This window comes from Amycolatopsis sp. NPDC033938 (genome assembly GCF_055575975.1).
Window position 1 is genome coordinate 1 of sequence record NZ_JBVIRO010000026.1, and the last position, 57671, is coordinate 57671.

At 68.8% G+C, this 57671-nt stretch carries 43 protein-coding genes and 1 pseudogene (1 of these 44 running past the window's edge); 21 read left to right on the forward strand and 23 right to left on the reverse strand.

Annotated features, from left to right (window positions below; translation table 11 throughout):
* Positions 1 to 144 precede the first annotated feature (144 nt).
* Positions 145 to 1161, reverse strand: coding sequence for an endo-1,4-beta-xylanase (locus ACZ5ZX_RS38015; RefSeq protein WP_465506832.1), 1017 nt, complete (start codon positions 1159 to 1161; stop codon positions 145 to 147).
* 38 nt (positions 1162 to 1199) lie between these two features.
* On the opposite strand from ACZ5ZX_RS38015, the gene ACZ5ZX_RS38020 reads away from it, so the two are divergent.
* The gene (locus ACZ5ZX_RS38020; protein WP_465506833.1) at positions 1200 to 2249 is read left to right on the forward strand and encodes a LacI family DNA-binding transcriptional regulator; all 1050 of its coding nucleotides are present in this window, start codon (positions 1200 to 1202) and stop codon (positions 2247 to 2249) included.
* Here ACZ5ZX_RS38020 and ACZ5ZX_RS38025 read toward each other — a convergent pair.
* Genes ACZ5ZX_RS38025 through ACZ5ZX_RS38040 form a run of 4 tightly spaced genes read right to left on the reverse strand, consistent with a single transcriptional unit; the run spans position 2210 to position 8317 of the window.
* On the reverse strand, positions 2210 to 5227 hold the full coding sequence (locus tag ACZ5ZX_RS38025; RefSeq protein WP_465506834.1) for a glycosyl hydrolase 115 family protein: 3018 nt from the start codon (positions 5225 to 5227) through the stop codon (positions 2210 to 2212). The two genes, ACZ5ZX_RS38020 and ACZ5ZX_RS38025, sit on opposite strands and share 40 nt — an antisense overlap.
* A gap of 17 nt (positions 5228 to 5244) precedes the next feature.
* Complete coding sequence (locus ACZ5ZX_RS38030) at positions 5245 to 6063, reverse strand: carbohydrate ABC transporter permease (protein WP_465506835.1); 819 nt, start codon at positions 6061 to 6063, stop codon at positions 5245 to 5247.
* Positions 6063 to 7028 (reverse strand): carbohydrate ABC transporter permease, encoded by a 966-nt coding sequence (locus ACZ5ZX_RS38035; protein ID WP_465506836.1) that lies wholly within the window; start codon positions 7026 to 7028, stop codon positions 6063 to 6065. Before ACZ5ZX_RS38035 ends, ACZ5ZX_RS38030 begins: the two co-directional genes overlap by 1 nt.
* Positions 7025 to 8317, reverse strand: coding sequence for an ABC transporter substrate-binding protein (locus tag ACZ5ZX_RS38040; RefSeq protein ID WP_465506837.1), 1293 nt, complete (start codon positions 8315 to 8317; stop codon positions 7025 to 7027). The genes ACZ5ZX_RS38035 and ACZ5ZX_RS38040 overlap by 4 nt, the downstream gene beginning before the upstream one ends.
* 133 nt (positions 8318 to 8450) lie before the next feature.
* Between ACZ5ZX_RS38040 and ACZ5ZX_RS38045 the strand changes: the two genes are divergently transcribed.
* From ACZ5ZX_RS38045 to ACZ5ZX_RS38055, 3 genes are read left to right on the forward strand one after another with little or no spacing between them, the layout of a single operon-like run.
* Entirely contained in the window at positions 8451 to 9485 is a 1035-nt protein-coding gene (locus ACZ5ZX_RS38045) for a LacI family DNA-binding transcriptional regulator (protein WP_465506838.1), read from the forward strand.
* A complete protein-coding gene (locus ACZ5ZX_RS38050; protein ID WP_465506839.1) occupies positions 9482 to 11776 on the forward strand; it encodes a beta-xylosidase/alpha-l-arabinosidase in 2295 nt (764 codons plus the stop codon). Before ACZ5ZX_RS38045 ends, ACZ5ZX_RS38050 begins: the two co-directional genes overlap by 4 nt.
* Positions 11773 to 13017, forward strand: a complete 1245-nt coding sequence (locus ACZ5ZX_RS38055; protein ID WP_465506840.1) for an SGNH/GDSL hydrolase family protein — start codon at positions 11773 to 11775, stop codon at positions 13015 to 13017. The genes ACZ5ZX_RS38050 and ACZ5ZX_RS38055 overlap by 4 nt, the downstream gene beginning before the upstream one ends.
* Here the strand turns inward: ACZ5ZX_RS38055 and rraA are convergent.
* A complete protein-coding gene (gene rraA / locus ACZ5ZX_RS38060; protein ID WP_465506841.1) occupies positions 13007 to 13492 on the reverse strand; it encodes a ribonuclease E activity regulator RraA in 486 nt (161 codons plus the stop codon). The genes ACZ5ZX_RS38055 and rraA overlap by 11 nt on opposite strands.
* Positions 13489 to 14094 (reverse strand): TetR/AcrR family transcriptional regulator, encoded by a 606-nt coding sequence (locus ACZ5ZX_RS38065; RefSeq protein WP_465506842.1) that lies wholly within the window; start codon positions 14092 to 14094, stop codon positions 13489 to 13491. Before ACZ5ZX_RS38065 ends, rraA begins: the two co-directional genes overlap by 4 nt.
* A 61-nt stretch (positions 14095 to 14155) precedes the next feature.
* On the opposite strand from ACZ5ZX_RS38065, the gene ACZ5ZX_RS38070 reads away from it, so the two are divergent.
* Positions 14156 to 14404 carry a hypothetical protein gene (locus ACZ5ZX_RS38070; protein ID WP_465506843.1) on the forward strand — a complete coding sequence of 83 codons (249 nt, stop codon included), beginning with the start codon at positions 14156 to 14158 and terminating at the stop codon, positions 14402 to 14404.
* A 1-nt stretch (position 14405) separates the two neighbouring features.
* Here ACZ5ZX_RS38070 and ACZ5ZX_RS38075 read toward each other — a convergent pair whose 3' ends face one another.
* The 3 genes from ACZ5ZX_RS38075 to ACZ5ZX_RS38085 are packed head-to-tail and all read right to left on the reverse strand — an operon-like array spanning position 14406 to position 16516.
* On the reverse strand, positions 14406 to 14963 hold the full coding sequence (locus tag ACZ5ZX_RS38075) for a hypothetical protein (RefSeq protein WP_465506844.1): 558 nt from the start codon (positions 14961 to 14963) through the stop codon (positions 14406 to 14408).
* 33 nt (positions 14964 to 14996) lie between these two features.
* Positions 14997 to 15617, reverse strand: a complete 621-nt coding sequence (locus ACZ5ZX_RS38080) for an NAD(P)-dependent oxidoreductase (RefSeq protein ID WP_465506845.1) — start codon at positions 15615 to 15617, stop codon at positions 14997 to 14999.
* Positions 15614 to 16516: an EamA family transporter gene (locus ACZ5ZX_RS38085; RefSeq protein ID WP_465506846.1), complete on the reverse strand. Its 903-nt coding sequence runs from the start codon at positions 16514 to 16516 to the stop codon at positions 15614 to 15616. The genes ACZ5ZX_RS38080 and ACZ5ZX_RS38085 overlap by 4 nt, the downstream gene beginning before the upstream one ends.
* A gap of 79 nt (positions 16517 to 16595) precedes the next feature.
* Here ACZ5ZX_RS38085 and ACZ5ZX_RS38090 point away from each other — a divergent pair, with 79 nt between their 5' ends.
* Complete coding sequence (locus ACZ5ZX_RS38090) at positions 16596 to 17480, forward strand: LysR family transcriptional regulator (protein WP_465506847.1); 885 nt, start codon at positions 16596 to 16598, stop codon at positions 17478 to 17480.
* Positions 17481 to 17739: 259 nt separating this feature from the next.
* On the opposite strand, the gene ACZ5ZX_RS38095 is transcribed toward ACZ5ZX_RS38090, so the two are convergent.
* Positions 17740 to 18594 carry an NAD(P)-dependent oxidoreductase gene (locus ACZ5ZX_RS38095; protein ID WP_465506848.1) on the reverse strand — a complete coding sequence of 285 codons (855 nt, stop codon included), beginning with the start codon at positions 18592 to 18594 and terminating at the stop codon, positions 17740 to 17742.
* Between the two features lie 10 nt (positions 18595 to 18604).
* Entirely contained in the window at positions 18605 to 19480 is an 876-nt protein-coding gene (locus tag ACZ5ZX_RS38100) for an NAD(P)-dependent oxidoreductase (RefSeq protein WP_465506849.1), read from the reverse strand.
* A gap of 93 nt (positions 19481 to 19573) precedes the next feature.
* On the opposite strand from ACZ5ZX_RS38100, the gene ACZ5ZX_RS38105 reads away from it, so the two are divergent.
* The 4 genes from ACZ5ZX_RS38105 (at position 19574) to ACZ5ZX_RS38120 (ending at position 26829) form a co-directional block, all read left to right on the forward strand.
* Positions 19574 to 22762, forward strand: coding sequence for an AfsR/SARP family transcriptional regulator (locus ACZ5ZX_RS38105; RefSeq protein WP_465506850.1), 3189 nt, complete (start codon positions 19574 to 19576; stop codon positions 22760 to 22762).
* A gap of 146 nt (positions 22763 to 22908) precedes the next feature.
* The gene (locus ACZ5ZX_RS38110; RefSeq protein ID WP_465506908.1) at positions 22909 to 25482 is read left to right on the forward strand and encodes an ABC transporter permease; all 2574 of its coding nucleotides are present in this window, start codon (positions 22909 to 22911) and stop codon (positions 25480 to 25482) included.
* The gene (locus tag ACZ5ZX_RS38115; protein ID WP_465506851.1) at positions 25475 to 26167 is read left to right on the forward strand and encodes an ABC transporter ATP-binding protein; all 693 of its coding nucleotides are present in this window, start codon (positions 25475 to 25477) and stop codon (positions 26165 to 26167) included. Before ACZ5ZX_RS38110 ends, ACZ5ZX_RS38115 begins: the two co-directional genes overlap by 8 nt.
* Positions 26164 to 26829, forward strand: a complete 666-nt coding sequence (locus ACZ5ZX_RS38120; RefSeq protein WP_465506852.1) for an ABC transporter ATP-binding protein — start codon at positions 26164 to 26166, stop codon at positions 26827 to 26829. Before ACZ5ZX_RS38115 ends, ACZ5ZX_RS38120 begins: the two co-directional genes overlap by 4 nt.
* Positions 26830 to 26856: 27 nt before the next feature.
* Here the strand turns inward: ACZ5ZX_RS38120 and ACZ5ZX_RS38125 are convergent, their stop codons facing one another.
* Positions 26857 to 28500: a tannase/feruloyl esterase family alpha/beta hydrolase gene (locus ACZ5ZX_RS38125; protein WP_465506853.1), complete on the reverse strand. Its 1644-nt coding sequence runs from the start codon at positions 28498 to 28500 to the stop codon at positions 26857 to 26859.
* A 227-nt stretch (positions 28501 to 28727) separates the two neighbouring features.
* Here ACZ5ZX_RS38125 and ACZ5ZX_RS38130 point away from each other — a divergent pair, with 227 nt between their 5' ends.
* Positions 28728 to 33020 (forward strand): GH92 family glycosyl hydrolase, encoded by a 4293-nt coding sequence (locus ACZ5ZX_RS38130; protein WP_465506854.1) that lies wholly within the window; start codon positions 28728 to 28730, stop codon positions 33018 to 33020.
* A gap of 64 nt (positions 33021 to 33084) precedes the next feature.
* Here the strand turns inward: ACZ5ZX_RS38130 and ACZ5ZX_RS38135 are convergent, their stop codons facing one another.
* Together ACZ5ZX_RS38135 and ACZ5ZX_RS38140 are read right to left on the reverse strand one after the other, a co-directional pair.
* Positions 33085 to 34491: an MFS transporter gene (locus ACZ5ZX_RS38135; RefSeq protein ID WP_465506855.1), complete on the reverse strand. Its 1407-nt coding sequence runs from the start codon at positions 34489 to 34491 to the stop codon at positions 33085 to 33087.
* A gap of 289 nt (positions 34492 to 34780) precedes the next feature.
* The gene (locus tag ACZ5ZX_RS38140) at positions 34781 to 37516 is read right to left on the reverse strand and encodes a M36 family metallopeptidase (RefSeq protein WP_465506856.1); all 2736 of its coding nucleotides are present in this window, start codon (positions 37514 to 37516) and stop codon (positions 34781 to 34783) included.
* A 249-nt stretch (positions 37517 to 37765) separates the two neighbouring features.
* Here ACZ5ZX_RS38140 and ACZ5ZX_RS38145 point away from each other — a divergent pair.
* The 4 genes and pseudogenes from ACZ5ZX_RS38145 to ACZ5ZX_RS38160 all read left to right on the forward strand — a co-directional run bounded on the left by ACZ5ZX_RS38145 (position 37766) and on the right by ACZ5ZX_RS38160 (position 44498).
* Positions 37766 to 38465 (forward strand): annotated as a pseudogene (locus tag ACZ5ZX_RS38145) (sigma-70 family RNA polymerase sigma factor).
* A gap of 31 nt (positions 38466 to 38496) precedes the next feature.
* Positions 38497 to 39255: an SDR family oxidoreductase gene (locus ACZ5ZX_RS38150; protein WP_465506857.1), complete on the forward strand. Its 759-nt coding sequence runs from the start codon at positions 38497 to 38499 to the stop codon at positions 39253 to 39255.
* A gap of 60 nt (positions 39256 to 39315) precedes the next feature.
* Positions 39316 to 42414 (forward strand): GH92 family glycosyl hydrolase, encoded by a 3099-nt coding sequence (locus ACZ5ZX_RS38155; protein ID WP_465506858.1) that lies wholly within the window; start codon positions 39316 to 39318, stop codon positions 42412 to 42414.
* Positions 42411 to 44498 carry an FUSC family protein gene (locus ACZ5ZX_RS38160; protein WP_465506859.1) on the forward strand — a complete coding sequence of 696 codons (2088 nt, stop codon included), beginning with the start codon at positions 42411 to 42413 and terminating at the stop codon, positions 44496 to 44498. Before ACZ5ZX_RS38155 ends, ACZ5ZX_RS38160 begins: the two co-directional genes overlap by 4 nt.
* Before the next feature lie 45 nt (positions 44499 to 44543).
* Here ACZ5ZX_RS38160 and ACZ5ZX_RS38165 read toward each other — a convergent pair whose 3' ends face one another.
* The 4 genes from ACZ5ZX_RS38165 to ACZ5ZX_RS38180 form a co-directional block, all read right to left on the reverse strand.
* Positions 44544 to 45188, reverse strand: coding sequence for a DUF4360 domain-containing protein (locus ACZ5ZX_RS38165; RefSeq protein ID WP_465506860.1), 645 nt, complete (start codon positions 45186 to 45188; stop codon positions 44544 to 44546).
* Positions 45189 to 45342: 154 nt separating this feature from the next.
* The gene (locus ACZ5ZX_RS38170; protein WP_465506861.1) at positions 45343 to 45984 is read right to left on the reverse strand and encodes a DUF4360 domain-containing protein; all 642 of its coding nucleotides are present in this window, start codon (positions 45982 to 45984) and stop codon (positions 45343 to 45345) included.
* A 256-nt stretch (positions 45985 to 46240) separates the two neighbouring features.
* Positions 46241 to 47104: an LLM class F420-dependent oxidoreductase gene (locus ACZ5ZX_RS38175; RefSeq protein WP_465506862.1), complete on the reverse strand. Its 864-nt coding sequence runs from the start codon at positions 47102 to 47104 to the stop codon at positions 46241 to 46243.
* A gap of 12 nt (positions 47105 to 47116) precedes the next feature.
* Positions 47117 to 47521 carry a nuclear transport factor 2 family protein gene (locus tag ACZ5ZX_RS38180; RefSeq protein WP_465506863.1) on the reverse strand — a complete coding sequence of 135 codons (405 nt, stop codon included), beginning with the start codon at positions 47519 to 47521 and terminating at the stop codon, positions 47117 to 47119.
* Between the two features lie 91 nt (positions 47522 to 47612).
* On the opposite strand from ACZ5ZX_RS38180, the gene ACZ5ZX_RS38185 reads away from it, so the two are divergent.
* Positions 47613 to 48101 (forward strand): MarR family winged helix-turn-helix transcriptional regulator, encoded by a 489-nt coding sequence (locus ACZ5ZX_RS38185; RefSeq protein ID WP_465506864.1) that lies wholly within the window; start codon positions 47613 to 47615, stop codon positions 48099 to 48101.
* A gap of 44 nt (positions 48102 to 48145) precedes the next feature.
* On the forward strand, positions 48146 to 49135 hold the full coding sequence (locus ACZ5ZX_RS38190; RefSeq protein WP_465506865.1) for a malate dehydrogenase: 990 nt from the start codon (positions 48146 to 48148) through the stop codon (positions 49133 to 49135).
* A 112-nt stretch (positions 49136 to 49247) separates the two neighbouring features.
* On the opposite strand, the gene ACZ5ZX_RS38195 is transcribed toward ACZ5ZX_RS38190, so the two are convergent.
* The gene (locus tag ACZ5ZX_RS38195) at positions 49248 to 49607 is read right to left on the reverse strand and encodes a MerR family transcriptional regulator (RefSeq protein WP_465506866.1); all 360 of its coding nucleotides are present in this window, start codon (positions 49605 to 49607) and stop codon (positions 49248 to 49250) included.
* A gap of 53 nt (positions 49608 to 49660) precedes the next feature.
* Here ACZ5ZX_RS38195 and ACZ5ZX_RS38200 point away from each other — a divergent pair, with 53 nt between their 5' ends.
* The 3 genes from ACZ5ZX_RS38200 to ACZ5ZX_RS38210 all read left to right on the forward strand — a co-directional run bounded on the left by ACZ5ZX_RS38200 (position 49661) and on the right by ACZ5ZX_RS38210 (position 53080).
* Positions 49661 to 50497 carry an NAD(P)-dependent oxidoreductase gene (locus ACZ5ZX_RS38200; RefSeq protein WP_465506867.1) on the forward strand — a complete coding sequence of 279 codons (837 nt, stop codon included), beginning with the start codon at positions 49661 to 49663 and terminating at the stop codon, positions 50495 to 50497.
* Positions 50498 to 50631: 134 nt separating this feature from the next.
* Positions 50632 to 52566, forward strand: a complete 1935-nt coding sequence (locus ACZ5ZX_RS38205; protein ID WP_465506868.1) for a DUF6493 family protein — start codon at positions 50632 to 50634, stop codon at positions 52564 to 52566.
* Between the two features lie 124 nt (positions 52567 to 52690).
* Positions 52691 to 53080, forward strand: a complete 390-nt coding sequence (locus ACZ5ZX_RS38210) for a hypothetical protein (protein WP_465506869.1) — start codon at positions 52691 to 52693, stop codon at positions 53078 to 53080.
* On the opposite strand, the gene ACZ5ZX_RS38215 is transcribed toward ACZ5ZX_RS38210, so the two are convergent.
* Positions 53063 to 54196 (reverse strand): SWIM zinc finger family protein, encoded by a 1134-nt coding sequence (locus ACZ5ZX_RS38215; RefSeq protein WP_465506870.1) that lies wholly within the window; start codon positions 54194 to 54196, stop codon positions 53063 to 53065. The genes ACZ5ZX_RS38210 and ACZ5ZX_RS38215 overlap by 18 nt on opposite strands.
* A gap of 114 nt (positions 54197 to 54310) precedes the next feature.
* Positions 54311 to 55180 (reverse strand): TetR/AcrR family transcriptional regulator, encoded by an 870-nt coding sequence (locus tag ACZ5ZX_RS38220; protein WP_465506871.1) that lies wholly within the window; start codon positions 55178 to 55180, stop codon positions 54311 to 54313.
* An 89-nt stretch (positions 55181 to 55269) separates the two neighbouring features.
* Here ACZ5ZX_RS38220 and ACZ5ZX_RS38225 point away from each other — a divergent pair, with 89 nt between their 5' ends.
* Complete coding sequence (locus ACZ5ZX_RS38225) at positions 55270 to 57069, forward strand: right-handed parallel beta-helix repeat-containing protein (protein ID WP_465506872.1); 1800 nt, start codon at positions 55270 to 55272, stop codon at positions 57067 to 57069.
* A gap of 525 nt (positions 57070 to 57594) precedes the next feature.
* Here the strand turns inward: ACZ5ZX_RS38225 and ACZ5ZX_RS38230 are convergent.
* On the reverse strand, positions 57595 to 57671 hold the final stretch of the coding sequence (locus ACZ5ZX_RS38230; protein ID WP_465506873.1) for a hypothetical protein. 217 nt of this gene lie beyond the right edge of the window; the window shows 77 of its 294 coding nt (coding positions 218-294); the start codon falls outside the window, past its right edge; its stop codon occupies positions 57595 to 57597.

The window sequence follows — 57671 nt, forward strand, 5'->3', positions numbered from 1 at the left end:
TCGCGACGACCTCCACGAAGCCTTCCTCACCATCGGCTGCGCCATTATCTGCTGGCGCCGACTCAAAGCCCACTCATTCTGTTAGGACCCCTAAGACACCTTTGGCCTTAGCCCCGAGTCGCCACTCACGAGGCTTGAGGCAGGTCAGGGATTGATGCGGGTGTAAGCCGGTTTCGGCCGCAGGTTCGTGTCGAACAGGCAGGCCGCGCCCTCGCCGGGGAACGTGTCCGGCACCCACGAATGGCGATCGGTGAAGCCCCAGGTCGTGAACTCCACGCATCGCCGCACGGCGTGGCAGCCGTCCCACAGTTGCTTGAAGTAGTTCGCCTGCGTGTCCAGCTTGGCGGGATCGGCCGGCAACGGGATGCGGACGTCGGCCTCGGTGACCGCGACCTCGACGCCCAGCGCGGCGAAGCGGGCGAGGTTCGCCTGGTAGCCGGCGGGGAAGCCGTACTGAATGGCCAGATGGCCTTGGAAGCCGACGCCGTCGATCGGTACACCCTGCCGTTTCAGCGTCCGGACCAAGTTGTACAGGGCGTCGCTCTTCGCGTTGAGCCCTTCGGTGTTGTAGTCGTTGATGTACAGCTTCGCCGACGGGTCCGCCGCCCGGGCCCAACGGAACGCGTCGGCGACGTAGCCGTCACCGAGTTTCTGCTGGAACACCGACGCGCGGCGGGTGCCGTCGTCGTTGAACATCTCGTTCACCACGTCCCACGCCCGGATTTTGCCCTTGTACCGGCCCATTTCGGTGGCGATGTGCCGCCGCGTCACCGAGCGCAGTTCACCGGCGGGGAGATCGTCCACCCAGTCCGGCAGCTGGCTGTGCCAGACGAGGGTGTGCCCGCGGACGGTCTTTCCGGTCCGCTGGGCGTAGCCGACGATCGCGTCGGCGCCGGACCAGTCGTACCGGCCGCGCTCCGCCTCGACGACACCCCATTTCATCTCGTTCTCCGGGGTGACGTTGTCGAATTCACGGGTGAGCACGGACCGGTAATCGGCTTCATTGGCGAGGTGATTCGCCGCGACCGCGCTGCCGACGTAGCGATTTGTGCTGCTCTTCAACGGGACGGCGGCCGAAGCCGGGATCGAGTTCACCACCGAAATACCCGCGACGGCGACCAAAAGCGCGACGGCCCGTCTTGCGGAGATCTTTTTCTTCATGGGTCTCCTTTTCGTTGATACGACGTAGAATCCTTGGCATGTCAACGGAACCTCGGATCACCATCAGCCGGATAGCCGCCGAAGCAGGCGTGTCCGTGCCGACCGTTTCCAAGGTCGTCAACGGCCACCCCGACGTCGCCGACAAAACTCGGGCCAGGGTGGAGGAATTGATCCGTAAATTCGGCTATCGGCGACGCGCCGACCAAAGATCGCAGCGGTCGCGCCTGCTGGAACTGATGTTCCACGAAATCGAAAGCACCTGGGCGCTGGAAATCATTCGCGGTGTGGAGAGCGTCGCCCGCGAGAACGGGATGTCGGTCGTCCTCGCGGAATCGTCGGGCCGCCACACCCCCGCGCACGACTGGCTGGAAAGCGTGCTCACCCGCCGCCCGGTCGGCATCGTTTCGGTCTGCTCCGACCTCACCGCCGGACAGCTGGCGAAACTGCGGGCCCGCGACATCCCGCTGGTGGTGATCGACCCGGCCGGGCAGCCCGGACCGGAGACGCCCTCGGTCGGCGCCACCAACCGGCAGGGCGGGCTGACCGCCACCCGGCATCTGCTCGACCTCGGCCACCGGCGGATCGCGGTGATCGGCGGCCCCGACGGAGTACTGTGCAGCCGCGCCAGGATGGACGGTTACCGTGCCGCGCTGGAGGCCGCCGGTCAGGCCTTCGACCCGGCCCTGGTGCGCCGCGGCGATTTCCATCCGCGCTCCGGCTATCGGCAGCTGACCTCACTGCTCGCCCTCCCCGACCGGCCGACCGCCGTGTTCGCCGGCAGCGACCTGCAGGCGCTCGGCGTCTACGAGGCCGCCCGTGACGCCGGCCTGCGCATCCCGCAGGACCTGAGTGTGATCGGCTTCGACGATCTGCCGCTCGCGGGCTGGCTGACCCCGGAACTCACCACGATCCGCCAGCCGCTGCGGCAGATGGCGGCCGCCGGGGCGCGGCTCGCCATTTCGCTGGCACAGGGCCGGGTCCCGGACAGCCACCGCATCGAACTCGCCACCAGCCTCGTGGTCCGCGACAGCACCGCGCCGCCCGCCGGTCATCTGCCGAGCCGGACGCTCTCCGGCGGCCCGAGGTAGCTGTGCCTCAGCCCGCCGGTGTCGACCACCAACTTCTGCACCACGACCGTCGGGTCCACCATCCAGAACTTCAGCACACGCGGCCCCGGCGAGCCGATCACGTGCCGGGTCGAGGTCAGGTTCACGTTGTCCGAAGTGGTCCATTCCCACTGCCGGTTCATGGTCATGTCGTCGGCACCGGTCGCCTTGGTGATGTTCACGACCTGCGGCTCCGCGTCGTCGAACGACACCGCGTACCGCAGTCCGTCCCCGGAGAGCACGTTGCTTCGCGGCGACAAGAAGGCCCACACGGTGACGGTTCCCGGGGTGAACAGCGTCATCCGGTATTCCAGACGCGGACCCGCGCCGGGTGCTTGGCTCGGTGCCGTCACGGGGAACGGGGTCATCCCGCCGCCGGTCCGGCCGATGTCCGGGATATGCCGCCACGACACCCCGGCCGTCCCGACGTTCGCCGTATGGTGCTCGGCCTCCATCGACACGTATCCCCCGGCCTCGATGAATCCGCGCCGCCACGAGCCGGGCAGTTCCGGATTACGGACGATCGCCTCGACGCGTACTTGCCGTCCGGCGCCGGACACGGTGAGCGGGACCGTGGTGGTCCCTCGGGGCGCACGAGTCCAGTCGACGCTCACGGCGATCCGGAGTTCCTTGTCCACGCGTCCGTCGCGCGGTTCGACGCGCACCCAGGGGACGTCGGCGGTCACCGTGCAGCGGAACGGTGTCCGCCCACGGTTGAACACGTCGATGTACTGGCCCGGCGCGCTCTGGAACGGACTGAACTCGGGCAGCCGCGGGGTACCGGGCGCGGCCGGCCACCACTGTTCGGAGCCGTCGACGGCGACGCCGAGTTCGGCGGCTTCCGGCAGGTCGATCCGCCGCACGGCGGGGAAGATCTCGTCCGGCAGGGCGACGTTGTTCTTTTCGGGCTGCTGCCAGGGCGCGTTCGGGCCGTAGCGGGCGACGTCGCCGTAACCGATATGCGGCTGGGTCTGGAAGCCGCGCCATTTCCCGCCCGCGATACCGGTGTTGAACTTCTCCGCCAGCGCCAGGTCGTCGGCGAACCGGGCTTCGGTGACCGCGGCGAGGTCGTTGGCCGATGCCCTCCCCTGCGCCGCGTACAGCAGATTGGTGAACTCGGCGCGCCGCAGCGCGTAGAGGTTGGCGGACGCTTTCACCGCGTAGAGCACGAGTTCGTAGTAGGCGTCTCGGTAGGCGGCGGGCAGCCGGGCGGAGATCTTCTCGGCTTTCGCGCTGAGCTTCTGCCATTCCTCGGTGACACGATCGAGTTCGCGGTAGTTCACGAGGCTGAACGGCGTCGCCTGGTCGTCGTACACGATCGGCGTTCCCGGCGTGATCCGGCGGTTGAGCAATTCGGGTTTGCGGCGGGACTGCAGCCGCCCGTAGGTGTGCAGGACCTCGGCGATCGCAGCCGCCGTACCCGGCCCGAAGTTCGTCTCGGCGAACCCGCGCTCCCAAGTGGACAGTCGCTCCAGCGGCAAGGCCCGCGGATCCCAGGCGTAGTCGAGGAAGAACTGCAGCGGTAGTTCGTTGCCTTTCATGTCCCCGGCGTTGACCACCCACAACCGGTCGGTCCCGTAGGCGACGGCCTGGTTCAGCTGCTCCCAGACGTTCGGCAAGAGGTTCGTGTCGACCCATTTGTAGTTGCGGCCGCCGCCCACGTAGTCGAAGTGGTAGTAGAGCCCGTATCCGCCCGGATGCCGTGGCAGTGTCTGGTCGGGGTGCTTGCGGATGTTGCCCCAGTTGTCGTCGGTGAACACGACTATGACGTCGTCCGGCGGCCGCAAACCCTTCTCCCAATACCGCTGGACCTCCTTGTAGAGCGTCCAGACCTGCGGCACCGTCGTCAGGTCACGGCCGGTTTCGCGGGCGAGGATCTCTCGTTCGGCGGCCAGGATCTCCCGCATCAGCTCGATCCCGTCGCCGTCGGGCAGGCTGACGTCGCCGTTGCCGCGCATCCCGAGCGTGACGACGCCTTCGAAATCCTCGCGGACCATGCGCCGGATACCGTCGGCCCAGTAGGCCTTGACCGCTTCGGCGTTGCGGCGGAAGCTCCACTCCCCCGTGCCGCCGTACGGGTCATGACCCGCGGACGCGTGCCGGTTCCATTCCTCGATCCCGCGCATCATCGGCGCCTCGTGCGACGTGCCCATGACCACGCCGTACTCCTTGGCCGTGGCGTGGTTGAGCGGATCGTCCTCGGCGAAGGCGCGCCCCCATACCGCCGGCCACAGGTAGTTCCCCTTGAGCCGCAGCAGGGTCTCGAACACCTTCGCGTAGAAGGCGCTGTTGAAGCCGTTCGGGAAGCCGGCCGCGTGACCCGGTCCGAAATGGGACGGCGCCCAGGTGCCCAGCGCGGGGTTCTCGTCGTTGATGAAGAACCCGCGGTACTTCACGTGCGGCGTCCCGAGGCTGAACCGCGCCCCGGGCACGGACAACTCGTCGGAATGCAGCACCGGCACGTCGTCCCACCAGTACCAGGGCGAGACACCGATCCGCCGGGACACCTCGTAGACGCCGTAGATCACGCCGCGCTGGTCACTGCCGGTGAGGACGAGCCTTCCGTCGACGACCTGGCTGAGCGACGTCTCCCACTTCCCCGCGATCCCGGCGACGTCCAGCTTCCGCGCGGCGACGAGGTCGTCGACCAGCGGACTGTGCCCGAGCGTGCCGATCAGCACGACCGGCCCGGAATCCGGCGGCCGGTCGAACACCAGCTCCGGCCGGACACCGGTGACTCGTTCGATGTCGTCCCGGAGATCACCGGCCACGCGGCGGACTCCCGGTTTGTCGCGGGAACTCACCACCAGTGTCGCGGCCTTGCCCCGCGCGACCAGCGGGAATCCGCCCTTCTCGGGTGCCGCCTCGGCGACTCCCGGAGTGAACGCGGTACCTGCGCCCAGCACGGCGAGCAGCCGCAGGAAATCCCTGCGGTGCACGGCTTGCTCGTCGGACGTCATCTTCGACCTCCTGGAAGTCAGCCCTTCACGGATCCGGTCAGTCCGCCGACGATGCGGCGTTCGGCGAGCACGAAGAACGCGAGCGCGGGGATCATCGACAACGCGGTGAACGCGAGTACGCGCGCGGTGTCTTGCGAGTACTGGGATTGGAACGTCGCCACCCCGAGCGGCAGCGTGAAGTTCGCGGAGTCGTTGAACACCAGCAACGGCAGCAGGTAGAAGTTCCAGCTGGTCACGAACGCGAGGACGGCGACGGTGGTGAGCGCGGGCGCGGACAGCGGCAGCAGGATCCGCCAGAAGAAGCCGAGCCTGCTCGCTCCGTCGAGGACTGCGGCGTCCTCGATCTCCCCGGGGATCGCCCGCATGAACGGTCGCAGGATCACGATGGTGACCGGCAGCGAGAACGCCGCTTCGGGGATCGCCACGCCCCAGAAACTCTCCAGCATCCCCAGCTGACGCAGCCACAGGTACAGCGGCAGGGTCGCCACCCCGAGCGGGAACAACAGGCCGAGGGTGAAGAGCGTGTAGAAACCCTCGCGGCCCTTGAACTCGTACCGCGACAGCGCATACCCCGCCATCGACCCCAGCACGACGGTCAACGTCGTCGCGATGACCGCGATCAGTGCGCTGTTGCCCAGAAACGTCCAGAACGCGGACGAGCCGAGGATCGCCGCGTAGTTGTCCCACACCCAGGGCCCCGGCAAGCCGGCGGGCGAGGCGTTGATCTGCGCGGTGGTGCGGAATCCGCCCAGCACCACGAACAGCAGCGGCACCACGGTGATCCCGAGGACGGCGATAGCGGCGATGTATCCGATCGGCGTCCCGGCGCGGCGCATCAGCCCACCATCCTGGTCAGCGCGCCGTCGGTGTCGCGGCGCAGGGCGAAACGCTGATACAGCAACGCGAAGACGAAACAGACCACGAACAGGATCACCGCGACGGCACTGCCGAACCCGAACTCGTACCGTTTGAACCCGTGGTCGACCAGATAGGTCGCCATGGTCGCCGACGCGTTCGCCGGACCACCGAGGGTCATGATCCACACCAGGTCGAACAGCTGCAGTGAACCGATCACCGACAGGAACACCCAGATCCGGATGGTCGGCCCGAGCAGTGGCAGCACCACGTGCCGGGTGGTCTGCCAGGCCGACGCGCCGTCGAGCGCGGCGGCTTCCCGCAGTTCGGCGGGCACGCCCTGGAGCCCGGCCAGCAGCAGGATGATGCCGAAGCCGATGTACTTCCAGGTGATCACCGCGAACAGGGTGTAGAGGACGATCCCGGGGTCGGCGAGCCAGTGCTGGACCAGCCCGCCGAGGCCGATTCCGCGCAACATCTGGTCCACGAAGCCGTCCGGCTGCAGCATCAGCAGCCAGATGACCGCGGTGATCGCCTCCGACAGCACGTAGGGCGCGAACACGAGGGCGCGGAGGACGGCGCGGCCGCGCAGTTTGCGGTTGAGCAGCAGCGCCAGGCCGATGGACAAGGGCAGCTGGACCACAAGGGACAGTCCCGCGATGATCAGGTTGTGCCCGATCGCGCCCTGGAACACCGACCCGGACAGCGCGTCGGTGTAGTTGTCGAGACCGACGAAGTCGTCGAGCGGACCGAAACCATTCCACTCGTAGAGGCTGTAGAACCCCGCGATCCCGATCGGTACCAGCACGAACCCGACGAACAGCACCAGCGCGGGCCCGAGCAGGAACGCCAATTCCAGCTTCTTGCGCGTCCCTGGCCGCCGCGTCCGGACCGCGGGTGCGGGCGGCCGCGCCGCCGCCCGCACCCGCGTGTCCGTCGCCGTCACTTGTCGCCCGCCGCGGCCTTGTTGACCGCGTCGACGATGCCTTCCGGGGTGCCCTGTCCGGCGAAGAAGTCCGCGACGGCGTCGTTGAGCGCGGCACCCACCGCGGTCGGGAACGCCTTGTCGAAGTACATCTGCAGATACGGCGCCTTCTGCCCGTAGTCGAAGACGGTCTTCAGCGACTCGGTCTTGAGGGACTTGGCCGCCGACGCGGTCATCGGCAGCCCGGCACCCTTCGCCGCGAGCTGGTTCTGCACCGGCTCACTGCCGAGGTACTGCAGGAAGTCCGCGCAGGCCTTGGCCGCGCGGGTGGTGCAGGAGAAACCGTCGCCGCCGCCGAGCACCGCGGCCGGGTCACCGGCTCCGCCCGGTACCGACGGGAACGGGAACCAGCCCACCTTCGAGTCGAGGTCCTTGTCCTCGGTGAGCGAGGACATCGTGCCGGGCTCCCAGTCGCCCTGCAGTTCCATCGCCGCCTTGCCGTTGGCCACCAGCCCGGCCGAACTGCCGGCGCCCTGCTGGGCGGGGGTGCCGGTGAACCCGGGCTGGAACGGCTGGGTGGCCAGGAACGCCTGTAGGTCGCGCCCGGCCTTGGTCCAGCACGGATCCTCGAGTTTCACCGCCTTGACCGACTGTTTCAGCGTGTCGGCCGAGCAGGCCCGCAGCGCGAAGTAGTTCCAGTAGAAGGCGTCCGGCCAGCGGTCCTTGCCCCCGACCGCGATCGGCGTGATGCCAGCCTGCTTGAGCTTGGCGACGGCGGCGTTGAGTTCGTCCATTGTGGACGGCGGCGACGTGACCCCCGCTTGCGCGAACAGGTCCTTGCGGTACCAGAAGCCGACGAAGTGCTGCTCCCACGGGATTCCGTACTGCTTGCCGTCGACCTGCCAGCTCTCGGCGAGTTTGCCAACCGAACCGAGCCAGCCCTTCGCCGCGTCGGTCAGATCCGCGACCTTGCCCGAGGTGGCCTGCGAAGCCAGTTCGCCGCCGCCCCAGGACTGGTAGACGTCCGGTGGCTCGTTCGACTGCAGTGCGAGCGGGACCTTGGTGGTGAACTCCTCGTTCTGCAGCGGCTGCCCCTTGATCGTCACCTCGGGATGCGCCTTCTGGTAGTCGGCGACGACCTGGGCCCAGATCGATTTGATCGGGTCGGTGGTGCCGTTGTGCCACCAGGTGAGGGTGACCGGCCCGCTGGGCTCTGCCGCGGTCTCGGTGCCCCCAGAGCAGCCGGCGAGCGCGAGCGGGACGGCCGCCGCGAGCGCGGCGGCGGCGGGGATTCGGCGGTTCGAAAACATGGTGAGTCCACTCCTGACGACTTCGGCCGAGTAGGACGGGGCGTGACTGCGCCCGGACTGGCGATGAGTTTGCGCGCCTCGAATTCCTATGTCAATCGTTGTCGATAACGTTTTACATGGCTAGTCTGAGCGCATGCAGCCCAGTTCGAGGGTCACGATCCGTGACGTCGCGGCTCGTGCCGGCGTCTCCGTGGCCACGGTGTCCAAAGTGATCAACGACCGCTACGGCGTCGCCGCCGCGACCCTGGCCAAGGTCCGTGCGGTGATCGACGAACTCGGCTACGAGGCGAGCCTGGTCGCCCAGAGCCTGCGCAACCACAAGACGAACGTGATCGGGATTCTGGTCGCCGACCTCGAACCGTTCTCCACCGAATTGCTCAAGGGCGCGGCGGACGCCATCCGGGGCACCGGCTACGAACTGGTCGTGTACTCGGCGGGCGGCCGCACCGGTGATCTTTCGGGCTGGGAAAAGCGTTACCTGTCAAGGCTTTCCGGTACGCTGGTCGACGGCGCGGTACTGGTCACGCCGGTGGCCTCACTGGAGGCCGTCCCCGGTACCCCGGTGGTCGCCGTCGATCCGCACACTGGGCCCTCCACGGTGCCGACCATCGATTCCGACAACCTGCGCGGCGCGCAGCTGGCGACACAGCATCTGCTGGATCTCGGCCACCGACGGATCGGTTTCCTCGCCGGACGGCCGGATCTCGAATCCGCCGAACTGCGCAAGACCGGGTACCTGCGGGCGCTCACCGCGGCGGGCGTGCCGATCGACGAGGACCTGATCCGGCTCGGCGCCTACGATCCGGAGGTCTCCGCCCGGTCCGCTCACGAACTGCTGACCGGCGAAGACCGGCCGACGGCGGTGTTCGCCGCCAACGACATCTCGGCGATCGCGACCGTCGGGGCCGCCGCGGAACTCGGCTTGTCGGTACCGGACGACCTGTCGGTGGTCGGCTTCGACAACGTCCCCGAGTCCGCGCTGTGCAGCCCGCCACTGACCACAGTGGACCAGCCCATCCGCGAGATGGGCCACCGCGCCATCACCCTGCTGATCTCGCTGATCAGCGGGGAACCCGAGGAACAAACCCACATCACCCTCTCCACCGGTCTCGTGGTGCGCCGCTCGACGCGCGCCCTCGACACTCAGACGAAGGGCGGACGGCCTTGACCACGCAGCCCAGCGCGTCACCCCGGCCATGGCACGACACCACCGCGGATCCCGCGGACCGGGTCCGTGCACTGCTGGACCGGATGACCTTGCGGGAAAAACTCGCTCAGCTCTACGGCGTCTGGGTCGGCATCGACTCCGGCGGCGAGATGGCCCCGCACCAGCACGACTTCGCCGAGGCGGCACTGGACTGGGACGGCCTCGTGCAGCACGGTATCGGGCAGCTGACCAGGGTGTACGGCACCCGGCCGGTCGATCCGGTGATCGGCGCGCGCAGCCTGGCCCGCACCCAGCGGGAGATCGTCGCGAGCAGCCGGTTCGGTATCCCGGCGCTGGTACACGAGGAGACGCTCACCGGTATCGCCGCCTGGCAGGCCACGGTCTACCCGTCGCCGCTGTGCTGGGGAGCGAGTTTCGACCCGGATCTGGTGTATCGGATGGGGGCACGGATCGGCGAAACGATGCGCCGCCTGGGGGTCCATCAAGGGCTCGCACCGGTCCTCGACGTCGCACGTGACCTGCGCTGGGGACGTGTCGAGGAGACCATCGGCGAGGATCCGCATCTGGTCGGCACGATCGGCGCCGCCTATGTGGCCGGGCTCGAATCCGCCGGCGTGATCGCGACGTTGAAGCATTTCGTCGGCTACTCGGCTTCACGTGCCGGTCGCAACCTCGCGCCGGTGTCGGTCGGGCCGAGGGAGCTGGCCGACGTGCTGCTGCCGCCGTTCGAGATGGCGCTGCGCGCGGGCGCCCGGTCGGTGATGAACGCCTACATCGACAACGACGGCGTCCCTTCCGCCGCGGACACCGCCTTGCTCACCGATCTGCTGCGCGACACCTACGGGTTCGCGGGAACCGTGGTCGCGGACTACTTCTCCGTGTCGTTCCTGTACAAGCTGCACGGTGTCGCGGCCGATCGCGGCGATGCCGCCGGACAGGCGCTGGACGCCGGGATCGACGTGGAACTGCCCACTGTGGACTGCTACGGCGAGCCGCTGCTCGCCGCGGTGGAACAGGGCGCGGTCGACGCCGCCGTCGTCGATCGCGCCCTGGAGCGGGTCCTGCGGCAGAAGTGCGAACTCGGCCTGCTGGACGAGGACTGGTCACCGGAGGTACCGGACGAGATCGACCTCGACGATCCGGAATCCCGCGCGCTGGCGAGGGAAATCGCCGAACGCTCGATCGTGCTGCTGCGCAACGACGGCATCCTTCCCGTGGCACCCGGCCGCCGGATCGCGGTGGTCGGCCCGCGGGCGCACGAACCCGGCGCGATGCTCGGCTGCTACTCCTTCCCGATGCACGTCGGCGTGCACCATCCGGAGGTGCCGTTCGGGGTAACGGTCCCGACCGTGCTCGACGCGCTCGGCGAGGACCACGAAGTCACCTACGCCCTCGGCTGCCCGGTGCTCGGCGGCGAGGACGAGGACATCGCCGCCGCCGTCGCAGCGGCCAAAGAGGCAGAAATCTGCGTCGCGGTGCTGGGCGATCGCGCGGGCCTGTTCGGCGGCGGCACCTCGGGTGAGGGATGCGACGCCTCGGACCTCAAGCTTCCGGGACGGCAGGAAGAACTGCTCGAAGCCCTGCTCGCGACCGGGACACCGGTGGTCTTGGTGCTCCTTTGTGGACGGCCGTACGAGCTTTCGCGGCAGGCAGACCGCCTCGCCGCGATCGTGTGCGGTTTCTACCCCGGAGAAGAGGGCGCGGTCGCGCTGGCGGGTGTCCTCAGTGGACGGGTCAACCCGTCCGGCAGGCTTCCGGTCGGGTTTCCCGGCGAGGAGGCGTCCCAGCCGTCGACCTACCTCACGGCGCCGCTCGGGCTGCGCAGTGAGGTCAGCACGGTCGACCCGACCCCGTTGTTCCCGTTCGGGCACGGGCTTTCCTACGGTGACGTCAGCTGGGACGACGTCACGGTGTCGGATCCGTCGTGGCCGACGGACGGCAGCTGCCGGGTCCGGGTGACCCTGAGCAACGAATCCGGCCGGGCCACGACCGAAGTCGTCCAGATCTACCTGCACGACCCGGTGGCGGAGGTGGCCCGTCCGGTCCAGCAGCTGATCGCGGCGAAGCGGGTCGATCTGGCCCCTGGCGCGACCGAGGTCGTCGAGATCGGGTTGCACGCCGATCTGACGTCCTACACCGGTCGGGCGGGTAAGCGGATCGTCGAACCCGGCGACGTCGAACTGCGGGTCGGGACGTCGAGCGCGCGGATCGTCGAGGCCATCCCCTGCACGTTGACCGGTCCACGCCGCGAGGTCGGCTTCGATCGGGTACTCGCCCCGGATTTCGCATGAAACGCAACTGGCTCGTCAGCCTGCTCGCGGTACTGGCGGTCGTGACCGCCAGTGCTCCCGCGTCCGGTCAGCAGTCCGTGGAGGCCGCGCGGCACTGGGTGCACACCTGGACCGCGATGCCGCAGCTCACCGAACCCGGCAACATGCCGCCGGCGGAGTTCATCCGGAACGGCGTCGTACTGCCGGACACGACCCTTCGGCAGACCGTGCGTTTCTCGGTGGGCGGCGACCGGATCCGGTTACGCTTCTCCAACGCCTTCGGGGGTGCGCCGCTGCCGATCACCTCGGTGTCGGTCGCGGTTCCGCTCGGCGGGAAGGCGGGTGCCGCCGCGATCGAGCCGGGCAGCGCGCGGCCGGTGACCTTCCGTGGCAAATCCGGCGCCGTCGTCCCGGCAGGCGCGCTGGTCGTCTCCGATCCGCTGGACTTCTCCGTACGTGCTCAGGAGAACGTGACGGTGACGGCCTACTTCGCGCGAGGACAGGCCTCGACGGCGATCACGTCGCATCCCGGTTCCCGCACGACGTCCCATCTGCTCGCGGGCGATCACGTGTCGGACGCCGCGCTGCCCGGCGCGACGCCGGTCGATCATTGGTACTTCCTCAGCGGCGCCGAAGTATTCGGTCCGAAGAGGACGGAGGCGGCGGCCATCGTCGGCGACTCGCTGACCGACGGCCGGGGTTCGACCACCAACGGGAACGACCGCTGGCCGGACCGGCTGGGGCTGCCCGGCGTCGCGGTGCTGAACCAGGCCGCCGGGGGCAACCGCGTACTCGCGGACGGGCTCGGCCCGAACCTGCTGTCCCGCCTCGACCGGGATGTCCTGGCACAGAGCGGGGTTTCGTGGCTGGTGGTGTTCGAGGGCGTCAACGACATCGGCACCGCCGCCGCGACCCCGGAGGCGCAACGACAGGTCGCCGCCGATCTGATCGACGCCTACGACCAGATCGTGGTCCGGGCGCAAGCGCACGGGATCCCCGTCTACGGCGCGACTTTGACGCCGTTCGGCGGCAACACCGGTTACGACACCCCGGATCGCGAAGCCACGCGGCAGACGGTCAACACCTGGATCCGCACGAGCGGCCGGTTCGACGCCGTACTGGATTTCGACCGGGTCGCCCGAGATCCACAGGTTCCGTCCCTGCTGCTGCCCGCCTACGACGTCGGCGACCACCTGCACCTGAGCCCGGCCGGATACCGGGCGCTGGCCGAGAGTGTCCCGGCGAACCTGTTCAGGCGGTGACCGCGGGGAGGACCACGACGCCGTCGTCGTCGGAATAGAGCGTGTCGCCGGGAGCGAAGGTCACTCCCCCGAAGCCGACCGGCACGTCGACAGCACCGGCGCCCGCCTTGGAACTCTTGCGCGGGTTCGTGCCGAGGGCCTTCACCCCGAGCGGGAGTTCGGCCAGTTCGGCGCTGTCGCGGACCGCGCCGTTGACGACCACGCCCGCCCAGCCGTTGTCGACGGCGGATTTCGCGATCATGTCGCCGGTGAGCGCACTGTGCAGGGAGCCGCCGCCGTCGACAACCAGGACGCAGCCCTCGCCGGGGGTGGCCAGCAGCTTCTTGACCAGGCCGTTGTCCTCGTGGCAGGAGATGGTCCGGATCGGGCCGGAGAACTTCCGGTGGCCGCCGAACTGGCGGAACTGGGTGTCGCAGACGCGCAGCCGGTCGCCGTGCTCGTCGACGAGGTCGGCGGTGGTGAAGGAATCGATCACGGCGACCGAGTGTAGGTGGGGAACACCGAGTCCAGCACGTGGGTGAGGATCGCGGCGGGATCGGCGGCCGGGGCCACCGTCTGACGCAGTGCGAGGCCGATGCCCAAAGCGCCCAGCATGACGACCGCCTGCTGCAGCGGCATCGCGGGTTCGAGGCGCAGACGCTTCGAATGTTCTTCCAGCAGGGCGACGACCTCGTCGTCGTGACGTCGCTGGATGGCGGCGATCATGATGGCGTTCTCGGGTTGCTGCGCTGTCGCGGCGAGCACTTCCGCGGCCGCCGCGCTCCATTTGGCCGCGTCCTTGTCCGCCACGTCGACGGGCGACAGCGCCGCGATCACGTCTTCGCGGGTGGCGGCCCTGGCGAGGGTTTCCCGCAGTCCTTGGAGATGGGTCTCGGCATTGGCTTCGATGATCGCCAGCCACAGCCCTTCTTTACCGCCGAAGTGTTTGTAGACGGCGCCGCGGGTGTACCCGGCGTCGGCCGCGATCTCCTCGACCGTCGCCGCCAGGAAACCACGGCTCAGGAACACCTGTCGTCCGGCGTCCAACAGCTGTTCGTGGGTGCGTCGCTGCTGCTCGGCGCGGGTCAGCCTGGTCATCGTCCACCAATTCAGTAACACTACGTTTCCAGAAACACGATGTTACTGTAGCGTGGGAGGCATGGAGCTCTTGGCCCCCTTGGCCGCGTTTCTCAGCCTGCCGCTCTTCCTGGCCGGATTCGCGTGGTACGCCGCACGTGCCCGCCGGGCGGGGGTGAGTCAGTCCTTGCTGGCGCCGCTCGAGGAGATCTGGGACCCGATCGCGCACAAGACCAACATCGAGATCCAGATCGAGGCCGAACGGAGTCCCGAGACGCCTTCACCCGGCGACCCGCCCGAACTGCGGTGGCGAGACGGTCGCGGCGCCTGAGTCACGCGGCGATCAGCTGTGCCCGTGCGTTGACGATCAGATCAGCGACTCGCTGGGCGTCGGCGACCTGGTACATCTCCAGTGCCGGCGGCGCCCACGCGCCACGGAGTTCGTTCTCACGAACTCGCGCCCGGCTCCAGCGGCTTCCGAACACGATCGTGCCGACGCCCGTCTCGTCGGCACACACTCGAGGTTCCAACAGGAGCCGGTTGAGCCAGACCCACCGGTACTCCGAGCCGTTCGGCCAGTTCGCGGCGAAGACGATCCGCTGATTCGTGACCAGGTACGTCGTGACCCTTGCCCGGGAACGCCGGTCGAGCAGTCGCTGGTACAGCACAAAGAAGAAGGCGAGCAGCAGCCCGGCGAACATCGGCACCGACGTGCCGATGTCGAGGAAGATCACCTCCAGGGCGACGACCGCAGGGAAAACCAGGAACGACGACACCATCCCCGTGTGCTCCGGAAACCACTTCTGCCGCCGCTGGGGCGAACCGCTCCACAGCAGGACTTCGCCTTCGTTCAACGGATACTTCTGCATCGAATCTCCCCAAGTCGTCATGGAGAGCACGCTCGATCCCGCGATCAGGTTGCCTCAGTAGCCGACGGTGAAATGCTTTTCGCGCCGCGGCCGCTCCAGCTCGTCCACGACGGCGATCGCGAGGTCTTCGGCGGAGATCCGGGACGAGCCGTCGACCGCGGTCAGGATCGTGGTCGTCCCCCGGCGATACGAACCGGTCCGGGTTCCGGGTTCGAGTATCGCGGGCGGACTCAGATACACCCAGTCCCCCACGTGCGCCTCGCATGCCTGCAGCTGCGCTGTGCTGGCCGAGGCGATGGTCCGCCATTCCAGCGGTACGAAGGCAGGGTCGTCGATGACGAGTCCGCCGGCGGGCGAGCGCAGCGGTCCGGCGCCGCCGACGACCAGTACACGGGTGCCCGCCGCGGCGTCGAGCAGGGCGGTGATGGTGGCGGCGACCGTGTCTTCCGCGCCGGGAGCCGGTCTTGTCGCGCTCACGATGGCGTCGGCACCGGCGAAGACGCCGCTCATGCGGTCGACGTCGGCGGCGTCGCCGCGCACCACCTCGACGCCCGGGTGGGCAAATTCGGGCTGGGTATCGCGGAACACGGCCGTGACGTGGTGACCGCGAGCGACGGCCTCGGCGACGACGCGGGAACCCACCATCCCCGACGCTCCGACGACGGCGATCTTCATCGGACGGCACCTTCCCGCTTGGTCTTCGGGGTGATCTGGCCTGCGACGATCGACGCCAGTGCGAGGGCGAAGCCGACGAGCTGGACAGGGCCGAGCGACTGGCCCAGCAGCGCGGCGCCGAGTATCGCGGCGACCATCGGCGAGAGCAGGCCGAGGACGGCGACCGAGGTGACCGGCAGGGACGTGATGCCCCGGAACCACAGGACGTAGGCGAGCAGGCCGCCGATCAGGCCGAGCCAGAGGTAACCGAGCCCCGCGTTCAGGTCGATGGCGGGCGGAGCGCCTTCGATCAGGAAGGTCACCGGCACCAGGAACAGTCCGCCCGCGGTGAGCTGCCACGCGGCGAACGCCGTCGGACCGACGTCCGCCGGGCGTCCCCACCGTTTGGTGAGCGTGACGCCGAGCGCCATGGTCGCGGCGCCCCCGAGTCCAGCGAGGACACCGACGATGTCGAAGCCCGCCGCGGGGCCGATCACGACCAGTCCGACGCCCACGATCCCGACGATTCCCCAGGCGAACCGCCACGCGGACGGGCTCTGCCTCAGGACGGCGACGGCGAGGGCGGCGACGAGGAGCGGCTGAGCCGCGCCGAGGGTCGCGGCGACACCGCCGGGTAGCCGCTCGGCGGCGAGGAACAGCAAGGGGAAGAACATCCCGATGTTGAGGACCCCGAGTGCGGCGGCCTTCGGCCACCAGGTGCCGCGCGGCAGGGTGCGGGTGATGGCCAGCGCGATCAAGCCGGCGGGCAGGGCGCGCATGAGACCGGCGAACAGCGGGTGCCCCGGCGGGAGGAGTTCGGTGGTGACCACGTAGGTCGTTCCCCAGACCACGGGGGCGAAGGCGGTCATCGCGGTGCCGGTGAGTCCGGCGGCGAGTGGTGTGGTCGTCAGCGTTTTCACGCTTTTCAGCTTCGTCGCCGAGGATCAATGAGTCCAACACATGTTTGTCACTTGATCCATCTTGATTCAAGATAGATCCATGGAGCTTCAGCAGATGCGCTACGTCGTGGCGGTGGCGGAGACGAACAGCTTCACGCGCGCCGCGGAACGGTGCCTCGTGGTGCAGTCGGCGTTGAGCCACCAGATCGCGCGACTGGAACGGGAGCTCGGCGCGCGGCTGTTCGAGCGCACCAGCCGCCGGGTGCGGCTCACCGCCGCGGGCGAGGCGTTCCTGCCCGCGGCCCGCCAATGCCTCGACGCCGCCGATCGTGCGGGAGCGGAGGTCGCCGCGGCCGTCGGCGAGGTCCGGGGGCGGCTCACGGTCGGCGTCATCCCGACCGTCGCGGCGGTCGACGTCCCGGCCGCGCTGCAGACGTTCCACCGGCGGTATCCGCAGGTCCGGATCGGTCTGCGGGTCGGCGCGAGCGGCCACCTGGTGGAGCAGGTCAAGGACAACGCTATCGAGGTCGCTTTCCTCGGCCTCCCGGTGTCGGATCGGCCGGAAGGCGTCGGCACCTGCGAACTGGCCCATGACGAGCTGGTCGCCGTGGTGGCGCCCGGCCATCCTCTCGCCGATGAGTCCGAAGTGGACTTGAACCGGCTTTCGTCGGAGGTGTTCGTGGACTTCCCGACCGGGTCGGCGGGGCGGGCCCAGACGGATCAGGCCTTCGCAGCCGCGGGAATAACCCGGGAGGTGGCCTTCGAGGTGACCGCCGCCGACTTCATGGCGCGGCTCATCCACCAAGGACTCGGTGTCGCGCTGCTGCCGTCGAAGTACGTGCCGAACCTGACCGGTGTGGTCGTTGTCCCGGTGACGGACGCGCCCGCGCGGATCGAACATCTCGTCTGGAATCGGCACACGGTCACTCCCGCGGCGAAGGCGTTTCTGGAGGTGCTGGGTGTCGTGATCGGCTCGCTGCCGTGAAGGCCTCCTTCCCTACCCTCAAGGTAGGTAAGGCCTCCTTCACGGACCTGCGCGAGGGTGGTGGTTCGGCGGGCATCGTCGCCCTGGTGCCGATCACGACCGGTGGACCGGAGACCGAGCGGGGAAGATTCCGGACGCTCAACGACCGAAATCCTCCCCACCCGACCGCACCGCCAACCAGCACAAGCCCCACACCAGTGGGTAAACAAAGACGAGTCCCTCAAGGAGGCCTTCACGGACTCGGTAGTCAGCCGAACCGTCAGCCTTCCTTGATGACCTCGTAAAGGCTGGTCCACGAGCTACGCCCATGCCCCGCGGCGATCGCCCGGTCGTAGTGCGACTTGACCGCCTCGGGCAGGACGACGTCGATCCCGGCGTCCCGGCTCGCCTGGACGATGTGGTCGGCGGTCGCGCCCATCATCGTCACGTTGGCCTCGTCGCCGGGGTGCTCGCCCTCCTCGACCTGCTTGGCGGCGTCCTCCAGGTAGTAGGCCAGCATCCCGAAGTTGTCCTTGGCGTAGGGGACGAACTTCTGGACGGGCACCCCTGCCGAGCGGATCAGCGCGCTCGCGTGCAGGAACACCGAGAGCGAGGTCAGGAAAATGTCCAGCTGTGCCTGGTAGAACAGCTGCGCCAGCCGGACGTCCTCGCCGACGAAGTCCGCCCGCCCGATCAGGGCCAGGGTGTCGCGGTGCTTCTCGAACACCTCGGACGGGCCGCTGTAGAAGACGTACGCCTCCTCCTTGCCCACCAACGCGGCGGGCACCATGACACCGCCGGCGATGAACTGCCCGCCCCGGGCCTTGACCCAGTCGGCGGCCTCGCGGGTCTTCTCCGGGGTGTCCGAGCTGAGGTTCACGATCACCTTGCCCGCCAACGCTTCTTCGGCCTTGCCGAGGATGTCGTACATCGCCGCGTAATCCGTGAGGCTGAGCAGCACCAGTTCTGACGCCGCCACCGCGTCGGACGGTGTCTCGGCACGCACGGCACCGGCGGCGACGACGCCGTCGGCGCGGGCGGCGGTGCGGTTCCAGACGGTCACGCCGTGCCCGTTCTCCAGGAGAACCCGGACCATGGCCTGTCCCATCGGGCCGAGCCCGATCAGTGTGATCATTGTTCTTTCCCTATTTCTTCAGTAGTTCGATGACGCCGATCAGGTCCTCGGCGCCGTGTCCGGCCGCGACCCGCTTGTCCATCAGCGGCTGCAGCGGTGTGAGCAACTCGGCGCTGATGCCCTGTTCCTCGGCGGCCTTCGCCAGGTTCGGGTAGGCACCGGCCTGCATCGCGATGTTCGAGACGACGCCTGTCACGTAGTCGCCGTCGTCGATCTGCTCGGCCGCGCGGTCCAGGAATCCGCCCATCGCGTCGATCCAGCCGCGAAGCAGTGGAGCGAACTCCCTCGCTTTCACTCCGGCGGAGCCGACCAGCGCGAACGCCTGGATGACGCCGATGAAGTAGCCGTACATCCCGCTGAGGAGCGCGATGTCGTGCAGTGGCGCCAGTCCGGGGTCGGCCCCGAGGTAGTTGACGCCGCCGAAGGTGTCGAGCGCCGTGCGGGCCTGGCCGAAGACGGTGCCCGAGCCGCTGTAGAAGATGAACGCCGCGGGCGTGCCGATCATCGGCGGGACGGCCATGATCCCGCCGTCCAGGTACTCCGCGCCCAGTTCTCCGGCCCACGCGCTCATCTCGCGTGCCTGGCCGGGTGTTCCGTTGGTCAGGTTGATCAGCTGCCGTCCTTCGAGCCCGGACGCGACGGGGTCGAGGACCTCGTGCACCGAGTCGTAGTCGAGCAGGCAGGCGATCACGGTCTTGTTCGCCGCGAGAGCCTCGGCCACGGTCGAAGCGACCGAAGCTCCCTTCGCTGCCACGCCCTCGGCGCGGCTCGCGGTCCGGTTCCACGCGGTGACGGGATGTCCCGCGGCCAGCAGTGCCTCTACGAGCGCGGTTCCCATCGCGCCCAGCCCCAGTACGGTCACCGGGGTCTTGCCGTGTTCGGTCATGGGACCACCGTGACGCCGCCCGCGCACGGATCGCTGCGGGTTCACGCACGGCCTCGCACGGACTTGTCGGTGGTCCGCGCTAACGTCGGTTTCGTGCGTTTCGGAGTGCTGGGACCACTCGCCGTGTGGACGACCGCGGGCGAGCCCGTCGTCGTGCCCGAGGCCAAAGTCCGCCTGCTGCTCGCCGCGCTGCTGAGCCGCGGCGGCCGGGCGGCGTCGGTCTCGTCGCTGACCGACGATCTGTGGGGCGAACATCCGCCGGGCAACCCGGGCAACACGTTGCAGACCAAGGTGTCCCAGTTGCGCCGTGCCCTCGAACGAGCCGAGCCGGGCGCACGCGAACTCGTCACCCACCAACCCGCCGGATACGTCCTCGCCGTCGAGGAAGGCGACCTGGACGTCCACCGGTTCCACGTCCTCACCGCCCGCGCCCGTGACACCGTCGATCCTCGTGCCCGTGCCGCGCTGCTGGCGGACGCGCTGGCCTTGTGGCGAGGGCCCGCGTACGCCGGGTTCGGGGACGAACCGTTCGCGGTGGCCTCGGCACAGCGGCTGGAGGAGGAACGGCTGCTCGCCGAAGAGGACAGAGCCGAAGCCAGGCTCGCGCTCGGCGAACACGGCGTCCTCACCGGGGAACTGACCGGTCTTGTCGCACGGCATCCGCTCCGTGAACGTCTGCGCGGCCTGCTGATGCGCGCGCTGTACGCCACCGGGCGGCACAGTGAGGCGCTCGAAACCTACGCCGAACTGCGCACCCGTTTACGTGAGGAGTCCGGTCTCGAGCCAGGGCCGGAGCTCGCGAGCCTGCACCAGGCGATCCTCACCCGGAGCCCGGATCTCGAAGGCGTCCGGGCCGCCGATCCGGTGCGCGGGAACCTGCCGGAGCCGCTGACCGAGCTGATCGGCCGGACGATGGCGGTCAAGGAGGTCGGCGCGCTGGTCACCGACACCCGGCTGGTCACCCTCACCGGGCCGGGAGGGGTCGGGAAGACCCGGCTCGCCGTCGAGGCCGCGTCGACGCTCACGATGGCCGACGGCGTCTGGCTGGTCGAGCTGGCCGGTCTGGACAATGTCGAATGCCCGACGTGTCCGCCGGAAGACCTCGTCGCCGTCGTGCTGACGGCCGTGCTGGATCTCCGCGAGGAGGCCACCTCGGCGAAAACCCTCACGCGGTCACTGGCCGATGCTTTGCGCGAGAAGGAGATCCTGCTCGTCCTGGACAACTGTGAGCAGGTCGTCGAGCCGGTCGCGGCGCTGGTGGAGCGGCTGCTGGCGGCGGCGCCCCGCCTGCGCGTGCTCGCCACCAGCCAGGAACCGCTGGGGCTCCCGGGCGAAACGGTGTGGGCGGTTCCTCCGCTCGATCTGCCCGAGCAGGCCGATTTCGCCGCCGTCCGGGAATCGAGTGCCGTCCGGCTGTTCGCCGCCCGTGCCGCGGCGGCCGCTCCGGGGTTCGCGCTCGACGCGGAGAACGCCTCGGTGGTCGCCCGGATCTGCCGCACACTGGACGGGATCCCGCTGGCATTGGAACTCGCCGCCACCCGGGTCCGGACACTCGGCGTGCACGAACTCCTCGCCCGTCTCGACGACAGGTTCGGCCTGCTGTCCTCGGGCAGGCGGGGCGGGCCGCGTCGTCAGCAGACGCTGCGCGCGATGATCGACTGGAGCTGGAGCCTGCTGAGCGAGCCCGAGCAGATCGTGCTGCGCAGGCTCGCCGTCCACGCCGAAGGTTGCGGTCTCGACGCAGCCGAGTCCGTCTGCGCCGGTGGTGGGATCGCCTCGGGTGACGTGCTGGACCTGCTGTCCCGGCTCGTCGACCGATCTTTGGTGGTCAGCAGACCGGGCAGGCGCGGCGAACCGCGGTACCGGTTGCTGGAGTCGGTCTCGGCCTACGCCTTGGAACACACCGAGGAGGCGGGCGAGTTCGACGAGCTGTCCTTGCGGCACGCCCGTTTCCACGTCGAGCTGGCCGAGAGTGGCGACGCGGGATTGCGTGGCAAGGAACAGCGGCGCTGGCTCGACAGGCTCGACGCCGAGGGCGCCAACACCCGTCGCGCGCTGGAAACCCTGCTGCGGCAAGGCGAACACCGGCTCGCGCTGCGGCTGGTGAACGCGATGACGTGGTTCTGGTTCCTCCGGGGGCGGCTGACGGAGGCCCGGCGCTCCCTGAACCTGGTGCTCGACACGGATATCGAGACCGGTGACGAACGCGCGCAGGCGCTGGGCTGGTGCGCCGGTATCGCGATTCTCGACGGCACCTGCACCGAGGGCGCGGCGGAGGAAGCGGTGTGGGGCATCGTCGATCCCGTGGCGCGGGCCCGGACGCTGTGGTTCCTCGGCTACGCCTGGTCCACGGTCGGCGATCTGTGCCGGGCGGAGAAGCTCACGCTCGGCGCGCTGGAAACGGCCCGAGAGGTCGGCGACGACTGGAGCGCCGCGGCCGCGCTGAGCGACAGGGCGAGCCACCTGATCGCGGGCGGCGATCTCACCGGCGGAGGCCGGATCGCCGCGCAGAGCGCCGGTATCTTCGACGACCTGGGCGAACGCTGGGGCTGGCTGCAGGCGTCGTTCGTCATCGGCATGCTCGCCGCGATCGCCGGGGACTACGACCACGCCGCACGTGTCCACCGGGAAAGCCTGCGCCGCGCGGAGGAACTGGAGTTGTGGCCGGAGGTCGCCTACAAGCTGTCATGGCTCGGCCGGACGGCGCTGCTCACCGGCGATTTCGAGGGCGGGAAGGAGTTCCACGAGCGGGCCAGGGCCTTGGCCGTCGAGCACAGCTTCAAGCCCGCAGAAGTGTATGCCGAGACAGGGCTCGCGCTCGGCGCGCGACGTCAGGGACTGTTCGACGAGGCGGAGCGGCGGCTGCTGTCCATTCTGGACTGGCATCGCCGGGTGGAGTCCGAAGCGGGCAGCACGCTGGTCCTGGCCGAACTCGGGTTCATCGCCGAGCAGCGCGGTGACGCGGCGCGGGCGAAGCGGCTCCAGCTGGACGGGCTGGCGATCGCCCGGCACAGCGAGGATCCCCGCGCGATCGCGCTCGGATTGGAAGGCCTGGCCGGAGCGGAGGCGGCCGCGGGCGAGTACCGCCTGGCCGCGAGACTCCTGGGCGCCGCCTCGGCTGCCCGGGAATCCGTGGGCGCTCCCCTGGCGAAAGGCGAACGCGGCGACGTCGACCGGATCTCCGGGATCATCACCGCGGCTCTCGGAGAAAACGCATTCTCGGCGGAAAGGGAGAAGGGGGCAATGGCGACAGTCGAAGAATTGGTGACTGACGGTCAGTGAGCGGGCACTGAGTCACCACAATGGACCAAGCCTTACTTCACGTCAGCAACAAACGGTGATTTCTTTCTGTCGCCGAACCGCGCTGACCGGTAGCGTGCGTGTCCATGCGGGTGAGGTGGGGGGCTCCCGGCGGGCCCAGGGTGACGATGCCGTGGCGAGCGGCTCCGCGGGCGGCGTTGACCAGCCCGCTGACGTTGATCATCGCGGCGGTGACCGCGTTGCTGGCTTGTTTCCTGGGCACCGCGGCCGTGTTGCAGGCCTCCGCGGCAGGCGGCGCGGCCGTCACGTACCAGTCCGGGATCGCCTGCCCGGACAGCTACGGCCCGGTCTTCAGCAAGGGGAACGTTCCCGTCGGCGCCGCCCCCGAAGTGATCGCAGCGGTCCAGCGGCATGCCCCGGCGCACGGTTTCGGCGCTCCGGTCACTTCGCGCTATACGCAGGTGATCCGTGGCACCGAATTCAACGGTGACCCGAATTACAAGGTCACTCTGGGTTATCGGGACCGGGCTGGATTGGACCATCTCGAGCCGGCGGGCGGCTCGCGTGACCCGGGGCTGTGGCTCGGCACCGTCGTCGCCGGCGCGCAGGGGATCGGCGTCGGCACCACGCCGAAGTTCCAGGGCGCCGCGCTTCCCCCGGTGACCGGGCTGTACCGCGACCTGCCCGATCCGGCGCCGCGCTGGTGGTGCTCACAGCAGCGGAACGCCGTGGTCGACCGCCTCGCCAACGACCCCGTCGACTCGGTCATGTTCGCCACCGACGCCAAGACTTTCGACGACGCCGTCCGCACCGTGGGCCTGCCCGTCATCAAGACGCTGTACCTGTCGTTCTACGAGACACCGCCGAAGACGCTCAGCGAGGCCGAAGACCTGCTCGAACGATCCAAGGCGCTGATCGCCGACGTACAGGCGGATCTCGGTGCCCGCGGTCTGGGTGACGCGATCGTCGGGTCGCTGCCGTTCGAGCGGTCCGTGGTGATCAGCAATCAGGCCGAGTCGAACGTCCTCGTCTCGATCCTGCCGCTGGCGGCGATCAGCGTCCTGGTCGGCTGCGCCGGGATCGGTACGGTCGCGCTGCAGTGGCATCAGCGACGGCACGCCCAGCTCAGGCTGCTCTCGGCCCGCGGCAGCGGACCTGCGGCACTGGGCCTGCTCGCGGTCGCCGAACTCGGGCTGCCCATCCTCGTCGGAGGGGTGGCGGGAGCGGTACTCGCCCGGCTGCTCCTCGGCGTCTACGGACCACCGGGCGAACCGGACGGCGGAGCGCAGCTGGTGGGTTCCCTCGTCGCGGCCGCGATTCTGCTCGCGTCGCTCGCGCTGCTGGCAGGCGTGATCGCCGTCCGTACGCATCGGGAGTTCGAACTGGGCCGGATCCGGTCCGGGCGCCGCAAGGGCGTGAAGCTCCTGGCGATCTTCCCGTGGGAACTGCTCACCGCCGGGGTGGCGCTGCTGGGCTGGAACCGGCTCGTCGACTACGGGAAGGGGTCGAGGATCGGCAACCCGCTCCCCCAGGTCGACCCGCTCGCGCTCACCTACCCGGTGTTCGTCGTGCTCACCGTCGGCCTGCTCGCTGCCCGGCTGGCCTGGCTCGCGCTGCACGCTTCACATCGCGCGCGGCTGTGGTCGCGGCCGGCGCTGCAACTGGCGATCCGGCGGCTCGCCAGCGCCCGCGCCCCGGTCACCGGTGTGCTCGTGATCGGCACGTTGGCCATCGGCACGCTGGCGACCGGTATCGGGATCGCCCGCGGCCAGGAGGAGGCACTGCACACCAAGTCGGCGATCTTCGTCGGCGCCGAAACCCGGGTGGACACCGAAAGCGTCGTCGGCACCGGCAAGACGCCGCTGCCGCCGGAGATCAGCGGCAGCAGCACGGTGGTCGGCGAGCTGACCGGCACGGGCAGTGTCGTCCTGGTCGTGGATCCGAAGACGTTCCGGCGTGGTGCGGCGCTCGGCCCGCTGTCCGCCGACGAGGTCGACACCCTCCTGGGGCGGTTGTCGACGCCGGGCGCGGGCGTCCCCGCGATCCGGATCGGCGACGACGCCGCCCAGAAAGCGGCGCTGCCCGCGGGGCTCGGCGACGCCAGGACGGTCGGCGAACTGCCGATGTTCCCGATCATCGGCACCAAGGCCGGATATGTGATCTCGCGGGAATCGCTCAGCCCGGCGCAACTGACCGCGGTACCCAAGTGGAGCCTGCTGTCCGCCTCGCCGGTGGCGCGGCTGACCGAGGCGCTGATCACGGCCGGGATCACGCAACCCAACCGCATCACCCGCGAATCGGCACTCGACGCGCTCCCGTTCTACGTCGTGTCGTGGACCTTCTCGTTCATGGCGTTGCTCGGCGCCGTGCTCGGGGTGGTGGCGGTGCTGTCCCTGCTGGTCGCGGTCGAGGTCCGCAGACGCCAGAACGCACTGGCCGGGGCGCTGGTCCTGCGGATGGGGATGCGGCCGCGCGCCCTGCTGGCGAGTCATCTGATGGAACTGGGCGCGCTGAGCGGGCTCGCCGTGGTCGTCGGGGTCGCCTGCGGGATCTCGGTCGCCGGTCTTTCGGTGCCACGCTTCGATCCGGCGACGTTCCTCGCGCCGAGGTCGGCGCTGCCCAACCCGACCCCGTTCGCACTGACCGTACTGGCCGTCGGGGTGCTCGTCGTGGCGCTGGCCGGCTGGATCGCGATGCGCTCGGTGCGCACCGCCCGGACCGCGGAGTTGATCCGTGCCTGAGAAACCGATCTTCCGGCTGAGCGGCATCGGCGTCGACTACCAGACGCCGGCAGGCACCGTCACCGGGGTCGACGACGTCACCATCGACATCCCCGCGCGCGGGATCACCGTGCTGGCAGGCCCGTCCGGTTCCGGCAAGTCGACCCTGCTGCGGACGCTCGGCCTGTTCGAACAGCCCGCCCGGGGCACGATCTCCTTCCAGGGCACCGAAACCGGCAAACTGCGGCACCGCGACCGGCGCGCCCTGCGGAGAAATCACCTCGGCCTGGTGTTCCAGAACCCGACCGACAACCTGCTCGCGTATCTGAGCGTCGCCGACAATCTCCGCGCGGCGGCGGAGTCCGCCGGAACCGAATGCCTGCCGGACGACATCCTCGAACAGCTGGGGCTGGGCGGTACCGGTGGCTGGCGGATCTCGGCACTGTCGGGCGGGCAGCAGCAGCGGCTCGCGTTCGGCTGCACACTGGCAAGGCGCTCGACCGTCGTCCTCGCCGACGAACCGACGTCCCAACTGGACGAGGGATCGGCCGACCTGGTGCTCGACACGCTGAAATACCTGGCGGATCAGGATTTCGCCGTCATCGTCGCCTCGCACGACGACCGGCTGATCGCACTCGGCAGCCGTGTCGCGCGGATGCACAAGGGCACCCTTCAGGGCGTCGAAGAACCGGAGGTCATGCCGTGACGGTGGAACCCGCCATCGAGGCCGTCGGGTTGCGCCGCCGGTTCCCTCATCCCAGCGGCGACGTCGAAGTCCTGCGCGGACTCGAACTGAGTGTGGCCGCCGGCGAGCTGGTCACCGTCTCCGGCCGGTCCGGTTCCGGCAAGAGCGCGCTGCTGGCGCTGTTGTGCGGCTTCGACTCACCCGATTCCGGCAGCGTCTCGCTGGACGGCGTCCCGATAGCGGGCGCGCCGCCATGGCACACCTGCGCCGTCCTGCCCCAGGCACTCGGCCTCGCGAACGAACTGACGATCGCGGAGAACGTGGCGCTGCCCTTGCGGCTCCGGTCCGACATCCCCAAACCCAGCGCGAAGGACATTCACGCACGGGTTTCGGAACTGCTCGAGGAACTCGGGATCGGGGAGCTCGGCGACCGTTATCCGCTGGAAGTCTCGTTCGGGCAGCAGCAGCGGGTCGCGCTCGCCAGAGCGGTCAGCGGGCGGCCTCGGGTGCTGCTGACCGACGAACCGACGGCGCACCTGGACGCGGGGAGCACGCCGCGGGTGCTGCGGTTGCTGCGGCGCTGCGCCGAGGAGGGCGCGGCGGTCATCGTGGCGACGCACGACGACGACGTGCACCGGATCGCGGACCGGCGGGTACGGCTGCTGGACGGCGTTCTCTCCTGACGCCTTCACGCGGTACCGCCGAGCACCTCAGGGAGCCACCGGACCCGCTTTCCCGTACAGGTCGCTCCCCGCCCAGTTCACGATGTCGTGCGAAGGCCGCGACGGCGGGACGGGAACGAAGTTCGCGGCGTCGTCGACGCTTCCGGTGCCGTCGTACTTGGCCTGCAGCGGGTACGGGAACACCGGCCGGGTGCGGAAGACCTTGCCGTCGGCGTCGCGGCCGGTGGCGATCGTCCGGTCCGGTGCGGTGCCGCGTTCGACCCAGGAGACCAGTTCCTTCAGTGGGTCGTACTCGGTGAGCTTGTCGCCGGTCGCGCAGTGGTAGAGGCCGGGCACCATGAACAGGCGCGCCCAATTACTCGTCGCGGCGAGACCGCCGTTGGCACGCGCGAGACGCTGGTAGTAGTCGACGCTCCCGGCCGCGGGGATCGCCTGATCCGCCCAGCCGTGCCAGATCACGAGTTTCCCGCCGGAGCGCCGGAATTCGCCAAGGTCGGTCGACATCGCGTTGGAGCGGACGCCTTCCGGGGTCAGCCGGTCGAATTCGCGGGCGGTGAAGGCGAACTTCTCGACCGACGAATGCGGTGTCCCGATCGGGTAGGCCATGTACTTCAGGTAGTTGTCGGCGAGCGCCTGCGCGACGGGAACGCCACCGGCCTCCGGCGCCGGGATGATCCAGCCGTACCAGGAGAGTTCGGAGCCGACGGTCTGCCCGCCGGGGTACAGCTTGCGGCCCCGTTCGTCGGTCGGCGGCGCGTAGATCTTCTTGGTGGCCTCGACCTGTGCCGCGGTGAGGCAGCCGGCGTTGTCGGTACCCGGCGGACAGGCGATGGTGGCCGGGTCGAAGCGGCAGGTCCGCGGGTCGTCGATGGCGCCGTCGCCGAGTCCGTCGGACTTGTCGCACGAGGACAGTGCGGCTGTGTGCAGCGCCGGGAGCTTGTCGGCGGTCAGGATCGGCTTGCCGTCGGCGCCGGTGTTCACCTTGGCCAGCCACGTCTGGTAGACGCCGAGCAGCGGGCCCCAGTATCCGGCGGGTGCGCCGGCGATGATGCCGTCGAAGTCGTGCGGGTAGCGCTGCGCCAGCAGCAGTGCTTCGCGGCCGCCGTCGGAGCATCCGCTGAAGTAGGACTTCTTCGGCGGGGCGCCGTAGAACGCCGAGATCACGCGTTTGGACGCCTTCGAGACCACGTGCGGCGCGCGGAAGGCGAAGTCGTCGCGGGCGGCCTGGTCGTTCTCGGCCCACTTGCCGTCGTCGAACACCGACGGGGTCTTGCCGATGTGACCGTCGTCGGTGGCCGCGACCGCGACGTCGCCGCCGTGCGGAAGGCCGCAGTCGGCGAACGGCGGGGTGTTGACCATGCCGCAGAAGCCGCCACAGCCGAACTGCAGATAGCGGCCCGCGTAGGTCTTGGTCGGCAACCGGAGCTGGAACCGCACCGCGGGTTCTACGTAGCCGCGGACGTCGCAGTTCTCCGGTTCGGTCGCCGTCGCGGGCACCACGGTCGCGGTCTCGACATGGGTGACCGCGCCGGGAACGTCGTAGGTCCGTACCAGTTCGCCGCAGGCGCGCGCCGGGCGGAAAGTCGTTTCACCGGCGGTGGCCGCCGGAGCCGTGAGTATCGAGCCTGCCGTGATGAGCGCTGCCACGCCGAGCATGGACAACCGCCGCATTTCCCCACCCCAGTTTCCCGGATCGGCTTCAGTTGCCCATTCACCCTGGCCCGGCCTCGGCGGGTTGTCCACCAGGTTTCGCCGGCAGCGGAGGTTGTCCAGTTCGGGTCAGGTTTGTCCGGGTGTCTTGACATCGATGTCACACGCGAGTTTTTCTCTCTTGGCGCCACCGGTCCCCCGCCTGTGCGGCGCCCCGCATGCCCCCGCGAGAAAGCATTGGTGCAACGATGCCCCGAAGCGTCAGACCTTGGGTCTGCAGCCTTCTGAGTGCCACGGTCGTGGCGTCCGGGCTGGTAGCCCTGCCCGCCACCGCCGCGGCCGAAGACCTCCCCTCGGACTTCTACTCCTCGTTCGAGCCGGGCGAACCGCAGCCGACGTGGAGCGACACCGTCGACACCGATCCGTCGGGCAAGCCGAAGGCGTTCGGCGTCGACGGCGCGAACGCCACCACCATCCCCGGTGACATCCGCGGCAAGGTCACCGAGACCTCCGCCAACAGTGAGAACACCCCGAACGAGGGGGTGTCGAACCTGGTGGACGGTTCGACCGACACCAAGTGGCTGGCGTGGACGCCGACCGGCTGGGCGCAGGTCACGCTGTCGGAGCCGACGTCGATCACGCGGTACGCCTTGTCGTCGGCCAACGATTTCGACAACCGCAACCCGCAGGACTGGACGCTCCAGGGCTCGAACGACGGCCAGGCCTGGACTGAGCTGGACAAGCAGGCCGGGCAGAAGTTCAGTGAGCCGTTCCAGACGAAGGAGTACCGCCTCGCGGCCGCGAGTGCGGCGTACAAGTACTTCCGGCTCGATGTCACCAAGAACAACGGCGGCCCGATCATGCAGCTTTCGGAGCTGCTGCTGGCCAACGAGGATCCCGCCCCGCCGGCGCTGCCGAATATGCGCAGCTTCGCCGACAGCGGTCCGGGCAGCGGGTACACCAGCAAGAACCGGGTCGGGTTCACCGGTCTGCGCGCGTTCCGCTACTCCGGCAGCCACAAGGCGCAGGGGCATGGCTGGTCCTACAACAAGATCTTCGACGTCGACATCCCGGTGGCCGCGACCTCGGAGCTGTCGTACAAGGTGCAGCCGGAGTTCATCCGCGGCGACCTGAAGTACCCGAGCACGAACGTCGCGGTGGATCTGGCGTTCACCGACGGCACGTACCTGAGCCAGCTCGGCGCGGTCGATCAGTACGGTTTCGGGCTTTCGCCGCAGGGGCAGGGTGCGAGCAAGGTGCTCTACACCAACCAGTGGAACCTGGTGCGCTCGCAGATCGGCGTGGTCGCGAAGGGCAAGACGATCGACCGGATCCTCGTCGGCTACGACAACGCCGACGGGCCGGGTTCGCTGCAGGGCTGGCTGGACGACATCAAGGTCTCGGCGACCCCGACGCCGCCGGCGAGCCTGCGCCCGTCCGACAACGTGCTGACCACGCGCGGTTCGCTGTCGAACGGGTCGTTCTCGCGGGGCAACAACATGCCCGCGACCGCGGTGCCGCACGGGTTCAACTTCTGGATCCCCACGACCGACGCGGGCACGTTGAGCTGGATGTACTCCTACCACTCGCGCAACAACGAGCAGAACCTCCCGGCGCTGCAGGCGTTCTCCGCGAGCCACGCGCCGAGCCCGTGGATGGCCGATCGGCAGACCTTCCAGTTCCTGCCCTCGACCGCGGCGGGTGTGCCGAATCCGGACCGTGAGGCGCGGAAACTGCCGTTCAAGCACTCGAACGAGACGGCGCGGGCGCACTACTACGGTGTCGACTTCGAGAACGGGATCAAGGCGGAGGTCGCGCCGACCGATCACGCGGCGCTGTACCGCTTCAAGTTCCCCGGCGCGGACTCGAACCTGATTTTCGACAACGTCAACAACAACGGTGGGCTCACCCTCGACCCGGCGGGCCGGGCCATCACCGGATACAGCGACGTCAAGAGCGGGCTGTCGGCCGGTGCGACCCGGATGTTCGTCTACGCCACCTTCGACAGGCCGGTGACCGCCGGTTCGAAGCTGTCGACCGGTTCGGGTGACCAGAAGCGGGACAACGTCCTCGGCTACCTGAAGTTCGACGCGGGTACCGACAAGACGGTGAACATGCGGATCGCGACCTCGCTGATCAGCGTCGATCAGGCGAAGAAGAACATGGAGCAGGAGCTCGCCCCGAACGCGACGCTGGAATCGGTCGCGGACACCGCGCAGCAGGCGTGGGACGAGAAGCTCAAGGTCATCGAGGTCGAGGGCGCGTCGAAGGATCAGCTGATCACGCTGTACTCCAACCTGTACCGCCTGTTCCTGTACCCGAACTCGGGCTTCGAGAACGTCGGCACGGTCGAGAAGCCGGTGAAGAAGTACGCGAGCCCGGTGTCGCCGAAAACCGGCCAGGACACCCCGACCCAGACCGGCGCGAAGCTGGTCGACGGCGAGTTCTTCGTCAACAACGGGTTCTGGGACACCTATCGCACGGTGTGGTCGGCGTATTCGCTGCTCAGCCCGGACACCACCGGAAAGCTGGTCGACGGTTTCGTCCAGCAGTACCGCGACGGGGGCTGGATCTCGCGCTGGTCCTCCCCCGGTTACGCGGATCTGATGACCGGCACGAGTTCGGACGCCGCGTTCGCCGACGCCTATCTCAAGGGGGTCAAGGGATTCGACGTCCAGTCGGCCTACGACTCGGCGATCAAGAACGCGACGGTGACCCCGCCCAACGGCGCGGTCGGCCGGAAGGGCATCGACGAGGGCACGTTCCTCGGCTACGCGCCGAACACCGCGGACCACGGCTTCTCGTGGGCGATCGAGGGCTACGTCAACGACAACGCCATCGCGAACATGTCGAAGAAGCTCTACGACGAGGCTCCGGCGAATGACCCGCGCAAACAGGAATACCTGGACAACTACGGGTACTTCACCGAGCGGGCCACGCAGTACGTGAACGTGTTCGACCCGAGTGTCGGCTTCTTCCAGGGCCGTGACGCGGCGGGCAAGTTCACCCGGAGCAAGGAGCAGTTCGACCCGGAGGTCTGGGGTATCGACTACACCGAGACCAACGCGTACGGCATGCGGTTCTCAGTTCCGCAGGATGGTCAGGGCCTGGCGAACCTCTACGGCGGCAAGGCGGGGCTGGCGTCCAAATTGGACGAGTTCTTCGCCAAACCCGAGCAGGGGCTCAAGTTCGGCACCTACCCCGGGGTCATCCACGAGATGACCGAGGCGCGGGACGTGCGGATGGGGATGTACGCGCACTCGAACCAGGCCGCGCATCACACGCTCTACATGTACGACTACGCGGGTCAGCCGTCGAAGACGCAGGCGAAGGTCCGCGAGGCGCTGTCGCGGCTGTACGTCGGCAGTGAGCTGGGCCAGGGCTACGGCGGTGACGAGGACAACGGCGAGCAGTCGGCGTGGTGGCTGTTCGGCATGCTGGGCTTCTACCCGTTGCAGGTCGGCAGCTCGGATTACGCGATCGGTTCGCCGCTGTTCACCAAGGCGACCGTGAACCTGCCGGGTGGCAAGAAGATCGTGGTCAACGCGCCGAAGAACAGTGCGAAGAACGTCTACGTGCAGGGCCTGAAGGTGAACGGCAAGGCGCAGACCTCGACGTCGCTGGCGCATGCGGCGATCGCCAATGGCGGGACGCTCGACTTCGACATGGGCCCGAACCCGTCGTCGTGGGGTACCGGCCCGGACGACGCGCCGAAGTCGATCACCAAGGGCGACGCGGTGCCGACTCCGGCGCATGACCTGACCAAGCCGGTCTCCGGCGCGGACGCGGCGTTCTTCGACAACACGTCGCGGACCGAGGCGAAGGTCACGGCGCCGATCCAGTACCAGGTGCCCTCGACGAAGGAGGCGAGTTCCTACTACACGCTGACGTCCGGGAAGGGCGCGGGCGATGCGAAGAGCTGGGTGCTGAAGGGTTCCTACGACGGGAAGACGTGGGCGGTCGCGGATCAGCGGACCGACCAGAAGTTCGCGTGGCGGCAGCAGACGAGGGCGTTCAAGATCGCGAATCCGGCGCACTACGCGTACTACCGGCTCGAGGTCACCGCGACCACGGGCGGGGAGGCGTCGCTGTCGGAGTTCGAGGTGCTGGGCAAGCCCGACGCGGCGTGCACACAGACGATCACGGGCGAGCGCAAGGGCCCGCTGACCGTGCAGAACGGGGTGACCTGTGTGGACGGTGCGACAGTGTCGGGTCCCGTGTCGGTGGCGCCGGGCGCGAGCCTGATCGTCCGTGGCGGGACGATCTCCGGTCCGCTGACCGCGAACGGCGCGGCGCAGATCGTGCTGGACCGGACGAAGGTGGGCGGTCCGGTGGCGATCACCGGGGCGACCGGGCCGGTGTCGATCGAACTGACCGAGATCGGCGGGCCGGTGGCGTTGACGGGCAACAAGGGGCCGGTGCTGACCTCGAGCACGATCGGCGGACCTCTCGCGTGCGCGGCCAACTCCCCCGCTCCGACGGACTACGACCTGCAGAACACCGTCCGCGGCCCGGCCGCCGGGCAGTGCGCGAAGCTGTAGTCCTCCGGTAAGTCCGTGAAGGCCTCCTTCCCTACCTTGAGGGTGGGGAAGGAGGCCTTCACGGCTATTCGGTGCGTCGGCCGCGGACGATGCCGAAGCCGACAAGAGCCGCGGACAGCAGGGTCAGGGCGAGACCCGCGTAGGTGGTCGCCCTCAGGAAGTCGGCCGACTCCCGGGCGGCGGTCAGGGCGCCGGGGAAGACCAGAGCCAGGATGGTGCCGCTCAGCGCGATGCCGATTCCGGTGGTGACCTCGCTGGAGGTGTCGACAAGCGCGGCGCCGATGGTGGTCCGGTTCGGTGGGAGGCCGCGCATCACGTTGGTCCCCGCCACGACCCCGACCACGCGCATACCCGCCGCGACCAAGACGAGCGCGACGGCGATCCACCCGTAGCCCAGCCAGCCGAACGCGGCGTAGACGGCGAGTCCGCACACGACCGCGGCGGCGCTGAGCCAGGCGGCCTTGGTGAGGCCGACGCGGGTGATCAAGGGGCCGATGAGCGCACCGCCGGCGATCAGGACGACGACCTGCGGCAGCATCCCGATGGCGGCTTGCGCGGGCGCCCAGCCCATCCCGAGCTGCAGGTGCAGTGTCACCAGGTAGCCGAGTCCGGCGGTGGCCAGCGCGGCGGCGCCTTTGAGTGCCAGGCCACTGGACACCAGGGGGCGGGCGAAGAGTTCGAGGTCGAGCAGCGGATGCCGGGCCGTCTTCTCGCGGAGGACGAAGCTGGTTCCGGCGAGGAGCGCGGCCGCGGTGGCGATCCAGGGCAGGGCCGAGGCGGCGCCTTCTTCGACGAAGAGCGTGGGGGCGACGAGCGCGAGGACGATGGTCGCGGTTCCCAGGACGGCGCCCGCGACGTCGATCGGGTCGCGGTGCAGGCCGGCGGGATCGTCGGCGGGGATACCGGCGCGGATGCCGAGGAAGGCGAACGCGGCGACCGGCACGTTCACCAGCAGCAGTGCTTGCCATGGCGCGATGGCGAGCACGAGCCCGCCGAGGATGGGGCCGATGGCGAGGCCGACCAAGCCCACCGTCGAGATCAGTGTGGTCGCGCGGACGCGCAGCACGTCTTCGTCGAACAGGCGGAACGCGAGGGCGAGCGAGCCGGGCGTCGTCATCGCCGCGGCGACCCCCATGAGAGCCCGGACGGCGATCAGCTGCCACGCGGCGGTGACGACCACCGTCGCCAGGCTGGCCACGCCGAGCAGCACGAGGCCGATGAGCATGACCTTGCGCCTGCCCACCCGGTCGGCCAGCGCACCGAACGCGAGCATGAGCCCGCCGAACACGATGGAATACGCCCCGGTCACCCATTGCAGGGTGGTCGTCGAAGCGGAGAGCTCGCGGCCGATGGTCGGCAACGCGAGATTGAGGATCGAGTTGTCGAGCATCTCGAACAGGAACACGGCCGAGAGCCCAGCGAGAGCGGGCCACACTTCGATGAGGGACCGGCCTTGAACGTGGGGACGCACAGAACACTCCTTCGCAAGGAAGGAGTGACGGTTCATGCGATACCGCGTGTGCGCGTGCTCCGCGGAGAGCACGTTTCTACCCCGATATCGCGATCTTACGCTCACGGCAGTCGTGAGTGGGGAGCGCGTGAAGGCCCCCTTCCCTCGGCTCAGCCGAGGGAAGGGGGCCTTCACGCGCAGCCGTTGCGGCTGGTGGTGCTGCCGAGGCTCGTGATGGTCGTCCGCGAGGGGTGAGGGACTCTGAGTCCCTCACCCCTCGCGGACCGCACCATCGGGTCAGGTCATCGGGTCAGGCGGAGCCTCCCCGCACCGCCAGCCGCTGTACGTCCATGTACAGGCAGCCGGCCGTGGAGGGCTGCGGCGAGCAGACCTTGTCCGGATAGAACGAGAGCTGGTTGGACGAGACGGTCAGCCGCACGAACAGCACACCGGTCGCGCTGCCCGGGGCGAGCTGGAGTGCGGTGAGCTTGCCGAGATCCGACGGCTTGAAGTCGCCGGTGCCCGCCTTCACCCAGGTCGTTCCGTCCACCGAGGTTTCGACGGTGACGTCCTTGGCCGCGGCGGGCGGATCGTCGCCGCAGGTGTTGGCCGGGTCGATCTCGATGGCGCTCACGGTGACCGGTTTGGCCAGCTTGATCGTGACGAACCGCTTCTCGATCGTGCCGTCCGGGCCGACCACCTTGTCGGTCGACCAGCCGCCACCACCGAGCACCGAGGACTTCAGCAGGTCACCCGGCCCGCAGCCGTACTGGGTGAAGTCCTCTCCGTTGAACGCGGTGACGCCGGCACCCGCGCCGCTGGAGGCCCAGTTGAGCCGCAGCCCCCAGTCGACGGTGGTGGTACCGGAGCGGACCGAGACCGTGCGGATCTCGCTGTCCGCGCCGCCGCCGTCGGCGTAGACCTTCGGATAGGTGCCCGGGAGCACCGAGGGAATGGTGTAGGCGCCCTTGGCGTCGGTGACCGCGGACAGCGAGCCGCCGAAACCGGAGTCGTGGCCGCCGAACCGGACTGCGACGCCCGCGATCGGGGTGCCGTCGTCACGGTTGGTGACCTTGCCGGTCACGGTCCCGGTGGGGGTGCCCGCAGGCGGCGGGGTGGAGAAGTCCTCCGCCGGTGCGGTGTCGGCACCGGTGATCGTCGCGGCGAAGTAGCCCATGCCGCGGGCGGCGAACGCCTTCCACAGCTTGGCGTGCGCGCGGCCGCCGTTGATCACCGTGTCGGCCTGCAGGATCGCGTTCCGCATGTCCAGGAAGGACGGCGACGCGGGTGAAAGCTCCATCGCTCGGGTGACCAGCGCCCTCGTCAGCGGCACACCGAGCACCGAGCGGACGTCCCACAGCGTGCTGGCCCAGATCTCGCCGTCGGCGTGCACCTCCGGGAACCCGATGATCCGGCCGAGGTCGCCGTAGGTGTAACCGCCGGGTCCGGCTCCGGGGGTGCCGGGGCATTGCGGTGCGCCCGCGCCGACCGGGCAGTCCAGCGGCTGGGTGCGGGCGAGGGGTTTGCCGTTGCTGACGTAGTCGCCGCCGAGGAGTTCACCGGGCGCGGGGGTGTCCTTGACCGCGTTGCGGCCGGCGAGGTAGTCGAAGGCGTACCAGTCGCTCCAGGCCTCGCCCATCGCGGCGGACTGCAAGGTGTTCAGGGTGGAGTTGCCCTGCGCGTCGACGACGAGCCGGTTGGACAGGCCGTGGGTGTATTCGTGGTGGATGATCGTGGCGTCGTCGGCGGAGTTCGCCGCGAGGAACGGGTCCGTGGGGTCCCTGGGGTCGTGGAACAGGAACATCCCCATGGTCGGGGCCTGCCCGTCGGGCGGGGTGCCCATGAAGGCGTTGTCGTAGTAGCCCGGTTCCTGGGCGCCGAGCAGGGTGTGGACCTGTACGGCGTCGCCGTCGACCTTCTCGAAGTTGCCCGCCTCGCGGGTGAAGCCGATCGGGAAGGAGGCCAGGTGGTCGTGGAAGCTCCCGACGTAGGCCAGTGCCTGTACGGCGTTCTGTTCGCGGTTCTTCGCCCACGAACCCGGCGTCTTCGGGTCCCACGAGCACGGCCTGCTCGCCGAGCACGGCGGGCCGACGACGGCGTTGAAGTCGGTGAACTTGTAGCGGTAGCTGCCGTCGGTGTTCGGTCCGATCTCTTCCGGTGGCTGGAACTTCAGGTCGCCGTTGACGTCGGCGGCGACATGCGCGACGTTGCCGTCCAGGGTGGTGGCGTCGGCGGGCAGCCAGCCCTTCTGGGTCAGGTTGACCTGTTTCTGCGGGCCCGGCTGGACTTCCCAGGCGAGGCCTTTGGCGCCGGCGGCGTCGTTGGCTTCGTTGGCGTGGTTCACCAGGTTCTTGCGGTAGAGCAGCTTGCCGGTGCCGGCGTCGGTCACTTCCTGGAACATCTTGTCGGCGGCGGGTTTGGCCAGCCGGTACCAGGCGGGACGGATGCCGTCGCCGGTCAGGAACGCGACCTGCTCGGCGTCCGGTCCGGGTGCGGCGAGCGTGGCCGCGCCGAGTGAGGTGGGGAGGTCGCGCACGGGCGAGCCGTCCAGCTGGATGAGCCTGCCGTCCTTGGTGACGTGCGCCTTCAACCCGTTGCCGAACACGGGAATCCCGCCGACGGTCTGGGTGAAGGAGAGGTGGTGGGTGCCTTCGACGTCGACGTAGTCCTTGCGCAGGGTCAGTTTCGCGGTATCGGCGGCACTGAGGCCGACGAGTCCTTCCTGTTCGCGCAGATAGTCCAGCACGATGTCGCGGGCCGGTTTCCCGCTCGGTCCGGTGAGGAAGCCGTCGGTGCGGGCGAGGACGCGTGGGGTGCCGGTCAGCTCGTCGAAGTCCAACAGGGCCTGGTTCCCCAGTTCCGCGCGTGCCTTCGCGACGGTGTTCGCCCGCGACGCCGAGAGCCGGGCCTGCGCGCCGAGTACACGCGGGCTGGTTCTCGCCGTGTCACGGACATCGACGTCCTTTCCGGATCTGTCCGGGGTGAACCCGACGGCGCCCGGTGCCGGTGCCGCGCCGGCTTCGGGCGCCGTGATCAGCGCTAACACTGTGATGACGGTCGCGGCGCACATCGAAGCACGCGAACGCGACGAACGTGACGTCACTCCAGACCCCTCTCTTGGTGGTGACGTGGACGCTCCATTCGTACCGATACAGTCACAGTGGACGTCAGCGCCGATCAGGTACGGACCATCCCGGTCAGCGGGACACCGGCGCAGGGACGTCCACAATGGACTCGACTGGATTCGTAGCGGGAGATCGTGTCCGACAGGGATTGGGGCGAGCGCGGCTTGAAGATCGACGATTTCGCGCTCGACGAGACGCTGCGGTTCGAGCGGCTGCGGCCTCGGCTGTTCGGCCTCGCGTACCGCCTCCTCGGTTCGGCGGCGGAGGCGGAAGACGCCGTCCAGGACGCCTACCTGCGGTGAGCGGGCGCTGAGCGTGAGTCGATCGAGTCGCCGCGGGCATGGCTGGCGAAGGTGGTCACCAACCTCTGCCTGAACCGGCTGACCTCGGCCAGGGCACAACGCGAACGGCATGTCGGGCCGTGGCTGCCCGAACCGGTGCTGACCTCGGACGACGCCCTCGGTCCGCTGGAGACGGCGGAGCAGCGGGAGTCCGTGTCGCTGGCGATGCTGGTGCTGCTGGAACAGCTCAGCCCGGTCGAGCGGGCGGTGTTCGTGCTGAAGGAGGCCTTCGCCTACAGCCATCGAGAGATCGCCGCGATCCTCGACGTGTCCGAGGTCAATTCGCGGCAGCTGCACAGCCGGGCGCGGCGAGCGCTGAACCGATCCGACGAGCGACGGGGGCAAGATCACCGCGGCCCGGCGTCCGGTGCAGGGTGCGGCGAAGGTCGCGCGCCTGTACGCCGGCATGTTCGCCGGGTTCGAGGTGGTGGACGGCCGGATCGCCGGGCTGCGGTCGGTCGCGAATCCGGACAAACTCGCCTTCCTCGCGCGGCAGCTGTCACGTTCCGGGTGGCCCGCCGGTTCTTGAGGGTGGAAGCTCTCGTGAACGGAGGACCAAGGTGGCGAAACCGATTCTGGTGACCGGCGGTACCGGCGATCTGGGCCGCGAGGTGGTGCGGCGGCTGCTAGCCGCCGGCCTGCCGGTCCGGGTCATGAGCCGTCGGCCGCGTCCGGCGGAGGTGTCCCATGAGTGGGCGCGGTGTGATCTGGGGACCGGTGACGGCTTGGCCGAGGCGGTCGACGGTGTCTCGGTGATCATCCATTGCGCGTCGACACCGGGGCGCGGGGACGAACGGGCGACCAGGAACCTGACCGAGGCGGCACGGCGGGCCGGGAGCCCGCATCTGGTGTACATCTCGATCGTCGGTATCGACGTGATCAGGTTCTTCTACTACGACGAGAAGCTGGCTTCGGAGAAGGTGATCGAGGAGTCCGGTCTGCCGTGGACGGTGCTGCGGGCGACGCAGTTCCACGAGCTCGTCGCCAGGGCGTCGGCGGTGCAGCGGCGGCTGCCGGTGACGTTCATGCCGTCCGGGTTCCGGTTCCAGCCGGTCAGCACCGGCGATGTCGCGGACAGGCTGGTCGCGTTGGCCTCCGGTGAGCCCGCGGGCCGGGTCCCGGATATGGGCGGTCCCGAGGTACGGACCGCGCGCGACCTGGCGGAGGCCTACCAGCGGGCAACGGGACGGCGGAAGCCGATCGTGCCGGTGTGGCTGCCGGGCAAGGCGTTCCGGGCGTTTCGGGCGGGCGGGAACCTGGCGCCGGAGAACGCGACCGGGGTGGGCACGTTCGAGGAGTTCCTCGCCTCACGCGTTTAGTCCTCTGGATGCGGTGCCGCCCGGCAGGCCGTACCGACGTGTGCGAGTTACGGTGGCCTGGTGACGATCACCGGGTTCTTCTCCTCCTTCGAAACAGGTGATCCGCAGCCGGTGGATCCGGCGTTGCGTATCGGCACCGGGCCGGCGTCGTCGCCGACGGCGAAGCCGGGTGTGGGATTCACCGGCGCGCACGCCCTCCGCTACGAGGGCACGCTCCGCGTGACGCTGTTCGAAGTGGACGTCCAGGTCACCGGCCACACTGAACTGTCCTATGTGGTCTTCCCCGAGGCCGACGCCGTCCCCACCTACCGCAGCACGTTCGTGGCGCTCGACGTCGAGTTCGCCGACGGCACGGCCGCCGGGTTCAGCGCCACCGGGCAAGGCCTGGACAAGACGCTGTACGTCGATCAGTGGAATCGGGTACGCCGACGGCTCGGCGAGTTCGCCGGACGGCGGATCGTCAGGATCGTCCTGGCCTGCGAACCGCCACCCGGTGACGGCGTGCCCGTCGGCTGGGTGGACGACGTCCGGATCGCCGAACGCGTGGTCGAGGTCCGTGAGCCGGTCGATCACGTCCGCACCACCCGCGGCACGCATTCCAGCGACAAGTTCTCCCGGGGCAACAACTTTCCCGCCACGGCCGTCCCGCACGGTTTCAACTTCTGGACCCCGGTCACCGACGCGGGCGTCACCAACTGGCTCTACAGCTATCACCGGCACAACACCGCCGCGAACCGGCCGGCGCTGCAGGCGTTCGCGCTGTCGCATCAGCCGAGTCCGTGGATGGGTGACCGGCACACCTTCCAGGTGATGCCGGGGATCGGGCCGGTCGAGCCCGACCGGGCCCGCCGCGCGCTCACCTTCTCCCACGACGACGAGATCGACCGGCCGCATCATTACGGTGTCCGGTTCGACAACGGCGTCACCGCCGACATCGCCCCGTCCGATCACGCGGCACTGATGCGGTTCACCTTCCCGGGCGATCGTGGCTGGCTGCTGTTCGACAACGCCCGTAACCGCGGCGGGCTGCGCATCGAAAAGCGGGGGCTGGACGCGGCGAACTGTGTGGTCACCGGGCACACGTGGGTCCGCAGCAGGCTGTCGGCCGGTGCGCGGCGGATGTTCGTCCACGCCGAGTTCGACGTCCCCGCCGTAGGGGGCGGGAAGATCCGGCGTCCGGTGTGGCGCACGGTCACCGGGTTCGTGGAGTTCGCGGCGGGCGAGGTGACGATGCGGATCGCGACGTCGCTGATCAGCCTCGCGCAGGCGAAACGCAACCTCGACCTGGAGATCCCCGCCGGTACGAGCTTCGAACAGGTCCGCGACCGGGCCAGGGGCGCGTGGTCGGAGGTACTGGGCCGGGTCGAGATCGAAGGCGCGACCGAAGACCAGCGCGACACCTTCTACTCCAACCTCTACCGCCTGTTCCTGTATCCGAACTCCGCGCACGAGGACACCCCGAGGGGCGTCCGTCACGCGAGCCCGGTCGTCCGCCGGTTCCTGCCGAGCACCCGCACGCGGACCGGCGCGAAGGTCGTCGACGGCGAGATGTACGTCAACAACGGCTTCTGGGACACCTACCGCACCACCTGGCCCGCGTACGCCCTGCTCACGCCCGGTCGGTGCGGGCGGATGATCGACGGGTTCGTCCAGCAGTACCGCGAGGGCGGCTGGATCTCGCGCTGGTCATCCCCCGGTTACGCCAACCTGATGACCGGCACCAGCTCCGACGTCGCGTTCGCCGACGCGTACCTCAAGGGCGTGCGGGGATTCGACGTCGAGGCGGCCTACGAGGCGGCGCTGAAGAACGCGACGGTGACTCCGCGCGGGCAGAGCGTCGGCCGGAAGGGCCTGCACGAGTCGATCTTCCTCGGGTTCACGCCGACCTCGGTCCACGAGGGCCTGTCGTGGGCGCTCGAAGACTGCGTGAACGACTTCGGCCTGGCCAATCTCGCCGAAGCGCTCGGCCACCACGACGACGCCGCGTACTTCCGGCAGCGCTCGCAGCAGTACGCCAACCACTTCGATCACCGGATCGGGTTCTTCCAGGGCCGCAACCGCGACGGCAACCGGCACTTCGCCGCCGAGGGCTACGACCCGGAGGCGTGGGGCGGCGACTTCACCGAGACGAACTCGTGGAACACCGCCTTCTCCGTCCCCCACGACGGTGCCGGGCTCGCCGCGCTGCACGGCGGCACCGAAGCGCTGGAGTCCAAACTGGACACGTTCTTCGCGACGCCGGAGACCGGCCGCAAACCGGGTTCCTACGGTGGCCTCATCCACGAGATGACCGAAGCCCGCGACGTCCGGATGGGACAGTACGGGCATTCCAACCAGCCCTCGCACCACATTCCCTGGATCTACAACTACGCGGGCGCGCCCTCGAAGACGCAGCGGATCGTGCGGGAGGTCCTGCGACGGCTCTACGTCGGCGGCGACCTTGGCCAGGGCTATCCCGGTGACGAGGACAACGGCGAAATGTCCGCCTGGTACGTCTTCGGCGCGCTCGGGTTCTACCCGCTGGCCATGGGCAGCCCCGAGTACGCGATCGGCGCGCCGCTGTTCACGAAGGCGACCGTCCAGCTGGAGAACGGGAAGGACCTGGTCATCACCGCGCCCGGCAACACCGAGCGCACCGTGTACGTCCACGGGCTGACGATCGACGGGCGTCCGCACGAGACCAGCACGCTCCCGCATTCGGTGCTGGCGGAGGGCGCGGTGCTGGAGTTCACGATGGGTGAGCGACCGTCGGACTGGGGCCGCTCCCCCGTCGAACCGGCCGCTCCGCGCCCGCTCACGGACATCACGGTCGGCGACGGTGCCCTGTTCGACGACACCACCAAGACCGAGATCACCTTCCCCGGCGGCAGGCCCGTCATCGACTTCCCCGTCGAGGACGCCGGTCGTGACGTCGTGATGTACACGCTGACCTCGGGCAGCCGCCGCGGTGATCCGCGTTCGTGGGTGCTGGAGGGGTCCGACGACGGAGAGCGCTGGGTGCCGCTGGACCGCCGGGAAGGCGAGACGTTCCGCTGGCGCCGTCAGACCCGGCCGTTCGCCCTCTCCGAGCCCGCGAGGCACGCCAGATACCGTCTCCGCATCACCTCGTCCACCGCCCGGCGGGTCACCCTCGCCCAAGGAGAGCTGCTCGCCCGATGATCTCCCGCATCACCCAGGCCACGACCGATCGTCTGGTCGCCTCCGACCCCGGCCTGGTCCGGCTCCGGCTCGGCTTCTCGGCCGTGCTCAGCATCGTCGTCGCGGTGCTGGCCATCCTGCCGTTCCACCAGCCGCTCACGGTCACCCTCGTCGCCGCGATCGCCGCGATGACCTCCGCCTTCACCGTCAACGACGCCACCTCCGGCCAGCAGGCGATCACGCTGATCTCGGCACTGGTGCTCGGGGCCGCGTCACTCACCGCGGCCAGTGTGGGTTCGGCGTTCCCACCGCTGGACAGCGTCGTGTTCGTGCTGCTGATCTTCGTCGCGGTCTACGCGCAGCGGTTCGGATCGCGCGGGATCGCGCTGGGATCGATCTCGTTCTTCCTGTTCTTCTTCGCGATGTTCCTGCAGACACATCTGAAGCAGGTCCCGGTCCTGCTTCTGGCGCTCACGATCGGGATCGCGGCGAACGCGGTGGTCCGGTTCGTCCTGCTGCGCAGGCACACCGACGCGGAGTTCCTGCGGATCCGGCGGGCGTTCCGGGCGAGGCTCGCGGCGGTGGTGCGGGCGGCCGAGGACTATCTGACCGTCGGCGGCAGCGAGCGCACCCGCAAACGGCTCCGCACCACCAACGCCCGTCTGCACGAGACCGTGCTGCTCATCGAGGACACCGCCCCCGAGGTGACCGGGGCGGATTCGGCGAACCGGCTGCGCCGCCGCGCGATCGAGGTCGAGCTGGCGGTGCAGTGGCTGACGATCACCGTGCAACGCACCTGCGCCGAGGAACTCGGCGAGGACGTCCGGGACGATCTGGTCGCGCGTCTGCGGCGGTTCCGGTCGCTCATCGAACGCGACCCGCGGGAACTGCCGCTGATCAGCGAGACCGAAGAGTTCAGCAGGATGCTGGTGGAAGGCAGCCGGATCGACGAGCACGCCGCGGCCGGTGACGGGGTCCGCCGGGCCATCGCCGAACTCGCGCTGGCCGACGTCCGGGCGCAGCGGGTCGCCGAACACGACGTCTCCGATACCGCCGACGACCCCGAAGATCCCGAAGAGGAGAAGTCGTCGGCGTTCGCCTACGACAACCAGACGCGCAGCGCCATCCAGGCCGTCGTCGGCGGCGGGCTCGCCGTCCTCGGCGGGGAACTGGTGTCCAGCCAGCGGTGGTACTGGGCGGTCCTGACGGTGTTCGTGGTGTTCATCGGTTCGTCGACGGCGGGTGCGACGTTCGTGAAGGGCGTCCGTCGGCTCGGCGGCACGCTGATCGGCATCGTGGGCGGCCTGGTGCTGACCCTGCTGGTGTCGGGCAGTGTGCCGGCGACGCTGGCGCTGATCCTCGTGTGTGTCTTCGGCATGGTCTACATGGCGCGGGTGTCGCAGGTGATCATGGCGTTCTTCATCACCAGCATGCTCGGCCTGCTCTACAGCCTGCTGGGGACGTTCAGTCTCGAGGTGCTGTGGATCCGCGTCGCGGAGACCGCGGTGGGCGCGGCGGCCGGCGTGCTGGCCGCGGTGGTGATCGTGCCGGTACGCACCCGTGCGGTGATGCTCGACGACGTCTCCGCGTTGCTGGACGAACTGGACGAGTTCGTGGAGAAGGCCGCGGGTCTGTTGTCCGGGGCGGAGAACGTGAGCGTCATCGAGAAGTCGCGTGCTCTGGACCGGGCGGTGGACAAGGTCCGCACGACGATCGAGCCGCTCACTCATCCGGTGAATCTCAGCAGCCGCCGTGACTACGGCTGGCATGTCCTGACGACGGTGGAGACGATCGCCTTCCGCGCCCGGCATGTCGCGGCGCGGTCGCAGGCCGGGCTGCTGGTGAACGAGGCGGACCGGCTGCGGCTGTACACGGGGCGGATCCGGAAGAACATCGCCGTGTTGAGGAAAGCGACGAGTTCTCCCGGTGGTTCCGGGCACGGGACGCTGGTCCGCGACGACGGTACGCCGGTGGCGGACCGGATCGACGACCCGCAGGCACGTTCGGTGCTCACCAGCCTCGGTCATCTCGACGAGACGGTGATCGCGCTGGGCCGCGCGTTCGGGGTGGAGGCCACCGATCCGTCGCCTTCCGCGAAGGGGTGACGGCCTCCTTCGCCGGAACTCGAAGAAGGCCGCCGCCTCACCGGATCAGTTCTTCGGCTTGGGACAGGGTTTCCAGGAGAAGTGGTAGGTGGTCTTGATGGCACCGTCGGTGGAGTCCATGGTGACGAAACTGGTGGTCTTCTTCGGATCGGAAGTGCCGACCGCGGCCCGCAATTCCGTGTTGATGTTGAAGTTCCGGTCCTCACCGCAGGGCTTGTACACGATGGCGCCGACTTCGATCTCGTCGGTGAACTGCCAGTTGTCCTCCAGCGGGCCTTTCAGGTTGTGGTTCACGTAGGAGGTCGGCGAATTTCCTTGGAAGTAATAGTTCGCCCGTTCCAGCCCGGTGGCACCCGCCGCCAAGGAGGCGAAACCTCGATAATCAGCGCTCGCGATACCGTAGGTGAATCCCTGCGGCACGTGCACGTAGAGGTTGAGCTGGCAGTTCTTGCGGAGGTCGGTCGGTTTCGCGCCGACACCGACCTGTGCGGTGTATTCGCTGTAGGTGACGGTGAACGCGGTGTTGTCCGGCGACACGGAAACGGCCGCGGTACCCGGTCTGCAGCCGGTTCCGTTGACGGTCACGACATCGATGATTATCTTGTCGGCAGGCGCGGGAGGCGGCACCCAGCCATTCGATGTGACGACCGAGGAGAAAAGCGTCACGGCAGCAACCAGCGCATTGAGCATGGGATTCCTTCCCAAAACTTCCACACGGCGGGGAACTGGGCGGATTCGATATTTGCGGGGCGACCCGACACAGGGTCGAGGAGAACCTGGTCAGGGCATGGGTGGGACGGCCTTCTTCCGGACAGGGAAGCAGGCCGTCACCCTGGCGGCGTTGTCAGGAGGTCGGGCAGGTCTTCCAGGAGAAGTGGTAGGTGGTCCTGACCGCTCCGTCGGTCGAATCCATCGTGATGAAACTGGTGGTCTTCTTCGGGTCCGAGGAACCCGCGGCGACCCTCAGTTCGGTGTTCACGTTGAGATTCCGGTCCTCACCACACGGCTTGTAGACGATGACGCCACCCTCGGCCTCGTCACGGAATTGCCAGTTGTCCGACAAGGGCCCGTTGAGCGGATGACTCACCTGCGCGGTCGGCGAATTGCCCTGGAAGTAGTAATTCGCCCGCTGCAACCCTTTGGCGCCGGATTCGAGCGAGGCGAAACCGCGATAGTCGGCACTGGCGATACCGTAGGTGAATCCCTGCGGCACATGGATGTTGAGGTTGAGCTGGCAGTTCTTGCGTAGATCGGTCGGTTTCGCGCCGACACCGACCTGTGCGGTGTATTCGCTGTAGGTGACCGTGAACGCGGTGTTGTCCTTGGCGACGGCGATGGCCGACGAACCCGGCGGACAACCGGATCCATTGACGGTGACCACGTCGATGACGACCCGGTCCGGCGGCGGTCCCGGCGGCGGCGACCAGCTATTCGGTGTTATTATCGACGAGAAAAGCGAGACGGCGGCGACCACTGTGGTGAACATGAGGTCCTTCCCAAAACTTCCACACGGGGGGCGGGGAACTGGGCGGACTCAGGTTAGCGAAACGATCTTCACGATGCCGCCCGCCGATCGGACGAAAACGTCCCGGCAATCGGTTCATGAAATAAGTTTATGGACTGTAACCGTTTTCCGGGGTTGCCGCGAACGGCGAAATCCCCGGAAAACACCACCTCGTTGGCACGATATGAAAAACGTCGCCGCGTATCGGGTGTTGACGATTTCGGAGAGACAACCGCGATCACGCGCCGACGAGGCTCGCGGCCTCGGCCGGCAGCGTCACCGCTTCCGCTCGCCACGGGCCGGCGGTGATCACCACCGTGTGGTCGAGTCCCCATGACGCGAACCGCTCGCACCGGTAGGCGAAGTCCGTCGAGGACTCCCCCGGCGCCAGCCGGGTCGCGATGGTCTTCTCGATCTCCTCGACGGGCCGCCCGATCTCGGCGCAGTGCCGGGCGAGGACGTCCAGCTGCGCGCGGACGGTTTCGCCGCCGTCAGGAATGTCGAAGAGGTTGCACGCGTCGGCGTACCGGGCGACGAGCCGCAGGGTCCGCTTCGGCCCGGTTCCGCCGATGAGCAGCCTCGGCCGCCGCACCGGCAGGGGGTTGTTGACCGGCCGCTCCAGCCGGTAGTGCCGTCCGGTGAACGCCGAGGTGTCGCCGTCCCACATCCGGAGTGCGATCCGGAGCGTCTCCTCCAGCCGCTCGAACCGTTCGGCGACCGGCGGCAGCGACAGGCCCATCGCGCGCGCCTCGTCCTCCTGGTAGCCCGCGCCGATCCCCAGCCAGGCCCGGCCCCGCGAGAGGACGTCCAGCGTGGTGACCGCCTTCACCAGGAGGGCGGGCGCCCGGAAGGTGGCGGCGCTGACCATCGTGCCGAGCCTGATCCGGGAGGTCACCGAGGCGAGGTAGCCCAGAGTCGTGTACGCCTCCAGCATTTCCGAGTCCGGAGTGCTGCCAGGCGCGGTCTGCAGCAGGTGATCCGCCACCCACAGGGTGTCCAGCTCACTCTCGTTGGCGGCACGGGCGACCGCGGTGAGCCCGTCGACCAGCCCGGCCTGTCCGCCGGGCCAGGAGAAATCGGTGATGCTGACGCTGATCCGCATGGTCTTCCCCGCTCATCTTCCCGAGGCGTCAGCGAAGGGCGGAGGCCCGCCGACCGGGCTCAGATGGATACCCGCGATGAGCCAGCGGTCGGCGTCGCGCACGAACACATGGGTGACCCGGAACCGGCCGTCGACGCGGTGCCCCTGATGCGTGCCTTCCTGGGCGTGCACGCCGACGGACACCGCGGCGGCGCCGTAGTCACGGATTTCGACCTCGGTCCAGTCCAGTTTCTCGGTGATCAGGTCTCCGTCGCGGTAGCGCCGCAGCCATTGCGGTTTACCGAGCACGAAACCCAGGGGGCCGACCAGGGTGAAGTCGGCCACGGTCATCGCGTCGAGTGCTTCGGTATCACCGCGCACCTCGGCGTCGGCCCAGAGGGCCCCGAGGTAGCGGATCTCGTTCTCCGTACTGCGCATGGGATTTCCTCCGACTCGTTCGATGCACTAAACGTTAGATATCGAACGTTTCGATGTCAAACCCTTCGATTGGTACGCTAAGCTGCGAGACGTGCAGAAACCGACCGCGGCACCCATCGGCGTCGTCCTCGCCAAGACCGCCAAAACCGTCGGACGAGCCTTCGACCAAGCCCTCACCACCGAGGGCGGCTCACAACCCGTCTGGCAGATCTTGATCACACTGAAAACCCGGCGCGTCGCCAACCAGCGCGAACTCGCGGCCGCGGTCGGCATCCAGGGCGCCACACTGACCCACCACCTCAACGCCATGGAGAACACCGGCCTGATCACCCGGCGGCGTGACCCGGACAACCGGCGGATCCATGTCGTCGAACTCACCGACGAGGGCGAAACCGTCTTCCACCGGCTCGCCAAGGCCGCCATCGCACACGACAAGCGACTCCGCGCCGGATTCAGCGCCGAAGAGATCACCACACTGGCCGGACTGCTGTCACGGCTCGCCGCGAACGTGACCGGTGGTGGCATCGATCAAGAAAACAGTGACTGGACGCACCCGAACGACGACTCGGGACAGGACTAGCATCGCGGTACCAAGTCGATGTCGCCTCAAGCTGGAGAACCGCAATGACCCAAGCCCCTGTCAACGTCACCGTCACCGGTGCGGCCGGCCAGATCGGCTACGCGCTGCTCTTCCGCATCGCGTCCGGTCAGCTGCTCGGCCAAGACACCCCGGTGAAGCTGCGGCTCCTGGAGATCCCGCAGGCGGTCAAGGCGGCTGAGGGCACCGCGATGGAACTCGAAGACGGCGCGTTCCCGCTGCTCGCGGGCATCGACATCTTCGACGACGCGAAGCAGGCCTTCTCGGGCGCGAACGTCGCCCTCCTCGTCGGCGCCCGCCCCCGTGCCAAGGGCATGGAGCGCGGCGACCTGCTCGAGGCCAACGGTGGCATCTTCAAGCCGCAGGGCGAGGCCATCAACGCCGGCGCTGCCGACGACATCAAGGTCCTCGTGGTCGGCAACCCCGCCAACACCAACGCCCTCATCGCGCAGGCGCACGCGCCCGACGTCCCGGCCGAGCGCTTCACCGCGATGACCCGCCTCGACCACAACCGCGCACTCGCCCAGCTGTCCAAGAAGCTCGGCGTACCGGTGACCGAGCTGAAGAAGGTCGCGATCTGGGGTAACCACTCCGCGACCCAGTACCCGTCGATCGCGCACGCCGAGGTGTCCGGCAAGCCCGCGACCGAGGTGCTGACCGACCAGCAGTGGCTGGCCGACGACTTCATCCCCACCGTCGCCAAGCGCGGCGCGGCGATCATCGAAGCCCGCGGCCTGTCCTCCGCCGCGTCGGCCGCCTCCGCGGCGATCGACCACGTCTACACCTGGGTCAACGGCACCCCCGAGGGTGACTGGACCTCGGCGGCGGTCGTATCCGACGGCTCCTACGGCGTCCCGGAAGGCCTGATCTCCTCGTTCCCGGTCACCGCCGCGAACGGCGAGTACAAGATCGTCCAGGGCCTGGAGATCGACGACTTCTCGCGTGCCCGCATCGACGCTTCGGTCAACGAACTGGCCGAAGAGCGCGACGCGGTCAAGAAGCTCGGCCTCATCTGAGCCTGAACCACCGACGAAAAGGCGGCCGTGTCCTCCGGGGCACGGCCGCCTTTCCCGTTTCCCGCGACAGCCGGACGCACCCGGAACCGGCGCCCTGGCCATCGTCGCCGCGTCAGCCCACCCGCCGGTCCGCACCGATGATCGTGTCGAGGTTCGCGCGCGTGGCCTCCAGCTCCCCGATCGCCTCGTCGATCCGCGCACGCTGCTGCCGCAAGGCATCGACCAGCTCAGGACAATCCGGCGTCAGCCAGCCGTCCTCGTCGACGATGCACGGCAAAATCTCCATGATCTGCGCGGTGTTCAGCCCCGCCCCGAGCAGGATCCTGATCCGCCGCACCGCCGCCACATCGGCGTCGCCGTACACGCGATAGCCACTCGGCCGCCGCTCCGGCGTCAGCAGGCCCTGCTCCTCGTAGTACCGCAACGCACGCTCGCTGACCCCCGTCCGCCGCGCGAGTTCCCCGATCCGCATCCGCACCCCCGGACTTGACTCTCACGTCAATGTCAAGGTTTAGCGTAGCCGCCATGACCACCGTGACCGTCCTCGGACTCGGCCCCATGGGACACGCCCTCGCCGCCGCGTTCGCCGCCGCCAACCACCCCACCACCGTGTGGAATCGCACCCCTGGCAAGGAAAACGGCCTCAACGCCACCACCGCCCCGACCGCCGCCGAAGCCATCGCGGCCAGCCCGCTCGTCGTCGTCTGCGTCCGCGACTACCGCGCGGCGCGGTCCATCCTCGACCCCGGCACACTCAAAGGCCGCACCCTCGTCAACGTCACCGGCGGCTCACCACGGCAGGCCCGCGAGATGGCCGACTGGGCGACGGACCACGGCATCGACTACCTCGACGGCGTCATCATGGCGACCACCGACGCGATCGGCGGCCCGGACGCGGCCTTCTTCTACAGCGGCCCCACCGACGTCTACCGGAAACACCGGGACACCCTCACCGCCCTCGGCGAGAACACACAGCACGTCGGCGACGATCCCGGCCGGGCCGCCGCGTTCGACGCGTCCCTGCAGGACATGCTCTGGACCTCCATGAGCGGCGTGATCCACATGCTCGCCCTCGCCAAAGCGGAGAACATCGACGCCACCGACATCGCCACACACGCGAAAGCGCTCCTCGGCTTTTTCCCGGACATGATCGACCTCCTCGCCGACCAGGTCTCCACCGACCACTACACCGGCGACTACGGCACACTCGCCTCCACCGCGGCGACGATGGACCACATCCTCGAAACCGTCCGGGCCCGCGACCTCGACAACGGCGTCCTCACCGCCGCCCGCGCCCACGTGCAGCGAGCGATCGACACCGGCCACGGATCCGACGGCTTCGGCAGACTCGCCACCCTCTGACCCCCCGCCCCTCGTGAGTAGTAATGGGGGGCCACCATCCCGCCCGAACACGCCACCCAGACCACCTGAACGACCCGGATCGCCGAGACACCTCCCATCCCGACCACAGGACAGCCTCACGACACAATGGGCCCGTGCACCTGAACGCGCTCCTCACCGGCCAGCCGTCGGAAGTCCTCACCCGGATCCTCGCGCTCCCCCATGCCGAGCGGAAAGCCCTGATCCCCGAGCTCCTGGCCGCGTTCAAGGACAGCAGCGAGTTCACCGAGATCGAACCCGACACCTACGGCGCCCGAAACCCGCTCAAAGGCCAGCAAGCCGCGACCGCGCTCTGGGCCACCCTCCCCGCCTCAGACCCCCTCCTCGGCAAACTCTGGATCGCCTCACCCACGATCCTCGAACGCGTCCTGCAGGACCGGCCCCTCGCCGAACGCAAGACGATGGCCCTCCGCCTCATCCGGCACCAAACCGCCTGGGAAGCCATCCGCCGCATGGTCCGCGAAGGCGACCTCGAACCCATCCGGACACCCGACTACTACGCGGGCTGGTTCCGCTGGGCCGGCCGCTTCCGCGGCAACCCCCTCGCCGAACGCCTCCGGACCGAACCCGAAGCCCTCACCGAACTCTGGGAACTGCTCACGGTCGAAGGCACCGGGGACACCAGCTTCGCGGCCTTCGACAAGTACGTCCGCGACGAGGACAAATGGTCCACCGCGCTACTCGAACTGACCAAGACCGGCGAGCTCGACCGCACCAGGCTCCTCGACCTCACCCTCGACGTCCTCGCCCGCGACTTCGCCGCCTTCCGCGCCCAGTGGTACGCCGCACTCCACGAAGCCCTCACCCCCACACCGGACGAGCGCACAGCGGCCCAAACCCGCTACGCCCGGCTTTGCGGAAGCAGCCTCCCCCGCACCGTCTCCTTCGCCGTCAAAGCACTGTCCCTAGTGGACAAACAAGGCACACTCGACGACGAAGTCGCACTCCAGCACCTCCCCGCGGCCGCGGCCGGACGCGGCGCCGCCACCGCCAAACTCGCCCTCAAACTCGCCGGCCGCATCGCCGACCGGCGCCCCGAACTGACCGACCTCGCCAACGAAGTCTTCGAAGCCGCACTCACCCACGAAGCGTCCGACGTCCGCACCCTCGCCACCACCCGGCTCGGCGTCGCCTCGGACACGACACCCACCATCGAACCCGCCGACTACCCCGAACCGGTACGCCCGCCATGGCACCAGCGTCGGATGCTGACCATCCCCCTCGACATCCCCGACACCCCGGCCGCGGTCGCGGAAGCCCTCTCCTCCCTCCTCGCCGACCCGGACCAGGCCGACCTCCTCCTCGCCGCCCTCGACGGCGCCCACCGGGTCGCCGGCGAACTCCAGGACGCCCTCAAACCCCTGGTGAAACGCGCCGCCAAGATCGCGGGCGAGAAATACGGCCCGGCCGTACCGAAACTGATCGCCACCCTCGTCCTCGGCCTCGCGGGCCGCGACGTCACCCGTCCGCCCCAGGTCGACGGCTGGCGCCGCCCCCTCCACCACCGGATCACCGCGCTGCTCGACGGCACCGCCGTACCCGTCTCCGCCGCCACCCACCAGGGCGGCTGGCTCGACCCCGTCGTCTTCGTCTCCCGCATGCTCGAACACCCCGACGCGGCCGAGGACGACGTCGTCGACGCCCTCCTCAGACTCGCCCCCGACACCCGGCCCGAAGCCCTCGCACTCGCCTCGGCACTCACCGGACCACACGCCGCCACCATCCGCTACGCCCTCGGCGGACCGGCCATCGAAGACACCGGCTGGACCGCCCTCGCCGCCGCCCGCGCCCGGCACCCCGAATCCGCCGACCCCGCCGCGGCACTGCGCGGCCAACCCGGACCGCCGATCACCTGGACGGCCAAAGTCGACCGCGGCGAATACAACGTCGACTTACTGGAGGTCGAACGAAACCCGCAACCAGTCGCACCGAAAACTCCCTGGCTGGGCATGCTCTTCGACGGCCCGCCCCCCCGAATGGCTCGGCTTCACCGATTGCCACGAAGCGGTCTTCTCGCCCTACGACCGTGACCACCTGGAAGCCGCCGTCGCCGGGGACCTGTTCTTCAACGACTTCGAAGTCGGCTACCCCGTCGAGAAAGCCGCGTTGCCCCCGTTCCTCGACAGCCCCTCGGTCCCAGGGTTCCCCGGCACGATGCTCATCGCCACCTCTCTCGCGCTGAAACGCCCCGCCGCCGTCCAGCTGGGCACAGACGCCGCACTGACCCTCTTCGACCGGCGCCTGCTCGGACCCCGTGCACTCGGCGAGGCATTGGGCGTACTCGGGCATCACCTCGTCCCGACGAGACTCGCTCCCCGGCTTTCGATCATCGCGAACGACCATCCGAGCGCGATCCTGTCCACACTGGACACACTGCTGCCGAAGCTGAAACCCGCCCACCGCGGCATCTTCGCGCTGCTGGAACTCGCCGCGGACCTCGTGGACCGCGGCGCGGGCACGATCAGCGCCGAAACGAAGGACTGGCTGGCGGGATTCAAAGGCAGTTCGAAAGCCGCGAAGGCCGCCTCACGCCTCAGCCGCTGAAATCCGGGCCGCCAAGACATGCGAACACGGCCCACGAGTCTCCTGATGCTTGGCCCACCACGCACACGTGCACCCGGCAGGCATCAGCCGGACGCGCTGCACCGAGCCGCCGCGCGTGATCTCGTAGCCACCGTCGGGCAGCATCCGGACGGCTCCGGCGGCGACGAGTTCGCGCGCCTTCGCCAGCCGCCCGTTCGCCGGAGCGCTCCCGCTCGGAAGCTCACGCGGAAACCACCTGCCGTCGACGACGTCATGGCCGGCGCGACCCGCCACCAGCTCCGGCGCTTCGAGTCCCCCGGCCAGCGCGTTCAGCCAGCCGCCCTCGCCCGAGAAGCCACGGGACGGCTCCGGCGACAGCGTCACGGCGAGTCGCGCTCGATCCAGCTGGAGCACCCAGGTCGCGACCTCGCTGTCCGGTCGCGTGTGGACGGTCAAGCCCTGGACGAACCGGATGAGCGGCTCGACCACCCGCAACCGATGGAGCCCGCCGGCCGGGATCGAGTCCCCGCCCGACCGTGACGTCAACCGAAGACCTCGGCCGGACGCGACCGCCCACGACCTGCCGACGGCGACCGGAAGCCGCCGCAGGAAGTTCCGTGCCTCCAGCTTGTCCAGCTCGGCTTTCTTCACCGCGCCGGCCGTGACGGCGGCGACCTCGGCGAAGCCCGCGACCCAGCGATCCGGCAGCGGCACCACGGACTCGTCGTTCTGCCCGTCCAGCGTGCGGAGCCGGATCCCCTCTCCGCGAACGGTCAGGTGCAACGGATCCTGCGCCACGACCCCGGCCAGGACGGTCCGCGTCGCCTCGGACAGATCGACGTTGGTACAGCCTTCGCCGAGACCGCCCACCTCCGGCAGATCGAGTCTGGCGTACACACCGCAGCACGGCGAAAAGGCTTCCGCGCGCAGTGTCGTCCGGTCCGCGCTGAACACCGGATCCGATTCGGCGATGAGGCGGTTCACCATGGACGGCGGCATCCAGAACCGCGTGCGGGCGACCTTCCCCAGCACCAGCAGCGCCTGGGCAGCCTGCGCTCCCGGTTCGACGAAACCCTCGAAGAGCACTGGCGTCTGAAGGCTCTCGTCGACCTGCTCCAGCAAGACCTCGGTGATCACCAGGCCACCTTAGCCAGGACCCCCGACAGTCTTTGCGGGCTTTTCTCAGTGCTTGAAGTTGATCTTCTACTTCGCCAGACTGAATAGGTCGTTATACACTTGATAAGACCGAACTCAGTCCGTGTGAGCCTGACGTCGGCGGTAGGCGCGCTGCTGGCAGGCCCTCGAGCAGTAGGCCCGTGGCCTGCCCCGCCCTCCCCCGTCGAGTGGCTTGCCGCACGCGGCGCACTCCCCTCCCCTATTTTCGTCACGAATAACCTCACTCCCCTGACTGTCGACGAGCGCCTGGACGCCGTCGAGGGTGTGCTGCAGCCCGAATTCGAAGGGATCGAGCGGGGTGTCCATCCCACCCTCCTTCCATAACCTCTCCAGGGCCGGATAGGCGTCCAGCCGCTCGAAGAGGGACTCTCGTTCACTCCACCAGCGCTCGTGGGACACGCCCGTGCGCCGCTGAAGTTCCGCGGTCTCCCCCGCCTGACGCGCGACGGACTCGACGAACCCGCCCACCAGGTTCACCACGGCGATCACCTGCGCCGGCGCGAGGCCGCTCCGCGAGGCCACGTCCAGGGCGTGGTCGTACCCGGTCATGATGTTGGGGCCCGGCAGACGGCGGGTTCCGGCACTGTGGACCAGCCATGGGTGGCGGCGGTACCTCTCCCATGCCAACCGGGCCCATCGTTCGAGACCCTCTCGCCAGCCGAGTCCGTCCGCGGGCTGCACCGGGAACTCGCCGTACACGGCGTCACGCATGAGTTCCACCAGTTCCGCCTTGCCGGGAACGTACCGGTACAGCGACATGGTGGTGGTACCGAACCGTTCCGCGACCTTGCGCATCGACAGCGCCGCGAGTCCTTCGGCGTCCGCGACTTCGACGGCCGCCGCGACGATCCGCCCGAGGCTCAACCCGGGCCGCTCCGGCTCGGGCGCACCCCAGAGCAGCTCGATCGCACGCTCAGGATCGGGCTGCGCGTCCTCTTCCGTCACCGGCTACTCCCTTGACGCTGATCGCTCATACGTGTTTAGGTAATAAACTTCAGTATATCCCATAAATCTCGTGGCAGGAGCGCTTCAGCATGCCTGAAATCAGGTTCTTCGTCTCCCCTGACGGCAAGGACGACCGGCCCGGCACCGCCGACCAGCCCTTCGCCACCCCGAAGGCGGCACGCGAAGCCGTCCGCGCCGCCACCGCCGGAATGACCGGCGACATCATCGTCACCTTCACGGCAGGCGTCCACCACCTCGAAGAACCCCTCGTTTTCGAAGACGAGGCAGGCGATTCCGGTATGCACGGTTTCCGCGTGATCTACCAGGCACAAGGCTACGGAACACCGGCGCAGGCGAAGGTCGAACTGAGCGGCGGCCGCGAGATCACCGGCTGGACGGAAGGCGACGACGGCATCTGGACGGCCCCGATCGGCGACCTGGCGCCTCGACGGCTCACTGTCGACGGCCATCCCGCGGCACGGGCGGCTCGAACAAGTGGCCTACCGGGAACCGTGACGAAAATGGTGACCGGTTACGTCACGGACAGCGTGGAGCCTCAGTCGTGGCCGGACCCGTCCGGGCTGGAGTTCGTCTACCCCGGCGTCTATCCATGGTCGGAAGCCCGGCTCGCGGTCGCGTCGATCTCCGGCGACGCCTCTTCGACCACCATCACGATGGCTCAGCCCGCCTTCGACAACGCCAAGTCCCTCTACGACGCCCAATGGCACGGCGCCGGCGGAGACGGCACCTGGGACGGTCTCGCCGCCCCTTCCGTACTCGAGAACAACGTGGCCTTCCTGACCGAACCGGGCACCTTCGCCGTCAGCCGCACCGATTCCGGCGGCCACGTCCTGCACTACTGTCCGCGCCCCGGCGAGAAGATCGGCGAGACCGGCGTCGTCGCCCCGGTGCTCGAAACACTCATCAGCGCACGAGGCGTGCACGACCTCGTGGTGCGCGGCTTCACCCTCACCGACGCGGCCTGGTCCGGCCCCACCCGCACCGGCGGCTACCTCCACTATCACGGCAACGCCCGCCACGAGCGGGGCGGTTTCCAGAAGATCGACCTTGGCGCGGACGTGGGCTACGTCCACGTGCCGTCTGAGCCGGTCCAGCTGCCCGCCAACGTCAGCCTCACGTCGGTCAGCCGGATCACCATGGAGGGCAACCATTTCACCAGACTCGGCGCGGGAGCGGTCCTGATCGAGGACGGCACCGACGTCGCGATCCGGGCGAACACCTTCGACGAGATCTCCGGCAGCGGGATCGCGGTCCACACGAGCATCCGGGTCTCCGTCGAGGACAACCTCGTCCACCACATCGGCGCCGAATACCGCGGCTCGCCCGCCGTCCTCGTCGTCGAGTCCGCGGACACGACCGTGGTGCACAACGAGATCCACGATGTCCCGCACAACGGCATCGTGATCACCGGCGGCGAGCGGGCCAAGGGCACCCAGGTGATCTCGAACCTCGTCGAACGCAGCATGGGGAAGCTGATGGACGGCGGCGGGATCTACCTCTCGGCACCACAGGGCTCGTCGTTCGCCGGCGGGGCGATGGTCCGCGGCAACGTGATCCGCGACGTCCTCACCTCGTACAACTTCGGCCTGTACGCCGACTACGGCGCGGCGTGGATCACCGTTCTCGGCAACATCGTCCACCGGGCCGACACCCCGATCGTGCTCCAGGTGGGCCCGCCGATGGAGAACGTCGTCTTCGCGGGCAACTTCTGGGACGTCCTGCCCGACGGTCACGACACCCCGCCCGAGACGGTGATCGTGGCCGGGAACACCGTGCTGCCCAAGGAGAACTTCGACGACGCCGCCCAGGCCGATCCGGCGGCCGCCGACATCCTCGCGAGGGCGGGACGCCGAGGTCTGGACCGATGATCACCGCTCCTGCCGGGCGCGAGTCCGGCAGAAGCCGCCACCCCCGGTCGTGAAGGCCTCCTTCCCTACCTTCAGAGTAGGGAAGGAGGCCTTCACGGCAGTCAGCCGATCACGCCACTTTCCTTTTCCTGGACGCGATTTTGGCATGAGCCACGCCGTATAGGTCGTTATACACTTTGATTGAGTCGCCGGACGCCCTCGGTGAGTTCGGCGATGGCGGCGGCGGCGAAGCCGAGTCTGAGGAACGGCCCGGACGGCTCGGTGGCGAAGAACCGCTCCCCTGCCCCGACCACGACTCCCCCGCTCTCGCGCCGCGCGGGCGAGGGCGTTCGAGTCGCTCCCCGCCGGTAGCCGTACCCAGAGATGCAGTCCGCCTTCGGGCAGCCGCGTGACAGTCCACTCAGGACACTCCCCCGCCAGCGCCGCGGCCGCTCTCCTGCTGCGGGCGCGAGACGAAGAAGTCGTCGACCCGCCGGATCAGGGCGCCGATCCACAGGCTCGGCGCGGCCGCTTTGGTCACCGAGGTCAGGTGGACGGTGCCGTCACGGTCGTCGGCGATCGCGGTGCTGTGGCCCCGCGCGAGAGATACCGGGCGATGTCGT

Bases quoted from the DNA above. Each gene is read 5' to 3' on its own strand.
- ACZ5ZX_RS38080 (WP_465506845.1), bottom strand. From the start codon at position 15,617: ATGAAGATCGCCGTCGTCGGAGCGTCGGGGATGGTGGGTTCCCGCGTC.
- ACZ5ZX_RS38030 (WP_465506835.1), bottom strand. From the start codon at position 6,063: ATGCGCCGCGCCGGGACGCCGATCGGATACATCGCCGCTATCGCCGTC.
- ACZ5ZX_RS38045 (WP_465506838.1), top strand. From the start codon at position 8,451: ATGCAGCCCAGTTCGAGGGTCACGATCCGTGACGTCGCGGCTCGTGCC.
- ACZ5ZX_RS38160 (WP_465506859.1), top strand. From the start codon at position 42,411: ATGATCTCCCGCATCACCCAGGCCACGACCGATCGTCTGGTCGCCTCC.
- ACZ5ZX_RS38040 (WP_465506837.1), bottom strand. From the start codon at position 8,317: ATGTTTTCGAACCGCCGAATCCCCGCCGCCGCCGCGCTCGCGGCGGCC.
- ACZ5ZX_RS38195 (WP_465506866.1), bottom strand. From the start codon at position 49,607: ATGCGGATCGGGGAACTCGCGCGGCGGACGGGGGTCAGCGAGCGTGCG.
- ACZ5ZX_RS38180 (WP_465506863.1), bottom strand. From the start codon at position 47,521: ATGCGCAGTACGGAGAACGAGATCCGCTACCTCGGGGCCCTCTGGGCC.
- ACZ5ZX_RS38200 (WP_465506867.1), top strand. From the start codon at position 49,661: ATGACCACCGTGACCGTCCTCGGACTCGGCCCCATGGGACACGCCCTC.
- ACZ5ZX_RS38025 (WP_465506834.1), bottom strand. From the start codon at position 5,227: ATGACGTCCGACGAGCAAGCCGTGCACCGCAGGGATTTCCTGCGGCTG.
- ACZ5ZX_RS38090 (WP_465506847.1), top strand. From the start codon at position 16,596: ATGGAGCTTCAGCAGATGCGCTACGTCGTGGCGGTGGCGGAGACGAAC.
- ACZ5ZX_RS38075 (WP_465506844.1), bottom strand. From the start codon at position 14,963: ATGACGACTTGGGGAGATTCGATGCAGAAGTATCCGTTGAACGAAGGC.
- ACZ5ZX_RS38130 (WP_465506854.1), top strand. From the start codon at position 28,728: ATGCCCCGAAGCGTCAGACCTTGGGTCTGCAGCCTTCTGAGTGCCACG.
- ACZ5ZX_RS38165 (WP_465506860.1), bottom strand. From the start codon at position 45,188: ATGCTCAATGCGCTGGTTGCTGCCGTGACGCTTTTCTCCTCGGTCGTC.
- ACZ5ZX_RS38070 (WP_465506843.1), top strand. From the start codon at position 14,156: ATGGAGCTCTTGGCCCCCTTGGCCGCGTTTCTCAGCCTGCCGCTCTTC.
- ACZ5ZX_RS38110 (WP_465506908.1), top strand. From the start codon at position 22,909: ATGCCGTGGCGAGCGGCTCCGCGGGCGGCGTTGACCAGCCCGCTGACG.
- ACZ5ZX_RS38210 (WP_465506869.1), top strand. From the start codon at position 52,691: ATGCTCATCGCCACCTCTCTCGCGCTGAAACGCCCCGCCGCCGTCCAG.
- ACZ5ZX_RS38175 (WP_465506862.1), bottom strand. From the start codon at position 47,104: ATGCGGATCAGCGTCAGCATCACCGATTTCTCCTGGCCCGGCGGACAG.
- ACZ5ZX_RS38015 (WP_465506832.1), bottom strand. From the start codon at position 1,161: ATGAAGAAAAAGATCTCCGCAAGACGGGCCGTCGCGCTTTTGGTCGCC.
- ACZ5ZX_RS38055 (WP_465506840.1), top strand. From the start codon at position 11,773: ATGAAACGCAACTGGCTCGTCAGCCTGCTCGCGGTACTGGCGGTCGTG.
- ACZ5ZX_RS38170 (WP_465506861.1), bottom strand. From the start codon at position 45,984: ATGTTCACCACAGTGGTCGCCGCCGTCTCGCTTTTCTCGTCGATAATA.
- ACZ5ZX_RS38020 (WP_465506833.1), top strand. From the start codon at position 1,200: ATGTCAACGGAACCTCGGATCACCATCAGCCGGATAGCCGCCGAAGCA.
- ACZ5ZX_RS38190 (WP_465506865.1), top strand. From the start codon at position 48,146: ATGACCCAAGCCCCTGTCAACGTCACCGTCACCGGTGCGGCCGGCCAG.
- ACZ5ZX_RS38125 (WP_465506853.1), bottom strand. From the start codon at position 28,500: ATGCGGCGGTTGTCCATGCTCGGCGTGGCAGCGCTCATCACGGCAGGC.
- ACZ5ZX_RS38095 (WP_465506848.1), bottom strand. From the start codon at position 18,594: ATGATCACACTGATCGGGCTCGGCCCGATGGGACAGGCCATGGTCCGG.
- ACZ5ZX_RS38100 (WP_465506849.1), bottom strand. From the start codon at position 19,480: ATGACCGAACACGGCAAGACCCCGGTGACCGTACTGGGGCTGGGCGCG.
- ACZ5ZX_RS38065 (WP_465506842.1), bottom strand. From the start codon at position 14,094: ATGACCAGGCTGACCCGCGCCGAGCAGCAGCGACGCACCCACGAACAG.
- ACZ5ZX_RS38225 (WP_465506872.1), top strand. From the start codon at position 55,270: ATGCCTGAAATCAGGTTCTTCGTCTCCCCTGACGGCAAGGACGACCGG.